The sequence below is a fragment of the Flavobacterium tructae genome, assembly GCF_002217475.1.
Taxonomy (GTDB): domain Bacteria; phylum Bacteroidota; class Bacteroidia; order Flavobacteriales; family Flavobacteriaceae; genus Flavobacterium; species Flavobacterium tructae.
In genome coordinates, this window is sequence record NZ_MUHH01000013.1 from 115,343 (window position 1) to 160,809 (window position 45,467).

The window sequence follows — 45,467 nt, forward strand, 5'->3', positions numbered from 1 at the left end:
AGATACCGATATTGAATTTGTCGGAGCAAGAAAAGAATCTTACAGTTCAGACAGCCGAAATCCAGTAGTGGAGAACGGAACCCTGGAAGACGATCAAAACCGTCGTGATTTTACGATTAATGCTTTGGCTTTATCATTAAACGAAGAAAACTTCGGAGATCTTTCTGATCCTTTTAATGGTTTGTCCGATTTAGAGAACAAAATCATCAAAACCCCTTTAGATCCGGACATCACTTATTCTGATGATCCACTGCGCATGCTGCGTGCGATTCGTTTTGCCACACAATTGAATTTCGAAATAGAAGAAAATTCATTAAATGCCATCACAAAAAATGCCGATCGCATTAAAATTATTTCAGGTGAAAGAATTGTTGACGAATTAAACAAAATCCTCTCCACTCCTAAACCTTCTACCGGCTTTTTACTATTATACAAAACGGGACTTTTAGATTTAATTTTACCTGAATTAACGGCATTAAATCAGGTCGAAGAAATTGAAGGTCATACTCATAAAAACAACTTTTATCACACATTGGAAGTGGTCGACAATATTTGCCCGAATACAGACGACGTATGGTTACGCTGGGCAGCTTTATTGCACGATATTGGAAAAGCACCCACAAAACGTTTCAATAAAAAACAGGGCTGGACTTTTCACGGGCATGAGTTTTTAGGCGGGAAGATGACTAAAAAGATTTTCGAACGTCTGCACATGCCGTTGAATCACAAAATGAAATTTGTGCAAAAAATGGTTATCATGAGTTCACGTCCTATTGTTTTGGCTGACGACATCGTAACCGATAGTGCAGTGCGTCGTTTGGTTTTTGATGCCGGTGAGGATGTCGAAAATCTAATGACTTTGTGTGAGGCAGATATCACCACCAAAAATCCGTCAAAGTTTAAAAAATACCATAAAAACTTCGAAATCGTCCGCAAGAAAATCGTTGAAGTCGAAGAGCGCGACCATGTTCGTAATTTTCAGCCGCCCATTTCGGGTGAAGAAATTATGGAAATCTTTGATTTGAAGCCTTCAAGAGAAATCGGAATTTTGAAAGAAGCTGTAAAAGAAGCAATTCTCGAAGGTGACATTCCAAATGAATATCAGGCTGCTTATGATTTTGTGATTAAAAGAGCCGAAAAATTAGGCTTAAAAAAAGTATAAAGAATTAAGTATTATTTTATAAAATGAAAAAAGAAAATAAATCAGTAATCATCTGGTTGCTATCAGGTTGTGTTTTGTTATTTTTAATGGTTGTCGTTGGCGGAATTACCCGTCTGACCAATTCAGGTTTATCCATGACCGACTGGCATTTGGTAACAGATACTTTTCCTCCACTGACAGAAGCAAAATGGAATGAAGCATTTGAACAATACAAGAAATTCCCAGAATACCAAAAAATTAATATTCACAACGATTTTCAGCTTTCAGATTATAAATTTATTTATTTCTGGGAATGGTTTCACCGCTTTATCGGTCGTATTATCGGACTGGTTTTCTTTGTCCCTTTTGTTTATTTCCTGATTCGAAAAAAACTCGATCGTCCAACCATAAACAAATGTATCGTCCTTTTGGCAATGGGAGGTTTTCAGGGGTTCTTAGGCTGGTTTATGGTTCGCAGCGGATTAATCGACAATCCGGATGTTAGTCATTTCAGACTTTCTCTTCATCTTACTTTTGCCTTTATTACTTTTGCTTATACACTTTGGGTTGCCCTAGATTTAATTTATCCGGAACGCAATATTTACAAAATAATTCCGCTTCGTAATATCGCAAGAATAGCTCTTGTCGCTTTACTGATTCAAATTATTTACGGCGGATTTGTAGCCGGTCTTAATGCCGGTTTAATACACAATCACTGGCCTTTGATGAGTGACGGACAATTTATTCACGATTCGGTTTTTATTGAACAATCTACTTTGGTTAAAAACTTAATCGAAGGAAAAAGCGGAGTTCAGTTTGTACACAGAACTTTTGCTTATGTAGTAGTGGCTCTTATTCTTTTCTTATATTACAAAGGAACTCAATTTTCTCTTACCAGAAATCAATCTAAGGGAATCAACGTTCTTCTTGTTTTTGTTTTCATTCAATTTTTACTGGGCGTTTTTACACTTTTATACAGCGTTCCTTTAGCTTTAGGATTAATTCATCAAATTATGGCCTTTTTCCTTTTGAGTGCCATGACCTACACTTTGCACCGATTGAGTAAATAATAACTTAAATTATATAGAAAGAGCTGGAAAATTCCAGCTCTTTTTTATTTAAGGATATGGCCCGAGCCCACGGCTCTCCATATTTGATAAACTTTTTTTTAAGCGGATTAAAATCCGCTCCTACAAAATGCGTCGAGCCAATGGCTCTCTCTTAATCATTGAAGCTGTTCAGGCACATTATAAAATTCCGAAGGAATGACAAATATTGTAGCAATGGATTTTAATCCATTGAAAAATAAATTCAACCCGCAAAAAAGTTCCGTAGGAACGATACATTTATTAAATAAGTTTACCCCAGCCAGTTTTTAAAGTCCTGCACTTTCTCACGGCTCACAATTACCTCATCCTCTTTATAAGTTGGCAAAATTATCTTTAACCGTGAATTGGTATAAACCTGAATTTCTTTTATCGCCGTAAGCGGAACAATGAATTTTCGGCTAACGCGAAAGAAATCTTTTTTATCGATTTCCTGCTCCAGGATTTCTAAAGTCGAATCGATTAAATAATTTCTATTATCAAAAGTATGAATGTAGGTTCCTTTATTTTCACTAAAGAAACACTCGATTTCGTCTGTTGTAATGACCTTTAAATGCTGTCCGATTTTAACTGTAAATCGTTTTTTATAATTCTTTTCAAAAGGGTTCGACAACATTTGGCGAATTTGTTCAAAATCAAGTTGCAAATTTGAATTTTCTGAACTTGTTTTTGGCAATCTGGTTTTGAATTTCGCAACAGCAACCTCGAGATCATCTTCGTCAATAGGTTTTAAAAGATAATCGATACTGTTTAATTTGAATGCTTTTAAAGCGTATTCATCATAAGCCGTGGTAAAAATAATGGCACTCTGAATATTTATTTTTTCGAAAATTTCAAACGATAAACCATCAGACAATTGAATATCCAGAAATATGAGATCCGGATGTTCATTATTTTCAAACCAATAAACGGATTCTTCAACAGAATGTAACATGGTCTTTACAGCAATATCTAACTTTTCGAGTTTTCGTTGTAGTAATCTTGCTGCCGGTTTTTCGTCTTCTATAATTAATGTGGTCATTTCGTAAGATGCAAAAATTAAAAATTCAGTTTAAAATTACTTCCATTTATTTTTATTTTCAGCCTCTTTCTTCATTATTTTTTGAATTTTCTTTTGCTCCCAATCTCTATTAAAAAAAACATCAGGGCCAAAAACGGAAATTCCATGAATCACTAAAGCAATTCCCCAAAAAAATGCAGTCGAATAAATTTCCCAATCACGGAATCCTCTAATGACAAAATGATCACCTATATAACTTTGATTCAGACTTGAAACAATGATGATAATGTTCACCAATATATAAACTCTTAAATGCGAATAAAAGCCTTTAATTCTTTTTACTTTTTTGTATGCCAAATTGAAACTTTCGTCTGTACTAAACTCATGCGAATACTCTTCGTACATCTGTCTTCTAAACTGTCCCATATTATTTTGATTTAAAAATTATTGCCATTTTGTGTTATTGTTCTGTGCCTCTCTCTCCATATATTTTTGGATCTTTTTTTGTTCCCATTCACTGCTAAAAAAAATATCAGGACCAAACACGGTAAAAGCATGAATGACTAAAGCTACTCCCCAGCATATGGCTGTTGAATAAGTACGCCAGTCTAACAATCCATTTTCATAAACACTATGGCTGAAATAATCTCTGTTTAAATTAGAAACTATAATGATGGCATTCACAATCAAATACACTTTTAAGTGTGTGTAAAAGCCTTTGATTTTTTTCACTTTTCTGTACGCTAAATTATAGCTTTCGTCTGTACTAATTTCATCTCTGTAAACTTCGTACCTGTCTCTTCTATATCGTCTCATTTTACTTTAATTATTGCCATTTATTTTTATTTTCTCTCTCTTTTTCCATCAGTTCTTTGATCTTTTTCTCTTCCCAGTCTTTTCCAAGAACCGGAAACACTTTAAAGACTTTTAAACCGTGAAAAACCACTCCGACTCCCCACCACATTAAGGGCCAGTAAAACCATAAATGCCTTGGTGATGCATAAAGATTGATAAAAATCAGAACAAGATTTACAATAACGTATGCCGTTAAATTGCCATAGAAACCTTTGATTTCCTCCACTCTCTTTTTTGCGAGGTAATATTTATCCTCTTCATTCAAATTTACTTCCATGACTACTCCCATTTTTGTTTTTTTTCTTTTTTCTCTAAGATGCTCTTCATTTTACGCTCTTCCCATTCTTCTCCAAAAATTTTAAAAGAAGCGAATATATCTATCGCCGATACTACAAAAGCAGTGGTCCAGATACACATGACAAATCCGTTCAGATATTGTACAGGAAAAATATTAAGCGGAAGTCCAAAATAATCTTTTAAAATATAAAGTATAAGACCCGCACTGTAGAAAATCACATGGGTGTAAAAAGCCTTTAACTTCACCACCTTTTTACTTGCCATCTTTTGAAGTTCGAAATCTTCCTGTTCCTTATTAAAATTAGTTTCCATAATTATTCTCAGGTTTTCTTAATTTTTCTTTTTCCAAAATTTCTTTGATTTTCTTCTCTTCCCAATCTTTACTGAAAAAAGGCGGGATATCAAATACTGTCAGTCCATGAATGACTACTCCTACTCCCCAACCCAAAACGCACCAAACAAACCATAAATATTCAGGCGAGGTTATAAGATTTACAGCTATCACAATAATGTTTACCAGAATGAAAACTGCCAGGTGCTCGTAAAACTCTCTAATTTCTTTTACTTTTTTCTTGGCCTGATAAAAACGTTCTGCTTCTATAAAATCCTTTTCCATGGCTACTTCCAGTTTTTTTGTTTGTTTTCGCGTTCCAGAATCTCTCTTATTTTTCGTTCTTCCCAATCTGAGCTGTACCCAAATACTTTAAAAGCATGCATGACAACTCCAAACCCCCAGCCTAAAGCCGAGAACCAAAACCACTGAAATCCAGGAGAATACCTCAAATTTATAAAAATTAAAAATGGTACCACACAACAATATGAAATTACGTTACCGTAAAAACCTTTTAGTTCCTCTACTCTTTTCTTAGCTCTGAAATAAGCTTTATTTTCGTCGCTATATTCTGCACTTGTTTCCATAACTGTAATTTGTTTGGTTAAAATTGGAATTTTAACGGTGAAATTTTCTTCATTTTGTTCAATCAGAACCTTTCTGTTGGTTACAATTGAATATCGGTTAACAATGTTCTGCAACCCTACTCCCTGCCTGTCCTGTAACACTTCTTTCTTCTGAAAATCATTTTGTATCGCCAGATAATCTCCTTCCACAAAAATCCTGATATGCAACGGTTTTTGTTCGCTAACGATATTGTGTTTTACCGTATTCTCTAATAAAAGCTGCAAGGATAGCGGAACTACTTTTGCATCGGGATTAATATTTGTCGTTGGTAATTCATAGAACAAACTGTTCTCGAATCGCATTTTAAGCAAATTCATATAGGTTTTAGCAAACGACAGTTCATCTTCAACAGAAACCAGCTCCTTGTCTTTTTGCTCTAAAACGTAGCGATAGATTTTAGACAAAGAGGTCGTAAATCGTTGTGCATTATCCGGATTTTCTTCAATTAAAGAACTAAGAACGTTTAAACTGTTAAAAAGAAAATGTGGGTCTATTTGATTTTTTAAACTTTCAAATTTAGCATTAGCCGTTCCTGCAATAATTTTTTGCTGTGTTACCTCAAATTTGGATGCCTGTTTCCACTTCACCATAAAGCTTCGGGCCTGCATGAAAGTTGACACTCCGAGAGACAGAATCACATAAAATAGGTGAGCCCAAATCATCCTTTCACTAAAAAACTGATCCGGCGGAAGATGTTGAACGAATACACAAACAACGTAATTGATTCCCAAAACAACCGGAACGGTATACAATATAGTGATCAAAATTCCGTAGTACACCCTTAGGTTTGTTTGTTCCAGCCAATCCCACTTTTTATCTAAAAGAACGTTAATAAATCCGTTACCAAAGCCCAATCCAAAAGAGTAAAGGCAGCTTATCCCAAAGGTTAGCAATACATTTTCAACATTTAAATCGGTACCTAAAAAAGCGCAGAACAAAACGGTAAAGACCATAGAAATCTTGAAACACATAAGGGTTCCACTTTTTAATTCAGCAAACGAGTTTCTATGATCTTTCATTCTATTCTTTTGGTATTAAATTATTTTTTACAATTCTTTTGGGTTTCCAAAGCTCTTTCTAATCCCCATTTTGGAGAAAAAGGTGTCGCTGGTTTAAAAGTAGCAAAAAGTTCGACAGCTTTATCCACTTGTGCACATAACGGTTTGGTATCAACCCCTGACCATTTTGCTCCTCCAATCTGATAATCCGCTTCACCAAAAACAATTCTCGGGTTATTCGGGTCTATCGCTTTTCCTTTTGCATAAGCTTCCATCACTTTAGCCGAATATTTCATTCCGTTTGTCATCGGATCTGCTACCACCCAGGCTGTATAGATTAAAGCCTGCATCGCATATAATTCGGCATTATTTTGATCTTTAACAAATTCTGTATCCAGTGCATCTTGCGCTTTCGTCAGCAGCAAATCAATTTTTGTTTTATCTTTTTCAGAAAATGCAGCTGTAGTATTGATTAAGGCTACATAGTAATTTGGCAAGTAACTGTTTTTTTCTGCTGCAGCAATTCTTTCAAACATAGCCGAAGCTTCCGTATTTTTTCCTTCTTTCCAAAGCCCGAAAGCTTTCCCCATTCCTTGTTCAAATTGTGTTTGTGCAGATATTAAATTGCAGATAAATAAAGTAATAATGGTAATAATCTTGGTCATGATTTCTTGTTTTTAAAGTTGTTAAATATTTTAAATTTTGATAATCTAAGTTTTTATTGATGATTAAAACTCTCTTTTTTAGGTTCAAAGGTTCAGAGTTCCAAAGTGGCAAAGTTTTTATTTTCTTATCCGTTAACCTTTGTCTATTTGTTCCTTGTTAATTTATACTTCAAAAGTATATCGGATTTTATTCTTTTAAAATTAAATGATACCGAGTTGTTGATTTTGATGACTGAATTGTTTTTTTTTGAGGTGCTAAGGTTCTGAGAAGCTAAGGAACTAAGTTATTATGACACTGAGCCATTTAGAAGAAACCTTAGCGCCTTAGAACCTTAGCAACTTAGTGGCTTTAAAGATTCTTCAACTGATTCTCGTTTTTATTCTGACTTATGGTCCAGAAGAATCCAACGAAGAAAAAGCGATCGGCGGTTGGTATAATGGCTTGTCTGTTGTAAACTCCGTTGGTATCGGGATTTTTTGCGTAATCATATCCAAAAACATTTTGAGTTCCCAATACATTTGAAACAGAGAAATACAGGATTTTTTGAGTGGTTAATAAATAAGCCCAGTTGAAGCTCAAACTATTATACGCTTTTGTTCTTCCATTCATGAACTGCGTCTGATTTGGATCGTTGTACGGACGTCCGGAACTGAAACTGTTCGTAAAACCAATCTGAGATTTCCAATCGGTAATAAAATATTTGGTTACGACAGACAGGGTATGATGAGCCACAAAACCAGGAGTTACCATCGCTGTAAAATTCTTGTACTGTCTCTCTGAATCGATATAAGAATAAGAAATCCAGTATTCCAGGTTCTTGTGCAGATTGCTGTCTCTCCAAAACAAATCCAATCCTTTTGCATAGCCCGAACCGTTGTTATTGAAAACCGAATTATACTGAATATCTCTCGTATTGTATTGTACTAAATTGCTATAGTCTTTATAGTAAGCCTCTGCTCTAAAAGTTTGCCCCGGTTTGGTGAACTGATAATTTAAGATATAATGTCTCGCTTTTTCACTTTCAAACTGATGGTATTTGGAGTATTTAATATAATCGACTACCGGTGTCTGTGTAAAATCTCCGTAAGCAAATGAAAACTGACTGGTTTTCGAAATTTTATAAGCCAGAGAAGCTCTTGGGGCAATGTTTGTTTCGTTTAGCAAACTGTTATTCGAAAGTCTGAAACCTACTTTTGCAGCCAGTTTTTTCGAGAATAGAATATCTCCTTCCGTATAAAAAGCGGCAATATTAGAATCGTAGCCATTTGCTGTTTTTACAGCAATATTGTCGGTATAATTTTCATTAAACTTTGTAATGAAATAATCGGCTCCGAATGACAACTTGAAATAATTCGAGATGTTTTTTCTCAATTTTAACTTTAGCTGAGCTGCATTTTCATTATTGTCCACATCATTAATATCAAATTTAATTTTGTTTTTGCTGTATCCGTAACTAACTCCTGATGTGAGTTGCCAGCCTGTTCCAAAATCTCCCTTATACGATGCATTCAGATAAAAGTTATTATTGTCCAGATCCGTTCGGATAGGATTAGCGAAATTGACATTTTTCTGATTCAAATCGAATTTCTCTGCATCAAAAGCAGCGTAGAATTTAAAAATTCCTCTTTCAAAATTATAGCGATATACGGCCTCACCACCCAAAGACTGATACGGATTATTCCAATCTACGTTTTGCGGAATTACAGCCTGGTAAGGTGCCAGATTAATATAATTGGTATTGATACTGAACGAGCTTTTTTTCCATTTTTGAGTATTCCCAACTCCCAAACCTACAGTCATTAAAGCAATATCCGTTTTATTCTGATCCGGTTCATCCTGAGTGTTTAGCAACAAAACGCTTGATAAAGCTTCCCCATATTCTGCGGAATATCCTCCGGTTGAAAACGCAATTCCGCTAAACAAAAATGGAGAGAATCGGCTTCGGGTTGGCAAATTATTAGTCGTTGCACCATAAGGCTGTGCTACACGAAGTCCGTCTACAAAAGTTTGTGTTTCGCTTGCCTCACCTCCACGAACAAATAAACGCCCGTCTTCGCCAACGCTTTGTGTTCCCGGTAAAGTTTGTAAAGCTGCAATAATGTTTCCCGCTGATCCGGCGGTAGTCACAATATCCAGAGGTTTTAAAACTGAAACTCTTGCTTTATCCCCCGATTCTAAAGTCCCGGCGGTAATAACAACGGCATCAAGTGCATTTACATTTTCTCTCAGTTTCACTGTTTGATCTTTATAATTGGCAACATCTATTTCCTGTTTGAATGTTTCGAAAAGCAAAAAACTCACTACTAAAAATTTATTTCCTTTCTCACTGGTTTCAAATGAAAAACTACCGTTTTCAGCACTTGTCGCTCCGTCATAAGTTCCGTCTATGTAAATATTAGCGCCCTGAACCGGCTTTCCTTTTTGATCAACAACTTTTCCAGAAATCGTATTCTGGGCAAAAGTAAAAATGGTAAAGAATAATAAAATAAAAGTAATTTTGGTTTTCATGATTTTGGTTTTTGATAGAGCAAATGTATTTTAACATTTCCTGTTAAAAAATATTAAATAACCCAATTGTAGAATTTTAAGGATGAGTTGTAAATATCTAATTTGTATCTTAGCTATGAATTCTAAAATCTTCACTTATGTCAGAAAGCAAAAGAATTTCAAATCTGTATCAATCCATTTATAATGGAGATCCATGGCTGGAAGTTAACTTAACCAAAACTTTAGAAAACGTAACTGCCGCACAGGCCTACCGGAAAATAAATCCTAACTTAAATACCATTTGGGAAATTACCAACCATTTGATCCAATGGAGGAGAAACATTCTAAACCGTATGCAGGGAGAGGCCGTAATAACACCGGATCACAACTATTTTGCGCCTGTTTTAGACCCATCAGAAGCGGCTTGGGAGCAATCACTTCAAAGTCTGGCAAAATCACAGGAAGCCTGGAGTACTTTCTTTCAGGATTTTGATGATGCCGATTTGGCTAAAATTTATGTGCATAATGGTCATACTTATTATGAACATCTTCACGGAATTATTCAGCATGATGTCTATCATTTAGGACAAATTGTTATCTTGAAAAAACTTCTTTAAAATAAGTATGCTATGAAAAAATGGTTTTCAATTTTCGCTTTATTGTTTGTAATCGCTATTGGATTCGCTCAGGAATCAGAAACTAAATTTGATGAAAAATTGGCTAAATCTCTGAATGCCGACGAATATGGAATGAAAAAATATGTCTTCTGTCTTTTAAAATCCGGAAGCAACACCACCGCATCCAAAGAAGAAAGCAAGAAACTGTTTGAAGGTCATATGGCGAATATTGGAAAATTAGCCAAAGAAGGAAAACTGGTTGTTGCCGGTCCTTTTATGAAAAACGACCGAAATTATCGAGGCATCTATATTTTTAATGTTGAAACCATAGAGGAAGCAAAAGCATTGGTAGCAACAGATCCTGCCATAAAAGCTAATTTGCTTGAAGCCGAATTAACCCCTTTGTATTCCAGTGCTGCCTTACAGGAAACTTTAAAAATACACGACAAAATTGCCAAGAAAAAAATATAAAAACACTTTATGAAAACCGAGAAGGAAAAAATGATTGCCGGAGAATATTATCTGGCCGGTGACCCTATTTTAGTAAAAGAACGCCGAAAAGCCAAAAACTTACTGCATCGCTTAAACATCACCGAATACCGAATGACCAAAAAAGCAAAGGAAATTCTAGCAGAACTAATTCCGAATGCAGGCAAGAGTTTTTATATAGAACCTCCTTTTCATTGTGACTACGGTTACAATATTTCATGTGGCGACAACGTTTATTTTAATGTAAACTGTGTTGTTTTGGACTGTGCTCCGGTAAATATTGGATCAAATGTGTTTTTTGCACCAAACGTTCAAATTTATACCGCCACCCATCCGCTTGACGCTGAACTCCGAAAAACACTCGAAAATGCTTTACCTATTTCTATCGGAGACGATTGTTGGATTGGCGGAAATACGGTAATCTGTCCGGGGGTCACCATCGGAAAAGGCTGTGTAATTGGTGCGGGATCAGTAGTGACCAAAGACATTCCGGACAACTCGCTGGCCGTTGGAAATCCGGCAAAAATTATTCGAAAATTAAATCAGGAACCCCAATAAAAAATCAATGCTTACCTTAAATAAAGTTCATCATATTGCCATTTTATGCTCGGATTATCAAAAGTCTAAAACTTTCTATACCGAAGTTCTGGGCCTCACCATCATCAGAGAAGTCTATCGTGAGGAGCGTCAATCCTACAAACTTGATTTAGCTCTGAATGGTATTTATGTCGTCGAATTGTTTTCATTTCCTAATCCGCCAAAACGTCCTTCAAGACCCGAAGCTGTCGGCTTGCGTCATTTAGCTTTTGAAGTCATTAATTTAGAGGAAACCATCGCTTTTTTAAACACTAAAAACATCGAATCAGAACCTATCCGAATCGATGAATTCACTGAAAAACGATTCACTTTTATTGCCGATCCTGACGAGTTGCCTATTGAATTTTATGAAAGATAAGATCAAAACGAACAGAAAGTATTTTCTTTCACTGATAACTTTAACACAATATAAGGAGCGATTTGTATTAAAAACCGAATTTGATTAACTAATTTTGTAATCCGCATAAAAAATTGCGATTTCAAAATCGATCTCTGATGAACAAAACGGCGAAAATCAAAAAAAATCATCAATTTATTGTCTTCAAAAAATTAGTTATTGTTTCCGTATTAATAGGCTTTCTTTCTGCCTTTTTAGGAATCTCACTCAAAAAAATTACCGAATATTACGAAGAAATTTTCTTTCATGAAGTCTCCGTAAATCCTGTTTTTTATATCATCTTCCCCGTTTTTGGATTGTCCGTTATTTACTTTCTCAGACAATATCTCTTTAAGAAAAAAGAAAACAAGGGTATTAAAGAAGTTTTCGAAAGTACCAAATCCTCTTCCAAAAACTTGCCTTCTTATAAAATTCCGTCACACTTTATCAACGGATTACTGACGGTTATCTTTGGAGGGTCTACCGGAATTGAGGTTTCAACCGTAGTGGCTACCGCCACCATTGGTTCTGTTGCACAACAAAAAGAAAATGTATTTCGTAAATACAAGACCGAACTAATATGTGCAGGAGTTGCAGCAGGAGTAACCGCTTTATTCAGCAGTCCGATTGCGGGAATTTTATTTGCTTTAGAAGTAATCTCCAGAAAAGTAACCCGCGCTTTTATTATTTCCAATATTATTGCTGTTTCCATTGCTTTTGGTTTGCTTACTATCTTAAAAGAAGAGCCGCTATTTGCCGTCTCTATTACCACCTGGCATTTAAAAGCCATTCCTTACTTCATCCTTTTAGGAATTCTGGCCGGAGTAAATTCCGTTTATCTGACCCGTTGTGTTTTATTTTTTAAATCTCAATTCTCACGAATCGATACGCATTATTATAAAATCTTAATTGGTTCAGTCGTTTTAAGCATTTCTCTTTTTATTTTTCCTCAATTGTATGGAGAAGGATATCACGCTATAAAAGGAATATTCAGCACTACTTCTGAAATTCCATTAACCATAACTTTATCGCTAACATTGATTGGTGTATTGATTCTAAAACCAATAGTTACCTCTATCACACTGGCTTCCGGAGGTGATGGCGGTGTATTTGCACCAAGCTTGTTCATTGGTGCTTTTTTAGGATTACTTTTGGCATCTGTATTGAATACCTTTTTTCATGTACACGTAATTCCGGTAAACTTTATGATTATTGGTATGGCAGCTGTATTGAGTGCCAGCATCCATGCCCCTTTTACAGCAATATTCTTAGTCTGTGGCTTAACAAACGATTATACTTTATTTTTGCCTATTCTCGTAGTTTGCCTGATTTCTAAATATACCGCAAAAATGATTTATCCGTATACCGTATATTCTTATTCTCCCAGCATTTCAAAATAATACATCATGCCCGTTCCCAACATAAAAAGAGGTTACCGCAAAACACGTTATATTCTTTACAAAGAAACTTTAATTGACTACAAAGAACATTTTTGGTCGTTTCTGGGATCTTTTGTCGGAATTGGAATTCTGGCTTATCTCGAGTCGATACATTTTGGAGGAAGCGACCTTGTTTATCTTATTGGTTCATTTGGCGCTTCAAGTGTTTTAATTTACGGGATTATTCAAAGTCCGTTTTCACAACCCCGAAATTTAATTGGCGGTCATTTGATTTCAGCAATTATTGGGGTTTCCGTAAATAAATTAGTTCCGGATATTGTCTGGATCGCCGCACCTTTGGCTGTATCACTTTCTATTATTTTCATGCAGATTACCAAGACACTTCACCCACCCGGAGGAGCCACTGCGCTTATCGCGGTCACCGCTTCCCCGCAAATAAAAAATCTGGGGTATATGTATGTGCTGTCTCCTGTATTAGTTGGAGTGTTGATTTTATTTGTGACCGCTTTAATTTTCAACAACATGACTTCCAGCAGAAGTTATCCAAGTCACAGCACCTACCACAAACACTACCATAAGATTAGAAAACGTCTGAGTAGGAAGGGATAATAAGAGTTGCCAATCTTTCTTGGTCGATAAAGAAAAATCTTTTCAACAATTCGTAAATCAAAATTCGTAAATCGTTAATTATACTTTACCTTTGACCTTTCAATAAAAACAACGATTATGGTTTATAAATTTAGAGTAATTCTAGACGCCGAAGAAGATATTTTTAGAGACATTGCTATTCTTGAAGACGATACTCTTGAAGATTTACACAATGCTATCTTCAACGCTTTTGGTTTTGACGGAATGGAAGTGGCTTCGTTTTATACCTGTGATGAAACCTGGAATCAGGAAGATGAGATTCCACTTTTTGATACTGGTGACGTGCCTGGTGAGCAAAGAACGATGGGCGATTATCCGTTATCTTCTATTTTAGACGAACAAAATACCAAAATTATCTATGTATATGATTTCATCAATATGTGGACATTCTTAGTTGAATTAGCTGCTATTGAAGATCAAATCGCAGGAGCTCCATATCCTGAAACATTATTCTCACATGGAGAAATGCCGGACGAAGCTACAGAAAAGAACTTTGAAGCCGACATGCACGACGATATCTACGGAGAATTTGAAGACGATCTTGATGAGGATGATCTTGACATGTTCGAAGGCGATGACAGCTTTGAAGATTACGGATTTGAGGAGAATTGGAATTAGTTCGTAAGTACTAAGCTCCTTAGATACTAAGATACTAAGTTTTTGTATTTGAAGCATTTTTCTTACTTTTAGAGTTTATTTTAAAAGCAAGATAATGAGTCATTTTAGAAAAATTTTAGTTTGGCAAAAATCAATTTCCTTAGTTACCAAAATTTACAAAGTAACAAATAGGTTTCCAAAAGAAGAAATGTTTGGATTAACTTCGCAAATACGTCGAAGTTCAATTTCCGTTCCGAGCAATATTGCAGAAGGATCAGGTAGAGAAAGCACTAAAGAATTTTTGCGATTTTTATTTATTTCTCTAAGTTCTCTATTTGAAATGCAGACTCAGCTTGAAATTGCAAAAAATATAATTTACATAAACGAAGAAGAATTTAACCTTTTATACGAGGACAGTCGAGAGATTGAAAGAATGTTAGCGTCGTTAATTAAAAAATTAAAAGACAATAATTGAAAAACTTAGAATCTTAGAAACTTAGAATCTCAGCAACTCAAAATATGATCAACTTATTCAACACCCACATCGATACGCTTGCGATACACCGCGTAGGGAACAAAAGCAGAAACGAAGCGATTTTTTTATCAGAACAACCATTTAATTTAAATGATGAAATTGTTCCTTTGATCAAAGAGTACTTTTTTAAGCCTTTCAGAGAGAAAGAGGAAAACTATTATCAGTTTGCGCACGAAGTTGATTTAGACTACAACGACATGTTTAAATATGCGACAGAAATTTTTAGCAACCCTGGCAATTTACACGAGGTTTCAAAAAAAATTACTACGCACCTATTCGAACAATCCAATCACCCGCACATTAAAAACGGAGAGGTTTATATCACGTACCTGACCAATCTAAGTATCGACAATAATGTTGTAGATGCTATTGGAATCTTTAAAAGTGAGTTACAAGCTGATTTTTTACAATTTGAAGAGAAAGAAAGTAATCTTGAAATGATCCTGCAACAAGGAATCAACTTAAGTAAATTAGATAAAGGGTGTTTGATTTTTAACTATAAAAAAGAAGAAGGATACAAAATCCTGACCGTTGACAGCAACCGTTATGACGCACGTTACTGGTTAGAGCACTTTTTATCTGTTGATGCTTTTGAGGATGAAAACTTCATCACTAAAAAATACTTAAAATTCTGCCAGAACTTCGCCAAAGATGTCGTTTTACCAGCAGAAGACAAAAAAGAAGAAGTAATGTTCATGAACCGATCTGTGAATTATTTCGCAAAAAACGATCAGTTTGAAGAACAAAATTTCTTAAACGAGGTATTAGACAATCCTGAATTAATTCCTGAATTCAAAAACTACAAAGTAGATAAAGGAGAAAAATACAGCATCGAAGATGTAACCTCATTCCCAATTGCCAACGCTGCAGTTTCAGACGCCAGAAAATCGATCAAAAATGTGATCAATCTGGACACACACATTCAGATCAAAATGGATTTTATCAATCCGGAAAGTGCTGAAAAATTTGTTGAAAAAGGCTGGGATGAAGAAAAACAAATGTATTACTACTTAGTGTATTTCAATAAAGAAGAGAAAAGCTAAGAGTCATTCATTTTCTATTACTTACTTAAAGCAAAAAACGGCAACTACACTAGTAATTGCCGTTTTTTTATGCTTCATTCCAAAGTTACAATACTGAAAACATCGCTTTCAGAATATCATCGTAAACCTTCTTATCGTTCTCTCCGGAGCGAGCCAACACCCTGATTCCGGTATAATTATTAAAGATAAAACGAGCCAGCATTCTTGCTTCTAATTGCATTGAAATTTGTCCTGCCTGCTGTCCTTTTTTTACTGCTGTCAAAAAAATCTCCTCCACTGTTTGCCGATTATCGCTCACAATTTTAGCAATCTCTTCGTCATGCATTGCGAGTTCAACGGCAGCATTTACAACAAAACACCCCTTTGTCATTCGGTCATCCAGACTTTCAATAACCGCCTGTTTAAAAATCTCGGTTAAGGTTTCTTTTATATCTTCTGATTGATTCAAAAGGTTTCTTGTGGCTTCCTGCCCGTGTTCCAGATACCTTCTTAAAGCTTTTGAAAAAAGTTTCTGTTTGTCTCCAAAAGTATCATACAAACTCGAACGGCTTAACCCCAAATGCGTTACCAGATCTTGTGCCGAAGTACCGTTATATCCTTTACACCAAAAAATTTCTATCGCTTTATCCAGAGCCTTATCCTCATCAAATTCTTTTGTTCTGGCCATAACTTCATAATTAAATTCTCTTACAAAGATACGAAAAATTACGGAACGATTGTTCCGTAATTAGAGCAAAAAATTAAACCACCGTGTTTACGGTAAGCCCACCGTCTACCACAATTTCCGTTCCTGTAATAAACGAAGCATCGTCTGAGGCAAGAAAAGTTACTGTCTTAGCAATCTCTGAAGCTTTACCAAAACGTTTCAATAAAATTTTATCGCTTAACGCTGCACCAAATCCCTCGATTTCTGCTTTTTCTAATCCTAATTTTCCAAAAATAGGCGTTTCAATAGGTCCCGGTGAAATTGCATTAATTCTGATATTTCTGGGTGCCAGTTCTGTTGCAAAAACTCGGTTTAAAGATAACAGAGCTGCTTTGCTTGCCGCATAAACTCCTGAATTTTCCATACCAACATTGGCATTTATAGAGGTATTAAAAACAACAGAACCTCCGTCATTTAAAATAGGCAACAACTTTTGAAGTGTAAAATAAACTCCCTTAACGTTCACATCCATAATCGAATCATAATGACCTTCTGAAGCAGATTCCAAGGGAGCAAAAGAAGCGATTCCGGCATTTAAAAACAGTATATCAATTTTACCAAATTTGTCTTTTACTTCGGCAACTAAACGGTCAATTGATTTTAAATCGGATTGGTCCGATGCAATTCCGGTTACTTTCAATTCAGCTTCTGCTTTTGCTAAGGCTTCTTTATTTCTTCCCGTCACAATTACTTTTGCACCATTTGCTGCTAAATCCGCTGCAGCTGCATACCCTATTCCACTATTTCCACCTGTTACTATGGCAACTTTATTCTCTAATTTTTTCATTTTACTTATTTTTAAATTACTGATTATTTGATTATTCTGATACAAAGATATAATAACGGAACGATCGTTCCGTTATTAATTACGTTAATATTTTGTTAAACAAAAAAGATTGCTTTTTACCCCTGCTGTTGACAAGCTTTTGCTCTATGCTATCATAAAGGAAAGAAATAATGAAATGCTAAAAATTCTTAATTTATGCTTAAATTTACAGTCTAAACCAATTCAGATGGATATTCATTTATACAACGAAAGTCCTTTCGAAACGATCATCTCCTTTCACAAGCTTATCGAATCTTTCGAAAAAATTGCTTTGTCAGATGTTGATTACAGGGCTAACTACGCAAAAGCCATTTTAAATCAAATAGAAGCCCTTCCGGAACTTCGAACCGGAATTAAAGACTACGCCACCATTAAGGACAATGAAGCTTTAATCAAAAACCTGTTGGCTGATATCTTCCCAACTGCGTTAACGAATAACGAAATAAAAGCGGTTACCATACCTTTTCAAAATTTATCATTCAATTATACCGAACGTTTTAAGAAGATTCTGAGTAATGCCGGATCTGAGTTTGACATGGAAATTCGTGATTTTGACGATCATCAGTTTTATGTCAACAACTGCTGTATCATTTTAGGGGCCTATTACAAGCAGCGCATCGATTTTAACAACCCTTTTTTCTATGATATTCCGGATGAAAATGGAATAGAAAAACATTATCGAATTCTGTATAATGCCGATTTCATGGAAGTCATCCCAACAGAAAAATCAATCTCTTTAACCCAGGAAGACATCGATCTGCTCCTGGACAACTACAATGATCTCGAACTTTGGAAATCAAAATTCCCAAAGGGAAGCTGGATTCTGAAAGGATTTGGAATCGTTTCTTTGTTTGATGCGACCACAGAAAGTGCCATTTCAAATTTAAAAAGCAACTTACTCAAACCCGATTCAAAAACGGCTGCAACAGATGAAATTGTATTCAATATTTTTAAATCGATCTTTAAAATTCCCGATTTAAAAGTGGGTTTTATTGTTTATAATCCGGAGGAAGAGAAATTTATAAGACCTGTTAAATTTGAAACTCAGATGCAAAGTTTTCTACTTTCAAAAGATCAGGAAATTGATTGTAAGAATGCTTTTTTTGGATGTACTTTCGAAAAATTATTAAACAATAAAGAACCTTTGGTGGTTTCTAATGTAAAAAAATTCATTGAAGAATCTTCCAATAAAAAACTGGGAGAACATTTATTAAAACAGGGAATTCAAAGCTGCATTTTTGCTCCGGTTATAAAAGATGGTCAATTACTGGGTGTAGTAGAATTGGTTTCATCGGAAATAAAAGCACTCAATACGATTAATGCTACCAAACTGGAACTTGTACTGCCTTATTTGACTGATACGATTGATCGCTACAATACAGATATGCAGCATCAGATTGAAGCCATTATTCAGCGCGAATACACCACCATTCACCCAAGTGTGTACTGGAAGTTCAAAAAAGAATCACAAAACTATTTCCAAAACATCAATCACACTAAGGATTATATTTTTAAGGAAATTGTGTTTAAGAACGTATATCCGCTTTATGGGCAAATTGATATCAAAGGTTCTTCCGAACATCGAAATGAAACGGTTAAGATCGACCTTAAAAATCAATTGACTGCCTTATTGAAAATTTTCGAATCTCAGAATTCAAACCACAATCTGGTCCTTTTGGAACAGCGTAAATTTGAACTGGAATCTTTTCGGGATGAGCTTGACGCTCCTTTAAAAGCAGATACTGAACAATATATTCAGCGATATATTGAAGAAGAAATTCACCCTCTTTTAAAGAATACAAAAGAAACCGAAAAAAGTGAAAAACTAGAGCGGGAGTACTTTGAGAGTCTTGATGCAAAAAGCGGTTTGTTTTATCAGGAGCGAAAGAAGTTTGATAATGCGATGTCTATTATCAACAAAAAACTAGCCTCGGTACTGGACAAAAAACAACTCGAAGCACAACAGATTTATCCGCACTATTACGAACGGTTTAAAACAGATGGTGTTGAGCATAACCTCTATATTGGGTCTTCTATTGCGCCAAATCAACCCTTTGATATGATGTATCTGCACAACTTGCGTTTGTGGCAGTTACAAACCTTGTGCGAAATGGAACTTGAACATCATCAGCTTAAAGAATCACTCCCGTACGAACTGGATGTGACTTCTTTAATTTTAGTGTTTACTTCGCCGCTTTCGATCCGTTTCAGAATGGATGAAAAACGCTTTGATGTTGACGGAACCTACAATGCCAGATATGAAGTGGTGAAAAAACGCATCGACAAATCGAACATCAAAGGTACACAAGACCGTATTACGGAGAAAGAGAAAATTACAATTGTGTATTCTCAAAACAGCGAGGAAGCTGAATATTTGAAATACATCAAATACCTGCAGCACAAAAAAATTCTCGAGCCTTCTATTGAACAATTTGAAGTTGAAGACCTTCAGGGAGTTTCGGGTCTGAGAGCCATTCGTGTTAAAGTAATCAACAACAATACAAATCCCGCAGCGAAAAAAATTACCTACCAGGATTTATTAGATGAGCTCAACTAATTTTTAGTTGAGCTTTTATATGGATTTGAATGCAATTACAAAAGAGATTACGGTAACAATGATACCGATCATAAAAAGATTGTAAGCAATACGCAGTAAATTATATTTACGCTGTAACACCAATCCTAAATAATATAAATCTTTTATCATGGTTGAATACAGGTAATCCTTGTCTTTCATCATTTCGTTCATCGCCCAGTCATATTCTTCAAGAGGCATTTTGTAGAAGTTTCCAAAGAATAATAAATTAATTTTCTTGGCTTCGATATCCTCACGTGTAAAAACGCCGGTTGTTACTTTTGGTCGTGTAGATAAAATGGCAAAAATAATAGTCACTACACTTGAAATCAGCATAATAAAAGTGGGGACAACCAAATGCGCATTCTTGGGACTGTCTAATTTAGGGATAATCGTAGAAAGTGCAATCGAAATGATAATAGCATTTACAGACAATAAAATATTTGCTTTACTATCGGCAATCCCACTTAAACGCGTATGATTTCCTAAGGTAACACGAAACAATGTGTCGATACCACGATCCGGTTTTTCAATTTTATCTCTCTTTCTATTCTCTTCCTCGATTTTTTCGGCCTCTTTTTTTTCCTGCTTTTCAATCTTTTTCTGAACCATCAACAGATTTTTCTCTTTTAAAGGCTGCCATTTTCTAAGCGCATAGTCCGTGTAAAAGCGGTGCTTGTTCATTAAAAAATTTAGGTTTTCTTTTGCCCATTCGGCATTTGAAAAATTTAAATTCCAAGTATTCTTTAATTCAATTCGCAATAATTCACAGGTCGTTGCATACTCAGTACCCATAAGGTGAGCAAAATCGGCATCCTTGATTATCTTCTCCAAATGTGTTTTAGGAATATACTCTTTTACGGTGGCCAGAATCAAACCGGAAACCTGTGTTATGAATTCATCCGACAGTCCTTTTTCCTTCAAAAAAGTCGCAACAATTTTCACGCTCTCCTGTTCGTGATTCTCATAACCATTAATATATCCGGTATCATGAAACCAGGCTGCCACTAAAAGTGCTTCCTTCTCTTCGGCCGTAACATCTTCCTTTTTGCAAAGCTCTTTTACAGCATTTACGACCGTTAAAGTATGGTTGAAATTATGATAAGAATATAAATTAGAAAGTTTATCTTTGAGTAAATTACTAACAAAATCTTCGGATTGTTCTATTAAATTCATAAAGAATATTTTTACACCACTAAATTATGAAATTGTTTTTGGATAATCATTTTATTGCGAAAATTAAAACCTGCTCTTTGGCAATAGCTGTCTTGCTGCTCCCCTATTCCTGTGCGACTCATAAAGCACAATATGGTAAAAATGTCAGTGCTAACGAAACGGAAAACGCAACAGATACCATAAAAATTGCACACACTTTTTATTTAGTGGGTGATGCCGGAAACGCCGACGAAGAAAAAGCCCAGCAAACTCTTGAACTACTGCATCAAAAACTAAAAAAAGCGAGTAAAAAATCGACCTTGCTTTTTTTAGGAGATAATATCTATCCGAAAGGTTTCCCTGCCCATAATGAGGGGCTGGAAAAGGCTTTGGCCGAAACGAAACTGACCAATCAATTAAAACTTACCGAAGGATTTAAAGGAAAAACGATTGTCATTCCCGGAAACCACGATTGGTACAATGGTATCAAAGGCCTTGAACTTCAGGCTGAATTTGTTACTAAATATTTAAACGATAAAAAAGCCTTTTTACCCCGAAAAAGTTGTGCCATAGAAGCTGTTAAAATAGACAGTACAACTGCTTTAGTAACGATTGACAGTGAATGGTTTCTGGAAGACTGGAACAACCACCCTACTATAAATGACAATTGTGATATTAAAACCAGAGAAGATTTCTTTGACGAACTGGAAAGTGTTCTTAATAAAAATCAGGAGAAAACGGTCATTCTTGCCATACATCATCCACTCATGAGCAACGGATCGCATGGCGGTCAATATTCGTTAGAAAAGCAACTGTTCCCTCTAGAACAAAAAATTCCGCTTCCGGTAATTGGTTCCTTTATTAATTTACTGCGAAAAACTACAGGTGCCAGTCCGCAAGACATTCAAAACAAACAATATACTGCTTATGCCAAGCGCATTAAAACGCTGCTGCAAAAACAAAAAAATGTGATTGTAGTTTCCGGCCACGATCATAATCTGCAGTATGTCAACAAGGAAAATATTAAGCAGATTATTAGCGGTGCGGGATCAAAATCTGAAGCTGCAAGGGCCATTAACTCAAATGATTTCTCTTATGGAGGAAACGGTTATGCTACCTTGACTTTGTTCAAAAGCGGAGATGCTAAAGTTTCTTTCTTCGGAAATGAAAACAACCACGAAAAGCTACTTTTTGAGCAGGAAATCATAAAGGCTAAAGAAATCAACTGGGCTGCTGATGTTCCGAATAATTTCCCTCCTAAAATCACAACTTCTATCTATTCTCAAAAAATGACGCAGAAAAGTCTGTTTCATAAGTTTCTTTTCGGAAACCACTATAGAAAATATTACAGCTTACCCATTGAGGCTAAAACCGCAACTTTAGACACTTTAATGGGAGGTTTGAAACCTATTCGTGAAGGTGGCGGACATCAGTCTAAATCTTTAAGAGTATCGGATCCTAAAGGCCGAGAGTATGTGATGCGTGCTATGAAAAAAAGCGCTACACAATTTTTACAATCTGTAGCTTTTAAAGATCAGTACATTGTTAATGATTTTGAAAATACCTATGCAGAGAATTTCTTATTGGACTTTTATACTACTTCACATCCTTATACTCCCTTTGCAGTGGGTAATCTGGCCGATAGAATAGGGCTGGCACACAGCAACCCTATTTTATATTACATTCCGAAACAAAATACTTTAAAGGAATTCAATTCGAATTTTGGAGATGAATTGTATATGGTTGAAGAAAGACCTGCCGACAATCATCTGGAAGGTAAGAATTTTGGAAATCCAACTAATATTATCAGCACATCTGACATGATGAAAAACCTTCATAAAGATGAAAAATATACCGTTGACGAAAACGAATACATAAAAGCCCGTTTGTTTGACATGCTTATTGGCGATTGGGACCGACATGACGACCAATGGCGTTGGGGAGAATATAAAAAAGAGGGAAAGGTCATTTACAAACCTATTCCCAGAGATCGCGATCAGGCTTTTTCGAAATATGACGGGACTTTGCTTTCGCTGTTGATGAACATTCCTGCACTGCGCCACATGCGTACTTTTAAAGACAAAATCGATAATGTAAAATGGCTTAACAGAGAACCTTACCCGCTTGATCTGGCCTTTTTAAGAACTGCCGAAGAAAAAGACTGGATTGCTCAGGCAAAATACATTCAGGAAAACTTAACCGATGCTGACATTGACAATGCTTTCAAAAGCCTGCCAAAAGAAGTTCAGGATGAAACAATTAAAGACATACAACAGAAGTTAAAAAGCCGAAAGAAAGAACTTCAAAAATATGCTTCTGAATACTTTGATGTTTTGAGCCATACCGTAATGATCGCCGGAACAGATAAAAAAGACAAGTTTGTAATTCGCCATAGCGCCAAAAAAACACTCGAAATTCAGGTTTTCAGAGTTAAAAAAGAGGGCGACGAATTGATATACACTAAAACCGTTACCGATGCTAAAACTTCCAACTTATGGATTTACGGTTTAGATGACAATGATACTTTCCAGGTAACCGGTACTGAAAAATCGAAGATAAAAATTCGTTTAATAGGTGGACAAAACAATGATACTTATAACATTGAGAACGGAAAAAGAGTGATCGTTTATGATTTTAAATCAAAACAAAACACCTATAATCTGGATTCAAAAACCGGAACTCAACTAACAGACGATTACGACGTTAACCTTTACAATTACGAAAAACCAAAATATAATGTGATTTCAGGGCTTCCAAATATAGGGTACAATCCTGACGATGGCGTAAAGCTTGGTTTTAATTTAAATTATACGGTAAACAATTTCAAACAAAACCCTTACACCCAAAAACATGTGTTAAACGGTTTTTATTATTTCGCAACGGAAGGTTTCGAATTGAATTATGCCGCACATTTTCCGGGTTTGCTTGGCAAGTGGGTTATTGACGTTGAATCGCAATATACAACTCCAAATTTTACAGTGAATTATTTCGGATATGGGAATGAAACGATCAATAATACGGAGCAATTTGGAATGGATTACAACCGCGTTCGCATTCAGAAGTTTAATGTTTCAGCGGCGATCCGACATGTTGGGCGATACGGAAGTGAGTTTAGCATCCAGCCCATGTTTCAACAAATGAGAGTAGAAGAAACCAAAAATCGATTTATTGATATTCCAAACATCATTAATCCGGAGATTTTTCAAAGTCAGACCTTTGGTGGTGCGAAAATCAAGTATCATTTCAAAAATTCCGACTTTGCTGCGAAACCTACTTTGGGAATTACTTTCATGATCTCGGCAGCGTGGTTAGCCAATCTAAATGAGACCAGGCAAAACTTCCCGACTCTTGAAAGTCTTTTAGGATTTACCCATAAAATTGATTCTAACGGAAAGCTGGTTTTAGCCACACTTTTAAAAGGAAAAGCGATCCTAAATAACAATTACGAATTTTATCAGGGTGCGGCTTTAGGAGGCGATACAGACTTACGCGGTTATCGAAACGAACGCTTTCTGGGAAGTTCTTATTTTTCTCAAAGTACTGATTTACGTCTTAGCATTGGTAAAATCCAAAAAACAATTGCTCCTTTAACCTACGGGATTCTGGGTGGTTTTGACTATGGAAGAATCTGGCTTGACGGTGAAAATTCCCGAAAATGGCATCAGGATTATGGCGGCGGACTTTGGCTGAACGCGATCAATGTCCTAACGGCAAGAATCACTTATTTCAAATCACCTGACGAAACCGGAAGAGTCATTTTTGGAGCGGCTTATAGTTTTTAACTAAAGGTTCTGAGATGCTAGGTTACTAAGGTTCTAAGTTTTTTTTGCCACGAATTCACGAATGATTTTGTAATTTAAAATTCGTGAATTCGTGGCAAACTTTTTATTTTAAAGGTACTGAGTTACTGAGATTCTAAGATCCTAAGCTTTCTTTCTCAGTATTCAAAAATGATACAGTAAACTAAAATTCGCGAATTCGTGGCAAAAAGACTTAGAGCCTCAGCACCTCAGTACCTTAGTCCCTTTTTATTTTAGCTTAAACTCATACACATTTCCACCTGTTTTATTTGCCTTTTCATCGGCAATCAACAAAGTGGTGTTGTCTTTAAAAACGACAGCTTCTTTTTGCGAAAAATGATCCAATTTAATTTCCGTTTGCGATCCTTTATGAAACAAATCATTTTTATACCCTTTAAACAAAACGATTTTATCATGACTCAGCAAAGCTACTTTTTTACCATCAGGGCTAATGGTAGCACTTGTTAAAACACAATGATTGTAATTATCACAAGTTTTAAACTCCCCTATTTTAATCGCTTTCTGAGTTCCCGGAGCATTTAAAATCTTATAAATAAAAGCCGTTCCATCGAAATTCTTACTACGGTTTTTGGTAAACAGATAAAAATAATTCCCGTGTTCAAAAAAGCCTTCGACATCATAGAACATCTCTTTTTTCTTCGGAGGAAATTCCGTTTGTTCCGGGTAGGAAAACGAAACCTTATACTCTGCCACTGCTGAATCTTTATTCAACTGATTCTTATTGACTTTATAAATACACAAATCTTTACGCTCGTTGTCGTTATTTCCAAAATCTCCTATATAAACATTCCCGCTTTTATCTCTGGTAATATCTTCCCAATCTACATTAGTCGCATTTGAAACAACAATCGATCTGGCAATCTTCCCATCTGATTTTATCGCATAAATTTCATTTTTATTGCCACTGTCTTCTATCGCATAAATTAAATTCGTTTCAGGAAAATAAGTAATTCCCGAAACTTCTTTTAGCTTCTTCGGAAGTGCGTACAACGTTTTTAAATTTGGATTAGATTGTTGCTGACAAGCCAGTAAGGCTATAGAAGCCCCGAGTAAAAAAAACTTTTTCATAATATCTTCTTTTAATTTAACCTAACTAAAACCTGCTACCCGCCAAAGATTTTTATTGAATGCAGTACTTAAAGTAGGTTTGTATTTTTAAAATTGCGTGTAATAAATTCAAAAGCAGCAAACATAATATGTCCCATAGATTTAGCATTCTTGAACTTCATATCATTGGTATAACGGTACAATTCCATTTTTAGTTGATTCAGATGCTCTTCTGTCGAAATCGTATCGTGACACATGATATTCAGTAATTTTTTGATTCTGGTTTCGGCAGAATGGATACGTTTCGCCAAAATCGCTCTTTCCTCATCCTTGTACTGAATAATGGACCGATCCTCCAGTTTTTCTTTAATCAATTTAATCATCGGATAATTTTCTTTGAAAAACTGCGGACGATACACTTTAAAGTTCCCTTCATAACATTGCTGATCAAAATCAATTGGACGTATTTTATAAACTACCTGATCGAAGTCATGAATGGGAACAATCACATAATTATAAGCACGCATATCACCCAAAAGCCTAATCATACAACGTTCGTTGAACTTCACAAACTCTTTTGCAATCTGTGACTTTTCCATTTCTGTACAACTATCTAATAAAGTGTCCATAAAAACGTCACCCGGGATCCCGATAATATGCTCTTCAATTAAAGTATCCTTAAAAACTAAAAAATTGATTTTATCCGGCGAGAGAATATCCTCCAGCTCTAATCCGTAAATTCTTGAAGCATCTGCTTTTTTAATATAAAAATGAACATAATTATCATTGAGAATATTACGAACTTTTATGCGGAAGGGTTTAGAATTTCCAAAAGTACAGTAATCAATTGCATCAATATTCAAATACTGAATGATCTCGTTATTTCCATCAGAATGTAAAAGGGAATAGATTTTTTTCAGATTCAGATCGATCTCATTTCTCTCAAACTCGCTGTAATACACTCTGATCCATAAAGTATCCGTTTCATTTTTATCATAAACATTAACTGAGCCTGAAAATCGCAATAGATCATCATAGAACACCGATACTTTCGAAATACGTTCGTATCGCTCTAAATAACTAAGAAGAGACGGCATTAAAGGATAAGACGGTTTTTTCAAAACCATTAAAGGTTCGCTCATATTTTTGAATATCTTTATTACAAATTTAAATGAATAGCATCATATAAATAAATTTAGCGTAACAAAATAAAAGTTGAATCGTCTTACATAAAACTAAAACCGAAATAAATTTGGAAACCATACTTACTATCGAGAATCTTCACAAAAGATACGGGCGCATTCAGGCCTTAAAAAATGTATCTTTTGAAATACAAAAAGGCCACGTTTATGGCATATTAGGCCCTAACGGAAGCGGTAAATCGACCACTTTAGGAATTGTCCTGAATGTTGTAAACAGAACTTCGGGAAATTATACCTGGTTTGGAGGAAAGGTACAAACACATGAAGCACTAAAAAAAGTAGGCGCCATCATCGAAAGACCAAACTTTTACCCGTACATGACTGCCGAAGAAAACCTGAAACTGGTTTGCAAAATAAAAAGCATCAATTATTCTAAAATTAGTGAAAAGCTTGATTTAGTTGGGCTATCCGAGAGAAAAGACAGCAAGTTCAGCACCTTTTCTTTGGGAATGAAACAGCGTCTTGCCATTGCTTCGGCACTCTTAAATGATCCGGAAATTTTAATTTTAGACGAACCAACAAATGGTCTAGATCCACAGGGAATTCATCAGATCAGAGACATTATCCGAAAGATTGCGTCACAAGGAACCACTATTTTACTGGCCTCTCATCTTTTAGACGAAGTAGAAAAAGTATGTTCGCATGTCGTTGTTTTGCGAAAAGGAGAAATTTTATACTCCGGAACAGTCGACGGAATGTCAGCCAATGAAGGTTTCTTTGAACTTCAGTCTGATGATAATCTGGCGTTGAAAACCATACTGGAAACACATCCGGCAGTTGAAAAAATCACCGAAGAAGACGGCAAAATCCTCGTCTATCTCCACTCTGATTTATCCGCTTCTGAACTCAATCATTTTCTGTTTTCTAAAAATATCGCTTTGAGCCATCTGGTAAAACGCAAAAACAGTTTAGAAGCGCAATTTTTAGAATTAACCAAGAACGCCATTATCCAAAACAACTAAACCATGAACAGACTAATTTCTATAGAACTACAAAAAATCTGGAAAAACAAAGCCAGCCGCATCCTCACTTTGACTTATTTCATACTGCTTTCGTTCATCGCTTTAATGGCTTCCATCAAATTTGACATAGGTCCTTTTAAATTCCATTTGGCAGAAATGGGTATTTTCAACTTCCCTTTCATTTGGCATTTCAATACTTATGTAGCCGCCTTACTTAAACTTTTCCTTGCAATCGTTATTGTTTCTATGATGGCCAATGAATACAGTTACGGAACTTTGAAACAAAACCTGATTGACGGCTTAAGCAAAAAAGAATTTGTGCTGTCCAAATTCCTCACAGTCGTACTGTTTGCATTAGCCTCTACCATTTTCGTATTCGTAATGAGTGTAATTCTTGGACTATGCTTTTCATCCTATACCGAATTTGATGTTATTCTGATGGATTTAGACTATCTTCTTGCTTTTTTCGTAAAACTCATTGGCTTCTTTGCATTCTGTTTGTTTTTGGGAATTTTAGTAAAACGATCCGCCTTTGCATTAGGTTTTCTTTTGGTATGGAGCATAATAGAAGGAATTATGAAAGGAGTTTTAATCTTTAAGATTTTTCCTGAAAGTTCAGTGGGGCAAACGATCATGAATTTTTTCCCGCTGGAAGCCATGTCAAATCTAATCATTGAGCCTTTTTCAAGATTATCCGTAATTCGTTCAATAGGTACACAAATTGGGGTAGAAAATACCAAAGATTATGGCGTACATTATACTTCGATTTTAATCGTTCTGATCTGGACATTCTTATTTGTTTACTTCTCATACAAGCTATTAAAAAAGAGAGATTTGTAGTATATTTGTAATACTATGAACTATTTTAAAATCTTATCACTAGTCTATTTTGTGTGTTTGCTCTCTTTAAAAGTAAACGCACAAAATATTAGTATAGACGATACCAGAACTCCTGAAGATTTAGCAAAAAATATTTTAATTAACAGCGCTTGTATCAATGTTACTAGTGTTAATGCAACTGGAAATCCTGCTAATACGGGTAATAGTTATGCTTATTTTAATTCGGGCGGAGGTAGCTTTCCCTTTTCAGGAGGTATTGTTTTAAGTACATCACCAAGTACAAATGCTTCAGGTCCATTTATACGATCAAACTCTATAGGCGTTACTAACGATAAGTGGCTGGGTGACTCGGACTTAAATCAGGCCTTAAACAATAACTCGAGTAAACAGGCAACTGTTCTGGAATTTGATTTTATCGCTTTAGCCAACTCCATCAGCTTTAATTATATTTTTGCTTCAAACGAGTATCAAACCTACTATCCTTGCATCTATTCTGATGGTTTTGCTTTTTTAATAAAAGAAGCAGGCACTAGCGACCCTTATAAAAATTTAGCCGTCTTACCCAATACGACAACACCGGTTGCTTCTACAACAGTTCATACCAAAATTGAGCCCGCTTTTGTCAATGGCACCAACTATCCGGGATGTGACCCTTTAAATGAAAATTTTTTCAATGGCTACAATACCATTAATAGCCCCATAAATTACGCCGGGCAAACTGTAGTCATGAATGCTCATACAGATGTAATTCCCAACAAAAAATACCACCTAAAACTGGTAATTGCTGATGATCCGACAGGGCAATTCAACTCTGCTGTTTTTATAGAAGCCGGTAGTTTTATCTCCAGAATAAATCTTGGAACCAACAAAACAATTGCCGATAAAAATCCGGCCTGTTTTGGAGAAAGTATTGTCTTAGATACACGTCTGGACAGCAATCTTTATACTTTTAAATGGTTTAAAGAAACTACCACTGATAACTATGCAGAAATTTCTCCGGCAGAAACCGGTTCTGCTTATACTGTTACAACATCTGGCAATTATAAGGTTGAAGCCACACTAATAGGAACAACTTGTGTGGCCACCGGAAAAATTAAAATTGAGTTTGCTCCTGAGATTCTGTCCACCAACACTTCATTAGTACAATGTGACGATGATACCGACGGAATATCGGTTTTTGATTTGACAAAGGTCGCTAATATTGTGAAAAACAATGTTGCAGAAACGCTGAACAAAGGATACTACGAATCACTAGCTGATGCTCAAACTAAAACGAATCCAATCACAACTCCTGAAAAGTATAGTAATAAATCCCAAAATCAGGTCATTTACGTCCGACTTGAAAACCAATATGGCTGTAGTAAAATCGCAGAAGTAACGTTGCAAATTTCCAACACCACAATTTCCCCACAAAATCCATTTGCAACTTGTGACGGAGATGACAAACAAGACGGATTTTATCAATTTGATCTTAATACACAGGTAACCTCTCAACTTTCGACAGGTTTACCTACGGGCATCACTTTCAGTTACTATTTAAATGTAAATGATGCTCTGGCAGCTACAAATACATTACCTAATATCTTTAAAAACACTACCGCTTTTACCCAAACCATTTATGCTAAAGCCACAAATGGGTCTGATTGTTACGACATTCTTCCCATAACTCTTATTGTAAACACTTTTGATCCCCCAAATTTTCAAGACGAATCAAAATACTTGTGTAAAGGGGAGCAGATTACCCTGGATGTTGCCACTGGTTTCGCCAGCTATTTATGGAATACCGGAGCGGCATCAAATTCCATTACAGTAAACACAGCCGGTGATTATTCCGTACTTGTAAAAGACATTAACGGCTGCGAAAAAACCAAAAAATTTAAAGTAATACTGTCTGAATCTGCGATTATAAGCGGTGCAGATACAAAAGATTTCTCTGGCGATGAGAACTCGGTCTTAATTCAATACACAGGGGTAGGTAATTATGAATTTTCATTGGATGGAAGTGTTTTTCAGGACGCCCCTTTATTTACTAATGTCAAACCCGGAGTTTACAATGCTATCGCAAGAGACAAAAACGGCTGCGGACCATCAAACCAATATCAGGTTTACATTGCAGACTACCCAAGATTCTTTACTCCAAATGGAGATGGTTATAATGATTTATGGCTAATTAAAAACTCCGATCAGCTTCCGGTTTACAAAATATTCATTTTTGATCGTTATGGAAAATTACTCAAACAAATGGATCAAAATACACTGGGCTGGAACGGCCAATTTAATAACCAACAATTGCCAGCAGATGACTATTGGTTCAACCTTCAATTTGTTAATGGCAGAGTCATAAAAGGTCACTTCAGCTTAAAAAGATAAAAACTTCACACTTCTTATTCCGAAAATCTGTAAAGAAATTCCTGTCCGAAAATTCCAAGACAAAAAAAAGCCAAATTCCACTGATTGGAATTTGGCTTTTTATATTGAATTTTAAACTCCTTAGAATTTAAATCTTTTTCTATCAGTTTCTGTCAAATAGATTTTTCTCAAACGAATAGATTTTGGAGTAACCTCTACATATTCATCTTTTTGAATGTACTCTAATGCTTCCTCTAAAGAGAAAATGATTGGAGGAATAATTCTCGCTTTATCATCAGCTCCGGAAGAACGAACGTTAGATTGTTTTTTCTCTTTCGTTACGTTAACACACATATCATCACTACGAGAGTTTTCTCCAATTACCTGTCCTTCGTAAATTTCGGCATTTGGTTCAACAAAAAACTTACCACGATCTTGTAATTTATCAATAGAATAAGGAATAGCTTTTCCTTTTTCCATAGAAATTAACGAACCTTTGTTACGTCCGGCAATTTCTCCTTTATAAGGCTCATATCCAATGAAACGGTGCGCCATAATAGCCTCACCAGCTGTTGCAGTAAGTAATTGGTTACGTAATCCAATAATTCCACGTGATGGAATATTAAATTTAACGATCATACGTTCCCCTTTAGTTTCCATACTCAACATTTCACCTTTACGCATGGTAACAAACTCTACTGCTCTACCTGAAAGATTCTCTGGTAAATCGATTGTCAATTCCTCAATTGGCTCACATTTTTGACCATCAATTTCTTTGATGATAACTTGTGGCTGACCAATTTGCAACTCATACCCTTCTCTTCTCATTGTTTCAATAAGAACAGATAAGTGAAGTACTCCACGACCAAAAACCATGAATTTATCAGCAGAATCAGTTTCACCTAACTTCATTGCTAAGTTTTTCTCTAATTCTTTTGTCAATCTTTCTCTAATGTGACGAGAAGTTACAAATTTACCTTCTTTACCAAAGAAAGGAGAGTCATTAATAGTAAACAACATACTCATTGTTGGCTCATCAATAGCAATAGATGCTAAACCTTCAGGATTTTCAAAATCAGAAATAGTATCACCAATTTCGAAACCTTCAACACCAACAATAGCACAAATATCTCCTGCAATTACTTCTGTTACTTTTTTACGTCCAAGACCTTCAAAAGTATGTAATTCCTTAATTCTTGATTTTGTTACGGCACCATCTCTTTTTACCAAAGAAATTGGCATTCCTTCTTTTAAGACACCTCTTTCTAAACGACCGATAGCAATACGTCCTGTAAAAGCAGAGAAATCTAAAGATGTAATCAACATTTGAGGATTTCCTTCTGAAACTTTAGGAGCAGGTACATTATCAACAACCATATCCAATAATGCCTCAACATTATCCGTTACGTTTTCCCAGTGGTCAGACATCCAGTTGTTTTTAGCAGAACCATAAACTGTTGGGAAATCCAACTGCCATTCTTCAGCACCTAATTCAAACATTAAGTCAAAAACTTTTTCATGAACTTCTTCAGGAGTACAGTTTTCTTTGTCCACTTTATTGATAACTACGCAAGGCTTAAGACCTAAGTCAATCGCTTTTTGTAATACGAAACGAGTTTGTGGCATTGGGCCTTCAAAAGCATCCACTAGCAAACATACACCATCGGCCATGTTCAATACACGTTCTACTTCACCTCCAAAATCCGCGTGGCCAGGAGTGTCAATAATATTGATTTTTGTTCCTTTATATTGAACTGATACGTTCTTTGAAGTAATAGTAATACCTCTCTCACGCTCTAAATCGTTATTATCAAGAATTAAATCACCTGTGTTTTCGTTGTCACGAAATAATTGACAGTGATACATAATTTTATCAACCAAAGTGGTTTTACCGTGATCGACGTGGGCAATAATTGCAATGTTTCTAATAGATTCCATCTGTGATTTTTAATGGGTGCAAAGGTACACTTTATTTTGATATAAAAAACGTTTCTGCGATAGTTTGCGTAGAGACAAGTAATTAGTAACCCAAAAACAATGTAAATTTAAGTCTAAATTGAACTTTTGTTATTGTTTAATTATAGTTAATTTAACTATATTTGAGTGATGAAAAGTAAAACTCTCCAAATTACTCTAGTTTATATTATCATATCGTTATTTGTGGCAATCATCTGTCATAAATTACTTACGACTTACTTTTCAAAGACCGATTACTACATTGTTTTTTTTTTAAAGGACATTTTTTTCATCCTGAGCACTGCACTGTTTTTCAAATACATACTTTCTAAAAACGAGAAAAAAAACATTACTATTTTCAAAAAATTAAAAGAAACAAACGAAGAAATAAAGGAATCAAACGAAAAATATGACATTGTAGCCAAAGCAACAAGTGACACCATTTGGGATTGGAAAATTCAGGAAGACAGCATCAATTGGAACAAAGGAATAGAAAACGTTTTTGGATACAATCCAACGGAAGTTGGAAAAACATCCAAATGGTGGTTTGACAAGATTCATCCGGAAGACAGCATCAGAATGTCTATCAAACTATACTCTTTTATAGAACAAAAAACAGAAAAATGGCAGGATCAGTATCGTTTTAAATGTGCCGACGGGAGCTACAAATATGTTTTGGACAGAGGTTTTCTTCTCAAAGATGAAAACGGAAGAGCCATCAGAATGATTGGAGCCATTCAAGACATTACCAAACAAAAGGAAGAAGAACAACGATTAAGACTTTTAGAAACTGTAATTACACAATCTAAAGATTCCATATTAATAACAGAAGCCAATTCACCGGATCGAAAAATACCTAAAATTGTTTACGTTAACCCTGCTTTTTCACAAATGTCAGGATACATGTCAAATGAAATAATTGGAAAATCTCCCAATATTTTCAAAGGTCCAAAATCCGATTCAGAAGAATTAAAAAAACTCTTAAGAGCTATAAAAAATGAAGAAGAGTGCCTAATTGAGACTATAACCTATACTAAATCAAAAGAAGAATACTGGGTAAGATTCTCCATGATCCCTATTTTTAATACTGAAGGCGTTATTTCACACTGGATCTCCATTCAAAGAGACATTACCGATGAAAAGAAACTAGAGACAGAAAAAGAACACCTAATTAGAGAATTAACCCAAAACAACAAAGACTTAAAACAATTCTCCTACATTACCTCACACAATTTACGTGCGCCATTATCCAATTTAATCGGACTATTAAATCTTATTGAGGACATCCCTGTCGAAAACGAAGAACTCGAAGAAATCCTGTCCGGTTTTACAAAATCAACACATTTGCTAAACGAAACCATTAACGACTTAGTAAAAGTAATCATCATCAAAGACAACCCTTCCATGCAAAAAGAGGAAGTCTCACTACAAGAAGTTTTTGAAAATGTATTTAGTCAGCTATCATTTCAAATCGAACTGCACAAACCCATTATCAAACTCAAATTCGATAAAGTTCCGTTGCTAAACACAAACAAAGCCTATATCGAAAGCATTTTACTAAACCTACTTACCAATTCTATAAAATACAAATCAGAAAACAGAAAATTAAAAATATCCATTACAGCAGAACAAATCGACCAAAAAGCAATTCTAACTTTCAAAGACAACGGAATTGGAATTGATTTAGAAAGAAATCGCGACAAAGTCTTTGGGCTGTACCAACGATTCCACAACTACCCCGACAGTAAAGGACTAGGCTTATATCTTGTAAAATCACAAGTCGAAACCATGGGAGGAACCATCAGTATTGATAGTGAAGTCAACAAAGGCACCACATTTACAATAACATTCAAAAACTAACTCATATGCTGGAGCAAATTTTATGTATAGACGATGATCCAATCACGTTGATGTTATGCAAAAAAGTAATTTCGAAATCATCATTCTCAAAAGAAATCATCACAGCTCAGAATGGTGAAGAAGCATTACACCATTTCAATACACTTAAATACACCAACAACAAAAACAAAGCAAACAAAAAACCGGAACTGATTTTTTTAGATCTAAACATGCCCGTAATGGGCGGTTGGGAATTTCTGGATCATTTCACCTCTCCGGCTTACAAAGAATTCAATACGGCAAATGTAATTGTTCTCTCCTCTACTATTGATCCTGAAGATTTGGCCAAGGCAAAAAAATACCCCATTATAATCGATTTCCTTTCAAAACCAATCACCCTTCCAATGCTGGAGTATCTTAAAAAGAAAATTGGAATCTAACCTCAGAATTTCAAATTCCAAATTTCAAATTCCAAACCACAATCAAATACTATTGCACCTTAAAAATCTTCCGAATAATACAAAAAAAAAAGTCCTCAAAAGAGGACTTTTATATTTTTATCAAATTGTAATTAATTACAATTTAGCAACATGTTTAGTTAATTTAGACTTCAAGTTAGAAGCTTTATTATCATGAATGATGTTCTTTTTAGCTAATTTATCAATCATAGAGATAACAGTTGATAATTTAGAAGATGCATCAGCTTTATCAGTAGCTAATCTTAACGCTTTAATAGCATTACGAGTAGTTTTATGCTGGTATCTGTTAAGAACTCTTCTTTTTTCGTTACTTCTGATTCTTTTTAATGCTGACTTATGATTTGCCATTTTCTTTTAATTTTTAGATGTAATAATTATTATAAATACTAGTTAAAAAAGAAAAACCTCCCACAATTATAAAACAATCACTTTGGTTTTAACTAATAAAACAAAAACCGAGACACCAATTTTTATTTTACAAAACTTATTTACAACTAATTTTTTGTAGTCTGTAAGGGAATCGAACCCCTGTTACCAGGACGAAAGCCTGGAGTCCTAACCCCTAGACGAACAGACCATCATCGTACTAAGTTTTCTTCAATTTAAAGAAATTGAAATTTGTAGTCCGTGGGGGAATCGAACCCCCCTTACCAGGATGAAAACCTGGCGTCCTAACCGATAGACGAACGGACCATTACATCAAGTTAAATAACTTTGTCGCAGAAAAAAAAGTAGTCCGTGGGGGAATCGAACCCCCCTTACCAGGATGAAAACCTGGCGTCCTAACCGATAGACGAACGGACCGTGTGTTTCTCTAATGCGGATGCAAAGATACATCTATTTTTTAGTTGCACAATAGCTGATGCAATTTTTTTTATTTTTTTTTAATATGCCTTAGCAAAAAGCACTCTTTTAGAAGATGGATTCCCAGTAAACACACAGGTTCCCGCTTCTTCAACAGCATCCAAAGGAATACAACGAATCGTTGCTTTTGTCAGGTCTTTTATCTTCTCTTCAGTAGCCGCTGTACCATCCCAATGAGCCGATACAAAACCACCTTTTCCATCTAAAATTTCTTTAAATTCCTCAAAGCTATTTACTTCCGTAATATGCGTATCACGATAATTCAATGCTCTATTGAATAAATCGACCTGAATCTGCTCTAAAAGATCATTTACATAATTCACAATTCCGTCATTAGAAACAACCTCTTTAGTCAGTGTATCACGTCTGGCAACTTCAAAAGTTCCATTTTCTAAATCTTTTGGTCCAACCGCGATTCTAACCGGTACCCCTTTCAATTCCCATTCCGCAAACTTAAATCCAGGCTTCTGAGTAGTTCGGTCGTCATATTTAACAGAAATCTTCAGCTTTCTTAATTTAGCCGTCAATTCATTAACTGCAGCTGTAATTTCAGCCAATTGCTCGTCTGTTTTATAAATCGGAACAATCACCACCTGTATTGGCGCTAAATTTGGAGGCAATACCAACCCCTGATCATCAGAATGCGTCATAATCAACGCTCCCATCAAACGAGTCGAAACTCCCCATGAAGTCCCCCAAACATGCTCCTGTTTTCCTTCGGCATTAGCAAACTTAACATCAAATGCCTTAGCAAAATTCTGTCCTAAAAAGTGAGAAGTCCCTGCCTGCAACGCTTTTCCATCCTGCATCAAAGCTTCAATACAATACGTTTCATCAGCACCTGCAAAACGCTCTGTTTCGGTTTTCAATCCTTTTACAACCGGAATTGCCATAAAATTCTCTGCAAAATCAGCATATACATGCATCATTTTTTCAGATTCCTCTAAAGCTTCAGCTTTTGTAGCATGAGCCGTATGCCCTTCCTGCCACAAGAACTCAGCAGTTCTCAAAAACAAACGTGTACGCATCTCCCAACGCACCACATTCGCCCATTGATTAATTAATAAAGGTAAATCTCTGTAAGACTGAACCCAGCCTTTATAAGTAGACCAAATAATCGCTTCACTCGTCGGACGAACAATAAGCTCTTCCTCCAGCTTCGCATTTGGATCTACAATAAGCTTTCCGGGTTTTTCCGGATCATTTTTTAATCTATAATGTGTTACAATAGCACACTCTTTCGCAAATCCTTCTGCATTTTTCTCTTCCGCTTCAAACATGCTCTTAGGCACAAATAAAGGAAAATACGCATTCTGATGTCCTGTTTCTTTAAACATTCGATCCAATTCCGCCTGCATTTTTTCCCAAATAGCGTATCCGTAAGGTTTAATAACCATACAGCCTCTAACTCCTGAATTTTCAGCTAGATCCGCTTTTACAACCAGCTCGTTATACCATTTTGAATAATCTTCTGATCTTGTAGTGAGGTTCTTACTCATATCGAATAGTTTGGCACAAATTTTGTTTTAATAATTTTAACTAAATAGTTTGACAAAACTAACTATTTTTGTAATGTGCAACAATAAAAAACACCACAGATATGAAAACTTCTATTTCTTTCCGCCAAAACTCAAGTCATTTTTACTTAATTGGATTATTGAGTTTTCTATTAGCATCGTGTGGTTCTTACCAAAACACTTCCTATCATGACAACGATGGAATTTACGGAGGTTCACCAAGAACGTATGCTCAAGCAAATACCACAAACAATCAATATAAAGATTACTTTAGATCCTTACAAGACGACAATCAGCCAACGGAAATTTTTACAGATGTTGACAGCTATGGCAATTATGCTGTAAATGACAGCACAAAAACCGTTAGCAACTACCCTGCCTGGGGAAGTGCAACCACTGATGTTTCTGTAAACGTATATTCTAACCCTTCATGGTCGTTAGGATTTGGTTTTGGCTACGGATACCCTTACTATGGTTGGGGTTACGGAGGATACTGGGACAACTATTGGGGATACCCTGGCTACTGGGGAGGCGGATGGGGATATCCAGGATGGGGATATCCGGGATGGGGCTACCCTGGCTATTGGGGATCTGGTCACAGATACGGATACAACAACTACTCATATAACTATGGCAGAAGAGGTTCTGCCGCTTATTATGGAGGAAGAAACTATTCTTCCGGAAACTATATCACAAACAGAGGCTACAGTACCAACAGAACTTACAACTCTAACAGAGACTACACCACTACTAACCGCAGCTATAACAGCAATAGAACCTATAGCACAAACAGAAGTGATTTCTCTGATTCAAGAAGAAATGCGTCTGTAAACGGAAGAACATACAACAACTCCTCACCAACCTTTACTAACAGAGGAAACACAACTCAATACAATAGTGCTGATTACAGCAACAGAAGATCATCAAGCAATTACAACACTAACAGAAGCTACAATTACAACAATAATAATTCTGCACCAACAAGAAGCTACTCTCCTAGCCCATCCCGTTCTATGAATAGCGGCGGTGGCGGCGGAGGAAGATCGTATAGCGGCGGTGGCGGCGGCGGCGGAGGAAGATCATATGGTGGCGGAGGAGGCGGAAGAAGATAATCGCCTCTTTCATTAATCACAAAATCACAATAAAAACTATCCAAATGAAAAAAATATTATTCCTACTTATTACAGGACTAACTGCCAGCGTCTCACATTCTCAGGAAGTATCAGATGCTGTACGTTATGCGCAAGACAATTTAACCGGAACTGCAAGATTCAGAGCCATGAGTGGTGCTTTTGGAGCCGTTGGAGGAGATTTCTCAGCTATTTCCGTAAACCCTGCAGGATCGGCAATATTCTCTAATAATCAGGTTGGAGTAAGTTTTAGCAATCAAAACATCAAAAACAACTCCAACTATTTTGGAACAGGAATTAGTGAAAGTAAAAATTCTTTTATACTCAATCAGGCGGGTGCTGTTTTTGTTTTTCACGATCACAACCCAAGCAACAACTGGAAAAAAATTACAATTGGAGCCACTTATGAAAACACAAATAATTTCGACAACAGAATTGTTTCAGTAGGAACAAACCCAACAAATTCTATTGATAAATATTTCCTAAAATTTGCAAACGGAATTCCTTTGAACGTGATAGATGGACTTAATTATAAAGATTTATTTTATAACGAACAACAAGCATATATGGGATACTGGGGACATGTAATTGACCCTGTTACCACAAATAGCAACAACACACAATATATCAGTAATGTACCTGCAGGTGGCAACTATTACCACGAGAATGAAGTTTTCACTAGCGGATACAATAGCAAATTAAGCTTCAATATTGCAACATCTTACAAAGACAGAATCTATCTTGGAGCCAACTTAAATGTTCACATTACTGACTACAGAAGATCAACCAGCTTCTATGAAGATAATGACAACCCATTAGAAACAAGAGAAACAATTTCAAGTTTACGTTTTAACAATGAACTATACACTTACGGTAACGGCTTCTCCTTTCAACTTGGAGCTATCGCTAAAGTCACTGATGCATTCCGTCTTGGCTTAGCCTACGAATCCAATACCTGGTACGAACTAAACGACGAAACTTCGCAAAGTTTATACAGTACAAGAAAAGCTCAGGGAGGGCAAGACATTAACGAAACGGTAAATCCAAAAATTGTAAATGTTTACGACTCTTACACCCTACAAACACCAGGAAAAACCACTTTTAGCGCTGCTTATGTCTTTGGAAAATCAGGCCTTATCAGTATTGATTACGCCATTAAAGACTACGGAAACACCAAATATAAACCAACAAACGATGCCGGTTTTAAAGGAGTAAATAGCGACATCAGCAGTCAATTGACCAATGCCGGTGAATTAAGAGTAGGTGCCGAATATAAAATAAAACAATTAAGCCTGCGTGGCGGATATCGTTTTGAACAAAGCCCTTATAAAAACGGAACCACGATTGGAGACTTAACCAGTTACTCAGGTGGTCTAGGTTATAATTTTGGAGGCACTAAAGTAGATTTAGCCTATTCTTACTTAGAAAGAAAATCGAATCAGGGATTTTTTGCAACCGGATTTACTGATGGAGCGAACGTTACCTCTAAACTAAACAACGTGACGCTTACTTTATTATTTGAATTGTAATTAAAAATAAATAGAATGAATTAAAATCTCCGTCAGGCTCTTACTTGACGGATTTTTTTTAGCCCAGATGGAAGCAGCATCCTTTTGTGTCCGCCTCGGCCGACACAAAAGATATAGCAAACAGCAGGATAAGCTTCATAAAAATCACCTAAAAGAAACGGAAACAAGCGGTGTTTGAATAAAAAAGTGTAATTTTGCACTCCAATTTATAAAAGTATGAGAACCAAGTCTTTAAAAAAGAACAAAATTAACGTAATCACTCTTGGGTGTTCGAAAAATGTATATGACAGTGAAGTGCTAATGGGACAACTTCGTGCTAATGGCAAAGAAGTACAACATGAGGCACCTGCTAAGGAAGAAGGAAACATTATTGTGATCAACACTTGCGGTTTTATTGACAACGCCAAAGCAGAGTCGGTAAACATGATTTTGGAATATGCTGATAAAAAAGACAAAGGATTAGTAGATAAAGTTTTCGTTACCGGATGTTTGTCTGAACGTTACAGACCGGATTTAGAAAAGGAAATCCCAAATGTCGATCAATATTTTGGTACAACTGAATTACCTCAGCTGCTTAAAGCTCTTGGTGCTGACTATAAACACGAGCTACTGGGAGAGCGTTTAACTACAACTCCAAAGAATTATGCTTATTTGAAAATTGCGGAAGGCTGCGACAGACCTTGCAGTTTTTGTGCCATTCCGTTAATGAGAGGTTCGCATGTTTCGCAACCTATTGAGAAACTGGTTAAAGAGGCTCAAGGTTTAGCAAAAAATGGCGTAAAAGAATTAATTCTAATTGCTCAGGATTTAACGTATTATGGTCTTGATCTTTATAAAAAACGAAATCTTGCCGAACTTCTGGAAGCATTAGCCAATGTTGAAGGTATCGAATGGATTCGTCTTCATTATGCTTATCCAACAGGTTTCCCAATGGATGTTTTAGAATTAATGAAACGTGAGCCAAAAATCTGTAATTACATCGATATTCCATTGCAACATATATCGGATTCTATTTTGAAATCGATGCGTCGTGGTACTACTCAGGCAAAAACGACACAATTATTAAAAGATTTCCGTGCTGCAGTTCCGGGAATGGCGATCAGAACGACTTTAATTGTTGGATATCCGGGTGAAACTCAGGAAGATTTTGAGATTCTGAAAGATTTTGTTCAGGAAATGAAATTTGACAGAATGGGATGTTTTGCCTATTCTCACGAAGAAAATACACATGCTTATTTGCTGGAAGACAATGTTCCGGACGACGTAAAACAGGCTCGTGCGAACGAGATTATGGAATTACAGTCGCAAATTTCATGGGACTTAAACCAGGAAAAAGTAGGACAGGTTTTCAAATGTATTATTGACCGAAAAGAAGGAGCTCATTTTGTAGGGCGAACTGAATTTGACAGTCCGGATGTTGATAACGAAGTTTTGATTGACGCTTCTAAGCATTATGTAAAAACAGGAGAATTTGTTAATATAAGGATAATAGAAGCGACAGAATTTGATTTATACGGAGAACCTGCTTAAATTTACGCTAAACAAGTATCAATTTTAGATAAAATACACTTTTATGAAACCTATACAATCTTTATTTATTTTGTTTTTCACCTTATTGTGCTTTAACTCTGTTTCTGCTCAATACGGAAATGGATACAATAACGGTTACGGTGGTGGCGGTTATGGTAATGGCTACGGAAGAGGCGGCGGAATGGGAATGGACAGAAGCATGATGGGAGGTCCACAACCCAACACCAGTAAACCAAAAGAGATACCTGTAGAGGAAACTGTTGGTAAAATTGTAGAACAAATGAAACCTGAAATAAATCTTGACGAACTGCAAGTTATCGCTATTTCAAATGTTTTAGTAGACAGTATGAGAGAACAAGGGATCTTACTAAAAAATGAGAGCAGCAGTCAGGATCAAAAGATCGAACAAATTAAGGCATTAAGAGAAAGCACCACAAAAAAAATTACCGCTTTCTTAAATCCGGATCAGGTTCCAAAGTACACTGCATTTATGGATAATTTTAAAGAGATCAAAAAGACCTCTAAATCAAAAAAGAAAAAAGATTCAAAAGATAAAGATTCAAAAGAAGTAAAAGAAGACTCTGAAACAATCAAGACTCAGGAATAATTGTTTCGACTTCATCTAAAAAAATGCAACTAACCATGGCAAAAAAACATTTTTGTTACCTGATTTTAGCAATTATTATTACTTCTTGCTCTACAAATCCTTATAAAAATACTGAAAAAGTTTACGATCAGCAGCTTAAAACTTTAGAAGGCCAAATTACCAGTAAAGAAGCTCAGCCAATTCCTGTAGTACCGCGTATCGTTATTGATACGACTTATGCACAGCAGCTTGGCATTATAAAAGACACTTTATCAAAAACCGGCTCTACTTCCTTATTAAACGGCATACAGACAGAATGGATCGGAACAGTAAACTTTAACTTAAGAAAACCAAGTTTTATTATTATTCACCATACGGCTCAGGATTCACTTCAACAGACGATTAATACTTTTACCAAAACAAGAACTCAGGTAAGTGCTCACTACATCATATCTGAAAATGGAAAAGTAGTTCAAATGCTGAACGATTACCTGAGAGCATGGCACGCGGGAGCATCTACCTGGGGGAAAAATACAGATTTAAATTCTTCTTCTATCGGAATAGAACTTGATAACAACGGTTTTAAACCTTTTACTGAGGCTCAGATCAGCAGTTTAGTGGCGCTATTAACGAAACTAAAGAAAGATTACAATATTCCAACTCAAAACATATTAGGACATTCTGATATTGCTCCGGGAAGAAAACAGGACCCAAGTGCTTTATTCCCTTGGAAAACTCTGGCCGAAAAAGGATTTGGAATCTGGTCGGACGAAATTCTCGAGGAAGCTCCTTTTGATTTTAAGATTGAACAGGCGCTAAGGATTATTGGATACAATACTAAAAATCTTTCAGCGGCTATTATGGCTTTCAAATTACATTACATTCAAACTGATGTGACGCCAACTTTGGATAGAAAAACAATAGATACCATTTATTCGATTTATAAAAAACAGCTTCAGTAATTTACACCTGAAGGTTAACCGTAACGAACACTAAGATTTACGCAAAGTTCGCAAGCTAATTGTATAGCTTTGCGAACTTTGCTTTTTTTTGTCACGTTCCTTACCTTAAAAAATTCAAGTTTTCACACTACAAACTATAATACCCTCTAAGCAAAATTCACACACAAAAAGCTTACCCCATAACTCACCTCTCACAATTAACATCTCACTTAAAGAAAATAAAAAAGCTGCCAAAACATAAGTATGTTTCGACAGCTCCAAAAAAAAAAAAAAAAATATCAATCTTTATCTCTAGAAAGAGTATGTTGTAGCTACCAATCCGTAGAATGATCCTCCGATTGGGGCAGCATCTTTATCTAAAAAAACATCCTCAGAGGCAGCGTCGTATCTTAACTCCGGAATAATAGTCAATTTCCCCACTTTATAATTCAAAGAAACTGTGTTTGCAAAAACATTTGATCCTGTCAAAGTCCCTAGACTCGCAGCTGCTTTTTTTGCATCGAAATACTCCATTCTATAGGCCAGACTCAAACTTGGCTTGAAAGCATAATTCGCATATCCTACCAAAGCAAACCAATCACCATCGAGCGCACTGTCAATATCATTATTCGTTTTAGCGTACGTAGCATTAAACCCTAAAGAAAAGGCATCCGTTATTGTTTTAGACGCTACAAAATCAATCTGTGTTTTATTTTCATCAGAAACCGGATTAGTACTTCCCGAAGTAAAATTCAAATAAGCACTCCCGGTCTCTCCTATATACCCCACTTGCGCTATGTATGTTTTTTGACTTGAACCTGCATCCATTGCTGATTTAAAGTCGGTTGGATTAGTAACACCAAGCATAGCCGTGAATTTACCTGATGTATATTGTGCTTTCAGACCTGTATTGAAAAACGGGCCATAAGAAAAAGCATAAGACATGCTATAATTTTTATTCCCTACAGCATCTAATACCTCATAACCTATATGTGTTCCGAAACTACCGGCTACAAACTTAAATTTATCGGTAACCTGATAGGTAAAAAACAATTGTTTAATCAAAAATTTTGCATTTATGTCTTTATCTGTTGTTTCGTTATAAGAGAACTCTCCTGCTCTTTTTCCAAAGCCCAGATCAACAAAAACGGAGGCTTTTCCAAAGGTATGTCCTGCCTGAACAGAAGCCATTCCTAATTCGAATGAATCCTGAGAATTAGTAAAACTTGTCAGTCCGTTCATTTGTTTTGAAAAATCATATTTATAATAAGCATCTGCCGATCCTCCCCAGGTGGTCGCCGGTGAAGTCGCAGCTTCCGTTTCATCTTGAGCAAAAGCAAAAGAACTTGTTAACATCACGGCTAAAATGTGCAATACTTTTTTCATGTTTTAATTGGTTTTGGTTATTAATTGATTTTGGTTAGTTAATCTTTTATATCGGTATTTGAATACTATAAGTCACTTTTAAAACCTCTTATTCCCTCTAAAACCTCTTCATTTTCAGTAGCGAATTTATTAACTTTTGCATGAGTAAAAGAATTCAAATCTACTTTTTTAGCGTTTTCAAGCAAGAATTACGGATTACAAAAATTAACCTCTACATAATCGTTATTTGATATTATTAGCTATTCATTTTTAAAAAATACATAACACACAAATAACAATAAACCATATAAATTAATAGGTTTAAATAAAAAATTAAACAAATAATAATGAGAAAACACCAAAAATCAATACTATAAAAAAGTATACCCCATCAAAAAACACCACTTAATTCAAAACAGTAAAAAACAAAACAAAAAC

41 protein-coding genes and 3 tRNA genes (1 of these 44 cut by a window edge) are annotated in these 45,467 nt (G+C 35.7%); 23 read left to right on the forward strand and 21 right to left on the reverse strand.

The genetic code is table 11. From position 1 onward, the window contains the following. Together B0A80_RS03515 and B0A80_RS03520 are read left to right on the forward strand one after the other, a co-directional pair. On the forward strand, nucleotides 1-1,162 hold the 3' portion of the coding sequence (locus tag B0A80_RS03515; RefSeq protein WP_165769216.1) for a CCA tRNA nucleotidyltransferase. The gene continues 266 nt to the left of window position 1, outside the view; 1,162 of the gene's 1,428 nt are visible here — the last part of the coding sequence; its start codon lies beyond the left edge, outside the window; the stop codon is at nucleotides 1,160-1,162. A 23-nt stretch (nucleotides 1,163-1,185) separates the two neighbouring features. Continuing rightward, complete coding sequence (locus B0A80_RS03520) at nucleotides 1,186-2,211, forward strand: COX15/CtaA family protein (RefSeq protein ID WP_089076436.1); 1,026 nt, start codon at nucleotides 1,186-1,188, stop codon at nucleotides 2,209-2,211. A 289-nt stretch (nucleotides 2,212-2,500) separates the two neighbouring features. Here the strand turns inward: B0A80_RS03520 and B0A80_RS03525 are convergent, their stop codons facing one another. The 9 genes from B0A80_RS03525 to B0A80_RS03565 all read right to left on the reverse strand — a co-directional run bounded on the left by B0A80_RS03525 (nucleotide 2,501) and on the right by B0A80_RS03565 (nucleotide 9,529). Next, entirely contained in the window at nucleotides 2,501-3,268 is a 768-nt protein-coding gene (locus tag B0A80_RS03525) for a LytR/AlgR family response regulator transcription factor (RefSeq protein ID WP_089076437.1), read from the reverse strand. A 36-nt stretch (nucleotides 3,269-3,304) separates the two neighbouring features. Next, complete coding sequence (locus B0A80_RS03530; RefSeq protein ID WP_017495242.1) at nucleotides 3,305-3,673, reverse strand: 2TM domain-containing protein; 369 nt, start codon at nucleotides 3,671-3,673, stop codon at nucleotides 3,305-3,307. An 18-nt stretch (nucleotides 3,674-3,691) separates the two neighbouring features. Then, on the reverse strand, nucleotides 3,692-4,063 hold the full coding sequence (locus tag B0A80_RS03535) for a 2TM domain-containing protein (RefSeq protein ID WP_089076438.1): 372 nt from the start codon (nucleotides 4,061-4,063) through the stop codon (nucleotides 3,692-3,694). A 10-nt stretch (nucleotides 4,064-4,073) separates the two neighbouring features. Next, entirely contained in the window at nucleotides 4,074-4,379 is a 306-nt protein-coding gene (locus tag B0A80_RS03540) for a 2TM domain-containing protein (protein ID WP_233430704.1), read from the reverse strand. Between the two features lie 2 nt (nucleotides 4,380-4,381). Next, entirely contained in the window at nucleotides 4,382-4,711 is a 330-nt protein-coding gene (locus B0A80_RS03545; protein WP_089076440.1) for a 2TM domain-containing protein, read from the reverse strand. After that, entirely contained in the window at nucleotides 4,701-5,015 is a 315-nt protein-coding gene (locus tag B0A80_RS03550; RefSeq protein WP_070907421.1) for a 2TM domain-containing protein, read from the reverse strand. The genes B0A80_RS03545 and B0A80_RS03550 overlap by 11 nt, the downstream gene beginning before the upstream one ends. Before the next feature lie 2 nt (nucleotides 5,016-5,017). Then, entirely contained in the window at nucleotides 5,018-6,376 is a 1,359-nt protein-coding gene (locus B0A80_RS03555) for a 2TM domain-containing protein (RefSeq protein WP_070907422.1), read from the reverse strand. Between the two features lie 20 nt (nucleotides 6,377-6,396). Then, nucleotides 6,397-7,020 (reverse strand): hypothetical protein, encoded by a 624-nt coding sequence (locus B0A80_RS03560; protein ID WP_089076441.1) that lies wholly within the window; start codon nucleotides 7,018-7,020, stop codon nucleotides 6,397-6,399. 349 nt (nucleotides 7,021-7,369) lie between these two features. Beyond that, entirely contained in the window at nucleotides 7,370-9,529 is a 2,160-nt protein-coding gene (locus tag B0A80_RS03565) for a TonB-dependent receptor (RefSeq protein ID WP_089076442.1), read from the reverse strand. A 137-nt stretch (nucleotides 9,530-9,666) separates the two neighbouring features. Here B0A80_RS03565 and B0A80_RS03570 point away from each other — a divergent pair, with 137 nt between their 5' ends. The 9 genes from B0A80_RS03570 to B0A80_RS03610 all read left to right on the forward strand — a co-directional run bounded on the left by B0A80_RS03570 (nucleotide 9,667) and on the right by B0A80_RS03610 (nucleotide 15,810). Further along, the gene (locus B0A80_RS03570; protein WP_089076443.1) at nucleotides 9,667-10,125 is read left to right on the forward strand and encodes a DinB family protein; all 459 of its coding nucleotides are present in this window, start codon (nucleotides 9,667-9,669) and stop codon (nucleotides 10,123-10,125) included. Nucleotides 10,126-10,137: 12 nt separating this feature from the next. Continuing rightward, nucleotides 10,138-10,596, forward strand: a complete 459-nt coding sequence (locus tag B0A80_RS03575; protein ID WP_089076444.1) for a YciI family protein — start codon at nucleotides 10,138-10,140, stop codon at nucleotides 10,594-10,596. Between the two features lie 9 nt (nucleotides 10,597-10,605). Then, nucleotides 10,606-11,172, forward strand: coding sequence for a sugar O-acetyltransferase (locus tag B0A80_RS03580; protein WP_089076445.1), 567 nt, complete (start codon nucleotides 10,606-10,608; stop codon nucleotides 11,170-11,172). Between the two features lie 7 nt (nucleotides 11,173-11,179). After that, a complete protein-coding gene (gloA2, locus tag B0A80_RS03585) occupies nucleotides 11,180-11,569 on the forward strand; it encodes an SMU1112c/YaeR family gloxylase I-like metalloprotein (RefSeq protein WP_070907427.1) in 390 nt (129 codons plus the stop codon). 137 nt (nucleotides 11,570-11,706) lie between these two features. Continuing rightward, nucleotides 11,707-12,987 carry a chloride channel protein gene (locus tag B0A80_RS03590; RefSeq protein ID WP_089076446.1) on the forward strand — a complete coding sequence of 427 codons (1,281 nt, stop codon included), beginning with the start codon at nucleotides 11,707-11,709 and terminating at the stop codon, nucleotides 12,985-12,987. A 6-nt stretch (nucleotides 12,988-12,993) separates the two neighbouring features. Beyond that, nucleotides 12,994-13,596 carry an HPP family protein gene (locus B0A80_RS03595; RefSeq protein WP_070907429.1) on the forward strand — a complete coding sequence of 201 codons (603 nt, stop codon included), beginning with the start codon at nucleotides 12,994-12,996 and terminating at the stop codon, nucleotides 13,594-13,596. A 117-nt stretch (nucleotides 13,597-13,713) separates the two neighbouring features. Further along, nucleotides 13,714-14,253, forward strand: a complete 540-nt coding sequence (locus tag B0A80_RS03600) for an IS1096 element passenger TnpR family protein (protein WP_017495227.1) — start codon at nucleotides 13,714-13,716, stop codon at nucleotides 14,251-14,253. A gap of 94 nt (nucleotides 14,254-14,347) precedes the next feature. After that, a complete protein-coding gene (locus tag B0A80_RS03605; RefSeq protein ID WP_089076447.1) occupies nucleotides 14,348-14,707 on the forward strand; it encodes a four helix bundle protein in 360 nt (119 codons plus the stop codon). Between the two features lie 44 nt (nucleotides 14,708-14,751). After that, complete coding sequence (locus B0A80_RS03610) at nucleotides 14,752-15,810, forward strand: nucleoid-associated protein (protein WP_017495225.1); 1,059 nt, start codon at nucleotides 14,752-14,754, stop codon at nucleotides 15,808-15,810. Nucleotides 15,811-15,895: 85 nt separating this feature from the next. On the opposite strand, the gene B0A80_RS03615 is transcribed toward B0A80_RS03610, so the two are convergent. Both B0A80_RS03615 and B0A80_RS03620 read right to left on the reverse strand, forming a co-directional pair. Beyond that, nucleotides 15,896-16,477: a TetR/AcrR family transcriptional regulator gene (locus tag B0A80_RS03615; RefSeq protein ID WP_070907431.1), complete on the reverse strand. Its 582-nt coding sequence runs from the start codon at nucleotides 16,475-16,477 to the stop codon at nucleotides 15,896-15,898. A gap of 73 nt (nucleotides 16,478-16,550) precedes the next feature. Beyond that, nucleotides 16,551-17,303, reverse strand: coding sequence for an SDR family oxidoreductase (locus B0A80_RS03620; protein WP_070907432.1), 753 nt, complete (start codon nucleotides 17,301-17,303; stop codon nucleotides 16,551-16,553). A 226-nt stretch (nucleotides 17,304-17,529) separates the two neighbouring features. Between B0A80_RS03620 and B0A80_RS03625 the strand changes: the two genes are divergently transcribed. Then, the gene (locus tag B0A80_RS03625; protein ID WP_070907559.1) at nucleotides 17,530-19,899 is read left to right on the forward strand and encodes a GAF domain-containing protein; all 2,370 of its coding nucleotides are present in this window, start codon (nucleotides 17,530-17,532) and stop codon (nucleotides 19,897-19,899) included. Between the two features lie 15 nt (nucleotides 19,900-19,914). Here B0A80_RS03625 and B0A80_RS03630 read toward each other — a convergent pair whose 3' ends face one another. Then, nucleotides 19,915-21,093 carry a Pycsar system effector family protein gene (locus B0A80_RS03630; protein ID WP_089076448.1) on the reverse strand — a complete coding sequence of 393 codons (1,179 nt, stop codon included), beginning with the start codon at nucleotides 21,091-21,093 and terminating at the stop codon, nucleotides 19,915-19,917. Nucleotides 21,094-21,119: 26 nt separating this feature from the next. On the opposite strand from B0A80_RS03630, the gene B0A80_RS03635 reads away from it, so the two are divergent. Next, nucleotides 21,120-24,854 (forward strand): metallophosphoesterase, encoded by a 3,735-nt coding sequence (locus B0A80_RS03635; protein ID WP_089076449.1) that lies wholly within the window; start codon nucleotides 21,120-21,122, stop codon nucleotides 24,852-24,854. Between the two features lie 246 nt (nucleotides 24,855-25,100). Here B0A80_RS03635 and B0A80_RS03640 read toward each other — a convergent pair whose 3' ends face one another. Then, the gene (locus B0A80_RS03640; RefSeq protein WP_070907435.1) at nucleotides 25,101-25,961 is read right to left on the reverse strand and encodes an SdiA-regulated domain-containing protein; all 861 of its coding nucleotides are present in this window, start codon (nucleotides 25,959-25,961) and stop codon (nucleotides 25,101-25,103) included. A 68-nt stretch (nucleotides 25,962-26,029) separates the two neighbouring features. Then, nucleotides 26,030-27,082 carry a hypothetical protein gene (locus B0A80_RS03645; RefSeq protein WP_017495218.1) on the reverse strand — a complete coding sequence of 351 codons (1,053 nt, stop codon included), beginning with the start codon at nucleotides 27,080-27,082 and terminating at the stop codon, nucleotides 26,030-26,032. A gap of 110 nt (nucleotides 27,083-27,192) precedes the next feature. Between B0A80_RS03645 and B0A80_RS03650 the strand changes: the two genes are divergently transcribed. From B0A80_RS03650 to B0A80_RS03660, 3 genes are read left to right on the forward strand one after another with little or no spacing between them, the layout of a single operon-like run. Beyond that, nucleotides 27,193-28,104 (forward strand): ABC transporter ATP-binding protein, encoded by a 912-nt coding sequence (locus B0A80_RS03650; protein WP_070907436.1) that lies wholly within the window; start codon nucleotides 27,193-27,195, stop codon nucleotides 28,102-28,104. 3 nt (nucleotides 28,105-28,107) lie between these two features. Then, the gene (locus B0A80_RS03655) at nucleotides 28,108-28,944 is read left to right on the forward strand and encodes an ABC transporter permease (protein WP_070907437.1); all 837 of its coding nucleotides are present in this window, start codon (nucleotides 28,108-28,110) and stop codon (nucleotides 28,942-28,944) included. 15 nt (nucleotides 28,945-28,959) lie between these two features. Continuing rightward, nucleotides 28,960-31,314, forward strand: a complete 2,355-nt coding sequence (locus B0A80_RS03660; RefSeq protein WP_089076450.1) for a T9SS type B sorting domain-containing protein — start codon at nucleotides 28,960-28,962, stop codon at nucleotides 31,312-31,314. Between the two features lie 120 nt (nucleotides 31,315-31,434). On the opposite strand, the gene typA is transcribed toward B0A80_RS03660, so the two are convergent. Beyond that, complete coding sequence (gene typA, locus B0A80_RS03665; RefSeq protein ID WP_017495214.1) at nucleotides 31,435-33,231, reverse strand: translational GTPase TypA; 1,797 nt, start codon at nucleotides 33,229-33,231, stop codon at nucleotides 31,435-31,437. A gap of 168 nt (nucleotides 33,232-33,399) precedes the next feature. On the opposite strand from typA, the gene B0A80_RS03670 reads away from it, so the two are divergent. Together B0A80_RS03670 and B0A80_RS03675 are read left to right on the forward strand one after the other, a co-directional pair. Beyond that, nucleotides 33,400-35,109 (forward strand): PAS domain-containing sensor histidine kinase, encoded by a 1,710-nt coding sequence (locus tag B0A80_RS03670; RefSeq protein WP_070907439.1) that lies wholly within the window; start codon nucleotides 33,400-33,402, stop codon nucleotides 35,107-35,109. Between the two features lie 5 nt (nucleotides 35,110-35,114). Then, nucleotides 35,115-35,528 carry a response regulator gene (locus B0A80_RS03675; RefSeq protein ID WP_017495212.1) on the forward strand — a complete coding sequence of 138 codons (414 nt, stop codon included), beginning with the start codon at nucleotides 35,115-35,117 and terminating at the stop codon, nucleotides 35,526-35,528. 135 nt (nucleotides 35,529-35,663) lie between these two features. On the opposite strand, the gene rpsT is transcribed toward B0A80_RS03675, so the two are convergent. The 5 genes from rpsT to proS form a co-directional block, all read right to left on the reverse strand. Then, nucleotides 35,664-35,915 carry a 30S ribosomal protein S20 gene (gene rpsT, locus B0A80_RS03680; protein WP_017495211.1) on the reverse strand — a complete coding sequence of 84 codons (252 nt, stop codon included), beginning with the start codon at nucleotides 35,913-35,915 and terminating at the stop codon, nucleotides 35,664-35,666. Between the two features lie 157 nt (nucleotides 35,916-36,072). Further along, nucleotides 36,073-36,144, reverse strand: a tRNA-Glu gene (locus B0A80_RS03685). Nucleotides 36,145-36,188: 44 nt separating this feature from the next. After that, nucleotides 36,189-36,260 (reverse strand) — tRNA-Glu (locus B0A80_RS03690). A 39-nt stretch (nucleotides 36,261-36,299) separates the two neighbouring features. Then, nucleotides 36,300-36,371: transfer RNA gene (locus tag B0A80_RS03695), tRNA-Glu, on the reverse strand. Between the two features lie 80 nt (nucleotides 36,372-36,451). Next, entirely contained in the window at nucleotides 36,452-37,930 is a 1,479-nt protein-coding gene (gene proS, locus B0A80_RS03700) for a proline--tRNA ligase (protein WP_017495210.1), read from the reverse strand. A gap of 101 nt (nucleotides 37,931-38,031) precedes the next feature. Here proS and B0A80_RS03705 point away from each other — a divergent pair, with 101 nt between their 5' ends. The 5 genes from B0A80_RS03705 to B0A80_RS03725 all read left to right on the forward strand — a co-directional run bounded on the left by B0A80_RS03705 (nucleotide 38,032) and on the right by B0A80_RS03725 (nucleotide 43,685). Further along, nucleotides 38,032-39,060 (forward strand): hypothetical protein, encoded by a 1,029-nt coding sequence (locus tag B0A80_RS03705; RefSeq protein ID WP_017495209.1) that lies wholly within the window; start codon nucleotides 38,032-38,034, stop codon nucleotides 39,058-39,060. A gap of 44 nt (nucleotides 39,061-39,104) precedes the next feature. Next, entirely contained in the window at nucleotides 39,105-40,607 is a 1,503-nt protein-coding gene (locus B0A80_RS03710) for an OmpP1/FadL family transporter (RefSeq protein ID WP_089076451.1), read from the forward strand. Nucleotides 40,608-40,823: 216 nt separating this feature from the next. Next, entirely contained in the window at nucleotides 40,824-42,137 is a 1,314-nt protein-coding gene (gene rimO, locus B0A80_RS03715; RefSeq protein WP_017495207.1) for a 30S ribosomal protein S12 methylthiotransferase RimO, read from the forward strand. Between the two features lie 43 nt (nucleotides 42,138-42,180). Further along, nucleotides 42,181-42,744, forward strand: coding sequence for a hypothetical protein (locus B0A80_RS03720; protein ID WP_089076452.1), 564 nt, complete (start codon nucleotides 42,181-42,183; stop codon nucleotides 42,742-42,744). Between the two features lie 35 nt (nucleotides 42,745-42,779). Continuing rightward, entirely contained in the window at nucleotides 42,780-43,685 is a 906-nt protein-coding gene (locus B0A80_RS03725; RefSeq protein ID WP_070907445.1) for an N-acetylmuramoyl-L-alanine amidase, read from the forward strand. A 291-nt stretch (nucleotides 43,686-43,976) separates the two neighbouring features. On the opposite strand, the gene B0A80_RS03730 is transcribed toward B0A80_RS03725, so the two are convergent. Beyond that, nucleotides 43,977-45,050 carry an outer membrane beta-barrel protein gene (locus tag B0A80_RS03730; protein WP_089076453.1) on the reverse strand — a complete coding sequence of 358 codons (1,074 nt, stop codon included), beginning with the start codon at nucleotides 45,048-45,050 and terminating at the stop codon, nucleotides 43,977-43,979. Nucleotides 45,051-45,467 lie beyond the last annotated feature (417 nt).

What these genes read in the sequence shown, in the direction of transcription:
- B0A80_RS03520 (WP_089076436.1), top strand. Translation starts at nt 1,186, where the DNA reads ATGAAAAAAGAAAATAAATCAGTAATCATCTGGTTGCTATCAGGTTGT.
- B0A80_RS03525 (WP_089076437.1), bottom strand. Translation starts at nt 3,268, where the DNA reads ATGACCACATTAATTATAGAAGACGAAAAACCGGCAGCAAGATTACTA.
- B0A80_RS03530 (WP_017495242.1), bottom strand. Translation starts at nt 3,673, where the DNA reads ATGGGACAGTTTAGAAGACAGATGTACGAAGAGTATTCGCATGAGTTT.
- B0A80_RS03535 (WP_089076438.1), bottom strand. Translation starts at nt 4,063, where the DNA reads ATGAGACGATATAGAAGAGACAGGTACGAAGTTTACAGAGATGAAATT.
- B0A80_RS03540 (WP_233430704.1), bottom strand. Translation starts at nt 4,379, where the DNA reads ATGGAAGTAAATTTGAATGAAGAGGATAAATATTACCTCGCAAAAAAG.
- B0A80_RS03545 (WP_089076440.1), bottom strand. Translation starts at nt 4,711, where the DNA reads ATGGAAACTAATTTTAATAAGGAACAGGAAGATTTCGAACTTCAAAAG.
- B0A80_RS03550 (WP_070907421.1), bottom strand. Translation starts at nt 5,015, where the DNA reads ATGGAAAAGGATTTTATAGAAGCAGAACGTTTTTATCAGGCCAAGAAA.
- B0A80_RS03555 (WP_070907422.1), bottom strand. Translation starts at nt 6,376, where the DNA reads ATGAAAGATCATAGAAACTCGTTTGCTGAATTAAAAAGTGGAACCCTT.
- B0A80_RS03560 (WP_089076441.1), bottom strand. Translation starts at nt 7,020, where the DNA reads ATGACCAAGATTATTACCATTATTACTTTATTTATCTGCAATTTAATA.
- B0A80_RS03565 (WP_089076442.1), bottom strand. Translation starts at nt 9,529, where the DNA reads ATGAAAACCAAAATTACTTTTATTTTATTATTCTTTACCATTTTTACT.
- B0A80_RS03570 (WP_089076443.1), top strand. Translation starts at nt 9,667, where the DNA reads ATGTCAGAAAGCAAAAGAATTTCAAATCTGTATCAATCCATTTATAAT.
- B0A80_RS03575 (WP_089076444.1), top strand. Translation starts at nt 10,138, where the DNA reads ATGAAAAAATGGTTTTCAATTTTCGCTTTATTGTTTGTAATCGCTATT.
- B0A80_RS03580 (WP_089076445.1), top strand. Translation starts at nt 10,606, where the DNA reads ATGAAAACCGAGAAGGAAAAAATGATTGCCGGAGAATATTATCTGGCC.
- gloA2 (WP_070907427.1), top strand. Translation starts at nt 11,180, where the DNA reads ATGCTTACCTTAAATAAAGTTCATCATATTGCCATTTTATGCTCGGAT.
- B0A80_RS03590 (WP_089076446.1), top strand. Translation starts at nt 11,707, where the DNA reads ATGAACAAAACGGCGAAAATCAAAAAAAATCATCAATTTATTGTCTTC.
- B0A80_RS03595 (WP_070907429.1), top strand. Translation starts at nt 12,994, where the DNA reads ATGCCCGTTCCCAACATAAAAAGAGGTTACCGCAAAACACGTTATATT.
- B0A80_RS03600 (WP_017495227.1), top strand. Translation starts at nt 13,714, where the DNA reads ATGGTTTATAAATTTAGAGTAATTCTAGACGCCGAAGAAGATATTTTT.
- B0A80_RS03605 (WP_089076447.1), top strand. Translation starts at nt 14,348, where the DNA reads ATGAGTCATTTTAGAAAAATTTTAGTTTGGCAAAAATCAATTTCCTTA.
- B0A80_RS03610 (WP_017495225.1), top strand. Translation starts at nt 14,752, where the DNA reads ATGATCAACTTATTCAACACCCACATCGATACGCTTGCGATACACCGC.
- B0A80_RS03615 (WP_070907431.1), bottom strand. Translation starts at nt 16,477, where the DNA reads ATGGCCAGAACAAAAGAATTTGATGAGGATAAGGCTCTGGATAAAGCG.
- B0A80_RS03620 (WP_070907432.1), bottom strand. Translation starts at nt 17,303, where the DNA reads ATGAAAAAATTAGAGAATAAAGTTGCCATAGTAACAGGTGGAAATAGT.
- B0A80_RS03625 (WP_070907559.1), top strand. Translation starts at nt 17,530, where the DNA reads ATGGATATTCATTTATACAACGAAAGTCCTTTCGAAACGATCATCTCC.
- B0A80_RS03630 (WP_089076448.1), bottom strand. Translation starts at nt 21,093, where the DNA reads ATGAATTTAATAGAACAATCCGAAGATTTTGTTAGTAATTTACTCAAA.
- B0A80_RS03635 (WP_089076449.1), top strand. Translation starts at nt 21,120, where the DNA reads ATGAAATTGTTTTTGGATAATCATTTTATTGCGAAAATTAAAACCTGC.
- B0A80_RS03640 (WP_070907435.1), bottom strand. Translation starts at nt 25,961, where the DNA reads ATGAAAAAGTTTTTTTTACTCGGGGCTTCTATAGCCTTACTGGCTTGT.
- B0A80_RS03645 (WP_017495218.1), bottom strand. Translation starts at nt 27,082, where the DNA reads ATGAGCGAACCTTTAATGGTTTTGAAAAAACCGTCTTATCCTTTAATG.
- B0A80_RS03655 (WP_070907437.1), top strand. Translation starts at nt 28,108, where the DNA reads ATGAACAGACTAATTTCTATAGAACTACAAAAAATCTGGAAAAACAAA.
- B0A80_RS03660 (WP_089076450.1), top strand. Translation starts at nt 28,960, where the DNA reads ATGAACTATTTTAAAATCTTATCACTAGTCTATTTTGTGTGTTTGCTC.
- typA (WP_017495214.1), bottom strand. Translation starts at nt 33,231, where the DNA reads ATGGAATCTATTAGAAACATTGCAATTATTGCCCACGTCGATCACGGT.
- B0A80_RS03670 (WP_070907439.1), top strand. Translation starts at nt 33,400, where the DNA reads ATGAAAAGTAAAACTCTCCAAATTACTCTAGTTTATATTATCATATCG.
- B0A80_RS03675 (WP_017495212.1), top strand. Translation starts at nt 35,115, where the DNA reads ATGCTGGAGCAAATTTTATGTATAGACGATGATCCAATCACGTTGATG.
- rpsT (WP_017495211.1), bottom strand. Translation starts at nt 35,915, where the DNA reads ATGGCAAATCATAAGTCAGCATTAAAAAGAATCAGAAGTAACGAAAAA.
- proS (WP_017495210.1), bottom strand. Translation starts at nt 37,930, where the DNA reads ATGAGTAAGAACCTCACTACAAGATCAGAAGATTATTCAAAATGGTAT.
- B0A80_RS03705 (WP_017495209.1), top strand. Translation starts at nt 38,032, where the DNA reads ATGAAAACTTCTATTTCTTTCCGCCAAAACTCAAGTCATTTTTACTTA.
- B0A80_RS03710 (WP_089076451.1), top strand. Translation starts at nt 39,105, where the DNA reads ATGAAAAAAATATTATTCCTACTTATTACAGGACTAACTGCCAGCGTC.
- rimO (WP_017495207.1), top strand. Translation starts at nt 40,824, where the DNA reads ATGAGAACCAAGTCTTTAAAAAAGAACAAAATTAACGTAATCACTCTT.
- B0A80_RS03720 (WP_089076452.1), top strand. Translation starts at nt 42,181, where the DNA reads ATGAAACCTATACAATCTTTATTTATTTTGTTTTTCACCTTATTGTGC.
- B0A80_RS03725 (WP_070907445.1), top strand. Translation starts at nt 42,780, where the DNA reads ATGGCAAAAAAACATTTTTGTTACCTGATTTTAGCAATTATTATTACT.
- B0A80_RS03730 (WP_089076453.1), bottom strand. Translation starts at nt 45,050, where the DNA reads ATGAAAAAAGTATTGCACATTTTAGCCGTGATGTTAACAAGTTCTTTT.